The organism is Chitinophaga sp. 05T412, assembly GCF_056396465.1.
The window spans coordinates 115,343-173,013 of sequence record NZ_JBFTLN010000001.1; the positions used below are offsets into that span (position 1 = coordinate 115,343).

The following is a 57,671-nucleotide window of genomic DNA, read 5'->3' on the forward strand; positions in this document are numbered from 1 at the left end:
ATGATGACAATTAAACGCTGCTTTCACAACTCAAACTTACGGAAATAAAAAAAGCCGAATTTCTTCGGCTCTTAATCTTTAGACGCTCTCTTTAGCGCTGTTTTTGTAGCGAGGAGCGGATTCGAACCACTGACCTTCGGGTTATGAGCCCGACGAGCTACCTCTGCTCTACCTCGCAATGAGGGTGCAAAGATAGAAATATTTTAATTCTCACCAAATATTTTTTAAAAAAACACAAAAAGCCAACCGTAAGTGGTTGGCTTTCATATTGAAATGCTTCATACACTTTTAGAATGGAAGATCGTCAGCGGGCTGTTCCTGTACCGGTTCGGCCTCGGGAACGGGGGTTTCTGTTGACGTTGCTTTCCTTTTTTCCTCATCCCTGCGGCTGAGTAACTGCAACGAAAAAACCCTTAATCTTAATGCGCCGGATAATACACCGGTACTGTTGCTTATGTACGCCTCCACTTTTGGTGCACCCTCCACATAAACCATGGTACCCTGTGTTAAATAAGGCGCTACGTTTGTTTTGTCCCACAAAGAGCAATCTACCCAGGTGGTTCTTTCCTCCAGTACGCCCTGTGCATTCTTAAAACGCTCATTAACGGCTACGGGGAAATTAAAAACAACGGTCCCGTTGACTTCTTTTTTCAATACATCGCGGCCTAAATGCCCGATTAACTGAAGCTTGATCATCAGAAATAAAGATTTAAATGGTTAAAAATTTATAAACGATGATTGAGAGAAGTAGTCATGGAAATTACGCAATTTTCCTTCTTCCAAAAAATAATTCCCGTTTTTTATTACAATCCATTATACCTTTGTCACTGCAAATGTTCCCGCAACGAAACAGGAACATACGCTTGAACTACATGGGGTGCCTTACTTTCAGGCTGAGATCACACCCAATGAACCTGGACCAGGTAATGCTGGTTAGGAATGAGCTAACAGAAAACAGACATATTTTACATGAAACAGCTAATGTTATTAGTGCTGCTATCTATAGCAGGCACTTTGCATGCACAATCCCTGGTTACCGGTACCGTTACCAATAAAACCAGCGGCCAACCTTTAGAAGGCGTCACCATCGCTATCAACCAAACCGGCGTATTAACCGATAGTAAAGGCCATTACAGCATTCATCTTCCTAAAAAAGGAAGCTATATCTTAACCGCCAGCTTCATTGGCTTCAAAGCATTCAGCGCCACCATCCTGAGCAATAACCACACACAACAAACAGACATTGCCCTGGAAGTATCTCCCCTCTTTGTAAAGCCGGTAGAGATCAGCAGTCTGCGTGCCGGAAAAAATGCACCTTTCGTCAACACCACGATCTCTGCTGCAGATATCAAGAAAAATAACCTGGGACAAGACCTCCCGCTGCTGCTGGATCAGCAGCCTGGCGTAGTTACCAACTCTGACGCCGGCACCGGCATCGGCTACACCGGCATGCGCGTACGTGGCTCCGATATCACCCGCATCAATGTGACAGTGAATGGCATTCCTGTAAATGATGCCGAATCACAAGGCACCTTTTTTGTGAACATGCCCGACTTCGCGTCCTCTGTGAGCAGCATCCAACTGCAACGTGGCGTAGGTACTTCCACCAACGGCGCTGCCGCATTTGGCGCCACCCTGAACCTCAGCACCAACGAATTCAACGAAAAAGCATACGGCGAAATCAGCAACAGCTACGGCTCTTTCAATAGCTGGAAACATACGGTGAAAGCCGGTTCCGGCCTCATCAACGACCACTTCACCATTGATGCCCGCCTCTCAAAAATTTCTTCCGACGGATATATAGACCGCGCTACATCCGACCTGCGCTCATTCTACACCTCCGCCGCCTACATCTCTAAAAAAACTGCTATCCGCCTGAATGTTTTTTCCGGTAAAGAAAAAACATACCAGGCCTGGTACGGCGTACCACACGCGATGCTGGATACTGACCGGACGTATAATGCGGCCGGAACAGAAAAGCCAGGAACGCCTTACGACAACCAAACAGATAATTATCAGCAGGATCACTACCAGTTATTCCTCAACCAGGAAATTAACTCCCATCTGAATTTCAACGTAGCCTTCCACCTCACCCGCGGACGTGGCTACTACGAAAATTATAATGGATTCCAACCACTCGCCAACTTCGGTATTCCCGGCGCCACCATCAATGGTGCAAAGATTGATACCGCCGATGTCATCAATCAACTGTGGTTAGATAACTATTTCTATGGTAGCGTATTTTCGGTTAACCGCACCGGCGAGAAATTCAACTGGAGCCTGGGCGGCGGCTGGAACAGATATACTGGCGACCACTTCGGCAAAGTAATCTGGGCAGCTGTTCCCTTCGAAAAAGACCACGAATACTACCGCTACCCCGCAGCAAAAAATGATTTTAATATCTACTGGAAAGGAGAATATAAAATTACTACGGCATTAAGCCTCTTCGCCGACATGCAGTACCGCAACATCCACTACAACATGGATGGCTTTGAAGCTGCGCCTGATTATTTCGCCCGCGCCAATTACAATTTCTTCAATCCGAAAGCAGGTATCTCTTACAACATCAACGCCACCAATCGCGTATTTGCTTCCATCGCCATTGCACACAAAGAGCCCAACCGCGGCGACTTTGAAAACAACTACGGCGTAAATGCCCCACAACCGGAAATACTCCGTGACCTGGAAGCCGGCTACTCCTGGAACAATAGCATCGCCGCTATACAAGGCAACGTATATTATATGAATTACAAAAACCAGTTGGTGCAAACTGGTAAGCTCACTAACGTAGGCGCCTATATTAGGACTAACATCCCTAAAAGCTACCGCATGGGTGTTGAAATAAATGGTACCGTAAAACTGGGTAGCATGGTGAGCGTAGCTGCTAATGCCGCATTAAGCCAGAATAAAGTACTCGACTACCACGCCGTTACTTACGATGCTACAGGAGCCGAACATATAGCCGTATTCAACAAATCAGATATCTCCTTCTCTCCTTCTGTCGTAGGTGGGTTAACGTTATCGGTAAAGCCAGTAAAAAATCTGAACATCGACTTACTCGGCAAATATGTAAGCCGTCAGTATATGGATAATACTTCCAACAGCGATGGCAGCCTTGATCCATATCTGGTGAGTAACCTGCGGATTAACTACGTAGTACCGCAACCGTTATTCCGCGAACTGGGATTACAGTTCATGCTGAATAATATATTCAATACCAAATATGCGCCGAACGGAAGTACCTATAGCAACTACGAACTGGGTAATAACCGTGTGGTATATGATTCTTACTATTACCCCATGGCTGGCATTAACTTCTTCGCAGGAGTGACGATAGGATTGTAATAACACCAAAAACTAATAAGCAAATGACCAGTGCGAATATTTACGCACTGGTCATTTGCTTTATTAACCTTTCGCTTTATGCTTTTATTTCTTCACTGGCACCAAACGAGCATTCCGCAGGTTCATTACGCCTAATCCTGGTTTGGTAAGTGGCTTCACCACCACCGTATTTACACCTTTTTTAGATAACACAACAGTCCCTAAATCCCAGTCCTGGTATTCTCCCCAACTGTTGTTGGTGCCTTTTACTACGCCTGTCAGCGTGGTGTTACCGGCAGTCACCGCAATCTTTGCGCCAGCAGAAGCATCCGTACAAGCGGTGCTTAACACTAACTTGTACTTGCCGGGCTGTTTCACCTGTATATTCCAGGTAGCAGTACCTTCTACTTTCATCCAATTATACAACACGGTCGGATCTCCAACGGAAAGGACTACACCTTCTGTAAGTATTGCATCACCGGCTACTAAGTTATAACTGCCATCTGTTTCAGGGAACACGCCCTGCGCCAGCAGCGAGGTACCGGTGACATCCAGTTCAATCACAGTGGCTTCACTATTTTTAAATGCTTTGTTACTTATGTCAATAAACAATCCGCGTTCATCAGCGTCTACTTTCAACGGCGTATGTGCTGCATCAGCCAGGAAGAAGGCCTGTGGCGTAACACCTGCATCCGGCGCTAATGGTATGTGCAAACGGTTATCTGCCGGCCAGTTGAAAATATGCAGGAAATATTTGCCGGGTTTAGTGGTAATACGTCCCCAGTTAACACGACCAATAGTATTGGCTCTGGAACCGTAAATGGATTCTCCGTTTACGCGCATCCAGTCGCCGATGTTATGCATCAGCTCTATACTTTTATCGGGGATAGTGCCATCGCCCATTGGGCCTACGTTCAGCAGGTAGTTACCACCTTTGGAAACGATGTCGATCATGTTATGTACCAATTCTTCTTTGGTGCGCCAGTTGTGGTTAAACTTGCTGTAGCCCCAGGTACCATTCATGGTCATGCAGGATTCCCAGTCCATGCCTTTAAAGCCGGTTTCAGGAATGAACTGCTCTGGTGTTACCAGGTCGCCATTGGCGCGGGTATATTCGCTGTTGTGGTCAAAGGCATACAGGCGGTTATTCATGATGATGTTGGGATGATGCTGTTTCACCATCGCTACCAGCTTATTAGCGCCCCATTTTTCGCCTTGAATCTCCTTGGAGCTATAATCCCACCAAACTACGTCGATAGGGCCGTAATTGGAGAACATTTCCTTTGCCTGCTCATACATATAGTCTACATACTTCGCATTATCGCGGCCTTCATTTTTAACACCACCGGGTGCCGGCAAACCATGTTCTACATAAGCATCCGGATGGTGCCAGTCGAGCAATGAAAAATATACGCCTACTCTCAGCCCTTGTTCATGCAGTGCATTCACTATTTCGCGGAACAGGTCGCGGCCGGTTACATCCATGCCATCAAACGTGGTGGTTTTACTGTCGTGTAACGCAAAGCCTTCGTGGTGTCTGCTGGTAAAAACCACATAACGGCAACCGGCATCTTTCGCGGCTTTAGCCCATTCTCTGGCGAAGTCCTTTTTAGGTTTGAAGAGCGGCATCAATTTAGCGGCATATTCTGCGGCAGGTACATTGGCTGCACTTTGTATCCACTCTACAGCGCCATCATAGGCTTTGCCATTCCATTCACCTGCGGCTGCACTATAGAGCCCCCAGTGTACAAACATTCCAAAGTGAGCATCGCGGAACCAACGCATACGGGCGTCACGGATCGCTTCCGGTTCATTTGCATTGGCCTGCAGCCCCCCGTCTTGTTGTGCATAGGTAGTGGCGGCTGATAATAGCAAGGCGCCGGAAAGGCAGGCTTGTAAAAATCGCTTTTTCATTTGTTCAAACTGTTGAAGTTATTTATTTGATTCGTTTTTCACCATGTATATTGCTGCTTCGTTTTTCACCGTGTATGTGGCGCTGGTTGCACGCCTTCCAACTTTTCATGACAGCCTGTTCGATATCTAATTAACGAATTACCTGCTACATACTGCTATTATTGTCAATATTAGCTTATACTCCGGGAAGATACCATTATTCAACCCGGTTAAATGCCTCTGCTTAGTACTTTACCCTTTCTTCGCGCAACAAGCGTAACTGCCATAAAAAAAACCGTCCCCAAAAGGAACGGTTCTCTCTAAAATTATATAAGTGATACTATCAGCTATTCAACAACTGCTCCAATGCTTTATCCACTGATTCAAAAGGGAAACCTTTTACTACCAACTCCATCTGCGCTGCAATCTGCTCCGTGCAAAGATTGCCGATACTTCCGGCATGCGTATGTGCCACTGTTTTCTCCGGCGCAAAAGTACCCGCTTCTATATCCATGCCCACTTTCTTGTAAGCCTCGCGGAATGGCATTCCCTGCAGTACCAGGTTATTTACTACTTCCACACTGAACAAATATTGATACTTGTCATCAGCCAGTATATTTTCCTTAATGCGGATATTCTCCAGCATCAGGCGACTCATACGAAGGCAGTCTTTCAGTGTTTGGAATGCCGGGAATAAATTCTCTTTCAACAGCTGCAAATCACGGTGGTAGCCGGAAGGAAGGTTCGTGATCATCATCGCAATTTCATTTGGCAACGCCTGTAATTTATTGCCGTGTGAGCGAATCAGTTCCCATACATCAGGATTCTTTTTATGTGGCATAATGCTGGAACCGGTCGTCAGTTCATCAGGGAAGCTGATGAAGCCAAAGTTCTGATTCATGAATAAACATGCATCCATCGCCATTTTAGCCACGGTAGATGCAATACCCGCCAATGCAAAAGAGACGATCTTTTCTGTTTTACCACGGCCCATCTGCGCATATACTACGTTGTAATTCAACGTATCAAAACCCAGCAACGAGGTGGTTAACTCACGGTCAAGGGGGAACGAAGAACCATAACCAGCGGCAGAACCAAGTGGGTTTTTATTCACCACCTTGTAAGCGCCCTGCAACATGGTCAGATCATCCACCAGGCTCTCTGCATATGCGCCAAACCACAGTCCGAAAGACGACGGCATCGCAATCTGCAAATGAGTATAACCGGGAATCAGGTGATTTTTATATTTCTCACTCTGCTGCTGTAACAAGTGGAACAGCGCGAGTACTTCTTCTACCAGGGTTTGTAATTCGTGACGCAGGAATAATTTCAGATCCACTAACACCTGATCATTACGGGAACGGCCACTGTGAATCTTCTTGCCTACCTCGCCCAAACGACGGGTCAGCAACAATTCTACCTGTGAATGAATATCTTCTACGCCTTCTTCCAACTTAAATTCACCTGCCTGTATTTCTGCATAAATATTTTTCAGTTCACTTTTCAGGATAGTCAGTTCTTCCGCCTCCAACAGTCCAATACTTTGCAGCATGGTGATGTGCGCCATAGAGCCTAACACATCAAATGGCGCCAGGAAGGCATCCATCTCTCTATCCTTTCCAACAGTAAATTGTTCTACCGCTGCCAGAGATACTTTATCTTTTTGCCACAATTTCATAATGCTATATTTTTTTACGCAAGGCATCACGCCCCGGCGTAGTAATCTCAAAAATCGTATTTACCAAAAACACGCTGCTTTGCTTCCGGCCATTCTTCTTTCAATATGCTGAAGTAAACGGTATTCCGTACCCTGCCGGTGCTGGTAATCATATGGCGCCGGAAAATCCCTTCCTGCGTGCAACCCAGGCTCAGGATCGCGTTGCGCGACTGTGTATTCAGCTCATCTGTTTTAAACTCTACCCTGTTCAAATCCATCACTTCAAACGCATATTGCAGCATCGCGTATTTCATGGCCTTATTCAGCCCGGAACCATGCAGTGCCGGATCAATCCAGGTAGCGCCAATCTCCGTGCGTTTATTCGGCAACGATACCCCCATATAACGGGTGGACCCTGCAATACGGTTCTCCTTTTTATCGAAGATCACAAACGGAATAGACTCTTCTGCCGCCCTTTCTCTCAATGCTTTTTGAAGATACTTCTCCAGGTCCTGCTTTGTTTCCATCTGGTAAAGCTGAATAGCCCACAAAGAAGCATCTGCTCCAATGGACCACAGGGCGTCCAGGTGTTCCAGCTGTAAAGGCTGTAGTAATACGCGCTTGTTTTCTAAAACAGGTTGAAAGTTCATATTACTGTATCATTTCGAGTAACTGAATATAACTATTAATCCCTTCTCTGATTTCATGCAGGTGAATGTATTCATCTGCAGTATGGGAACGGGCAGAATCACCTGGTCCCATTTTAACAGAAGTAGCCGGTATCAACGCCTGATCGGAAGTGGTAGGCGAGCCATAGCAGGTTTTGCCTACACTCACGCCAGCCAGTACAAACGGATGATCCATCGGAATGAAGGAAGGCCGCATACGCATAGACCTTGGCTTCACTTCACAGGATACATTCGCGCGGATGATCTCCAGCAGTTCTTCCAGTGTATATTGATCTGTAGCCCGCACGTCTACTACAAAGGAGCAGTCGGCCGGAACTACGTTGTGTGCTTTGTTGGAGGTATTGATCACGGTGACGCTCATCTTCACGGGCCCCAGTGTTTCCGATACTTTCGGGAAGCGATAGTCTTTAAACCAGTTCAGATCAGGCAATGCTTTATACAACGCATTTTCACCTTCTTCCCTGGCAGCATGACCCGCTTTACCTATACTGTTGCAATCCAGCACCATCAACCCTTTTTCAGCGATGGCGAGTTGTGTTAAAGTAGGTTCTCCTACAATGGCAAATTCAATGGGCGGCAACTGCGGTAAAATGCTTTCCACACCGTTGGACCCACTGATTTCCTCTTCTGCGGTAGCAGATAAAATGATATTATAGCTCAGGTCATCGCGGTGGTAAAAATGCAGGAACGTAGCGATTAAACTCACCAGGCAACCTCCTGCGTCATTGCTTCCCAGTCCGTACAGCTTACCATCTTCCACATCCGGACTAAAAGGATCACGGGTATATTGCGGATTGGGTTTTACGGTATCATGGTGGGAATTCAGCAGTATATTACGTTTGGAGGGATCGTAATGTTTATTCTTCGCCCAGATATTATTGAGATGCCGCTCATGCGGAATATCCATGGCTGTCAGAAAATCACTGATCAGTTGCGCGGTGCCGTCTTCTTCGCGGCTTAACGATGGGGTGGCGATCATTTGCTTCAGCAAGGCCACGGCCACATCATATAGTTTTTCGTTCCACATAGGTTAGCATATTAGGGTACCTGCTACGGTGGTGGTAGTATTACTCAACACATCGTCTGCATGTCCTATCAATACTTCTTTTACGCCGTTGTCAATGGCGCCGAAAGCATTTTGCAATTTAGGCAAAATGCCATCTGTCAATATTTTTTCTGCCAGCAATTGCTGGTAAATGTCCTTGTTGATCAAATTAATCACGGCATCATCATCTGCCGGATCACGCAATACGCCTTTCTTCTCAAAGCAGTAGATCAGTCGCACGCTATAAGCAGCAGACAATGCAATGGCCAATGACGACGCAATCGTATCTGCATTGGTATTGAGTATTTGTCCGTGACCATCGTGGGTCAGCGGTGCAAACACCGGTGTAATACCTGCTTCCAGCAAGGATTGCAGCGGTGCTACGTTGAGCTTTTCGGTATATACATCGCCAACAAAGCCGTAGTCGATTTCCTTTACAGGTCTTTTCACTGCCGGGATGATGTTAGCGTCGGCGCCGGTTAAGCCAATGGCATTGCAACCGTTGGACTGCAGCCGGGCGACCAGCTGTTTGTTCACCAAACCGCCATATACCATGGTAACTACATCGATGGTATCCGCATCAGTGATACGTCTGCCATCAACATATTTGGATGCAATCCCCAGCTTATCGCCAATACGGGTAGCGATTTTACCGCCGCCATGTATCAGGATTTTTTTACCGGGTATTGCCGCAAACTTTTCAAGAAAGGTTTGCAGCAATACCGGATTATCTATAACGTTTCCGCCTACTTTAATGATAAATAAGTCGATCATAATTATCCTTTCAGTATTTCACTCAAAACAGCCTGTGCAGCCCATACACGGTTACCCGCTTCCTGTATCACGATGGATTGTGGTCCGTCCAGCACTTCATCAGCTATCACTACATTCCTTCTCACAGGCAGACAGTGCATTACTTTTGCCGAATTGGTGAGTTTTAGTTTTTCATTGGTAAATGTCCAGGAAGGATCTGAGCAGGTAATTTTACCATAGTCTTTGTAAGAAGACCAGTTCTTTACATACACAAAATCCGCGTCCTTCAAGGCTTTATCCTGATCATATTCGATAGTGGCATTACCGGAGAATTGCTCATCCAGTTCATATCCTTCCGGATGAGTAATCACAAAATCCACTTCTCCCCATGCATTCATCCACTGCGCAAAAGAGTTAGGAACGGCCTGTGGCAACGCTTTCACGTGTGGCGCCCAGGTCATTACCACTTTAGGTTTGCGGGCTTCGTGCCAGTGTTCCTTGATGGTAATTACATCCGTTAAGCTCTGCAAAGGGTGCAGGGTAGCGCTTTCGAGGCTGACTACCGGTACACCGGCATACTTAATGAACTGGTTGATGTACTTCTCTGTATAATCTTCTTCTTTATTCTTTAAACCCGGAAAAGTACGGATGGCGAGGATATCGAAGTATTGTCCCATTACACCTGCCGCTTCTTTTACGTGTTCGGTGGTGTTGCCATTCATGACTACGCCATCATTCATTTCCAGCGCCCAGCCTTCCTTGTCAATGTTAAATACGATAGGTTCCATACCCAGGTTCTTAGCAGCCACCTGTGTACTTAACCGTGTTCGCAAACTTGGGTTCAGGAATATCATTCCCACTGTTTTATTCTTTCCTAATTCCTGGTCCCTGAAAGGATCTTTCTTGTAGTTCAACGCAATGTCCACTAACCGCGGGACACTGGGAACATCTGCTGTAGAAATAAATTGTTTCATTTCGCTTATAGGCTTTAAACAGATAGTGGAAAGATTAAAGGCACACTATCTGCCAATCATGGTTGTGATGCTTTATTTTTTCAATTCTTTTGCGAATGCTTCGAGGAACTGGTCCGCATGTTCTTGTGTCAATGCCAGGGAAGGCAGCAGCCTGATTACATTTGGCTTAGCTTCTCCGGTAAAGATCTTATGCGTATGCAACAGTTCTTTTCTTACATGTGCCAGCTCTTCCGGCAGTTCAATACCAATCATTAAACCACGGCCTCTTACTTCTTTTACCTTGTCAAAAGTCCGTATTTGTTCCATGAGATAATTACCTACGGTGGCTGCATTGTTGATCAGGTTTTCTGCCTGGATCGTTTCCAGTACTGCCAGCGCAGCGGCGCAAGCCAGGTGATTACCACCAAACGTGGTACCCAGCATACCATAAGCAGGCTGAATTTTAGGAGCAATGATAATGGCGCCTATCGGGAAACCATTACCCATGCCTTTGGCCATGCTATAGATATCGGCGTTTATGCCAGCGAAATCGTGAGAGTAAAATTTACCGCTTCTGCCATAACCACATTGTACGGAATCTGCAATGAATACAGCGTTATGTGTATCACACAGCGTCCGGATTTTCCGCAGGAAGGATTCGCTGGCTACGTTGATACCACCTACACCCTGTATCCCTTCAATGATCACAGAAGATACTTCGTGCTGCTGGAAAGCCTGTTCCAGTGCGGCTTCATCTTCCCATGGTAAAAACACGATGTTATCGGTTTCATTTACCGGTGCTACAATTTTCGGATTGTCAGTAGCGGCAACGGCGAGTGAAGTTCTGCCGTGAAACGCTTTCTTAAAGGCGATTACTTTCTTTTTACCATTGTAAAAAGAAGCCAGCTTCAGCGCGTTTTCATTGGCTTCCGCACCGGAGTTACACAAAAACAGCTGGTAGTCTTCCTTGCCGGACACCTTGCCCAGCAAAGTAGCCAATTGCTCCTGTAAAGGCATCTTTACAGAGTTGGAGTAAAAACCTACTTTATGCAGTTGGTCTGTCAGACGTTTTACATAATGTGGATGCGTGTGACCGATAGAGATCACGGCATGCCCGCCATAAAGATCCAGGTATTGTGTGCCGTGGTTGTCCCAAACGTGGGAGCCAAGGGCTTTTTCTATAATGATATCGTTAAGAGGATATACGTCGAACAGTTTCATGTTGGCCAATAATTGAAAAATGAGAAAAACAATTAGAACACGATGGACTTCAGTTTCAGTCCTGCCGTTTCATCCAGTCCGCACATCAGGTTCATGTTCTGCACTGCCTGACCAGAAGCGCCTTTCAACAGGTTGTCTTCAATGGAATGGATTACCAGTTTGTTACCGGTTTTTTCCAGTTGAATGAGGCACTTGTTGGTGTTCACTACCTGTTTCAGGTCTATCTGTTTGTCGCTGACGTGAGTAAACGGATGACCGGCATAAAAGTCTTTATACAGTTTCACCGCCTCTTCAAGTGATAAGTCGGTTTGCAGGTAAGAAGTAACCCAGATTCCTCTTGGGTAATCACCGCGTACCGGTACAAAGTTTACGTCTTCACTGAAGCCTGGCTGCAAGAGCTGAAGGCTTCGTCGTATTTCTTTCAAATGCTGATGATTCAGCACTTTATAGGTGGAAATGTTATTGGCTCTCCAGGTGAAGTGGGAGGTAGCCTGGAGGCTTTGTCCCGCGCCGGTGCTACCGGTGATGCCTGTAGTATGTACTTCTTTCAGCAACCCCGCTTTAGCGAGGGGCAGCAGGCCCAGTTGAATCGCTGTAGCAAAGCAGCCCGGATTCGCGATGTTCTGCGCTGATTTAATCAGCTCGCGTTGCATCTCTGGTAAGCCATATACAAAAGTGCGGTCTTTCACGGTTTCGCCTAAACGAAAGTCCTGGCTCAGATCAATCACCTTCACATGTGGCGCAACATCATTCGTTTCCAGGAACTTTTTGGATTCGCCATGTCCCAGGCACAGGAACATCACATCAATATCGTTGCTCAGTTCACCGGTGAACAGTTGTTCTGTTTCTCCCAGCAAATCTGCATGCACTGCATACAAAGGGTTGCCTGCGTTACTACGGCTATGAACATACGAAATAGTAACATCCGGGTGATTTACTAAAAGCCGGATCATTTCACCGCCTGTATAACCAGCACCACCTATTATAGCTGCTTTGATTTTTGATGGTTTCATTTATGATTTGATTATGTTAAAAAAGCTGAAAGCATAAAGCATAAAGCAAAAAGCTATTGTAGCGAATGATTATGCTTCTTTCTACTTTTCTAACTCATGATATTCTTAATGTTTTGATAAAGACTATTAACATAGCCTTTATCTCGTTTACTTTTTTATTGAGATCAATGTAAATTGGCTCCTCCAAAAACTTCAAATCAAAAGCCAGTAGCGCGCAATACTCCACTTCATGTACCGAACCCAGGGCATGATCCAGAAATCTCGCAAAATCCCTCTCAGTTGCTCTGCCACATCCCTCCACAATATTCAGCGGCACACTATATGCGGCTCTCTTCATCTGGCTTACCAATGCAAACATTTCATTCTTCGGCAATTGCGTGACCACCTCTTTATAAACAAATGTTGTCATCAAATGCGCCTTTCTCCAGACCTCCAATTTTTTGTAATCTCTCATATAGTCGTTATTTAAACATTATAAAATGTCTTAAAATCGGACTATACTAAAACCACAATCTTCCACTCAATCTCCTACACAATAGCTTTTTGCTTTATGCTTTCTGCTTTGTGCTTTCCTTCACCTGATGCCAGATCATGGTTTGATTACCAAAAATTTTGCTGAATCCTCTTACATCTTCTCCGCTCCATCCGCTGTTCATTTCGCCGTATTTGCCGAATTTACTGCTCATCAGATCATAAGGAGAGCTGATACCGGTTACCTGGAAACGGTAAGGCAGGAGGGTTACAAATACTTCACCGGAAACATTTTCCTGGGTATTCTGCAGGAAGGCTTCGATGTCGCGCATTACCGGGTCCATAATCTGACCTTCGTGCATGTAGTTACCGTAGAACTGTGCCAGTTGGTCTTTCCAGCTCAGCTGCCATTTTGTTAACACGTGTTTTTCCAGCGCGTGGTGAGCTTTGATGATCACCATCGGTGCTGCTGCTTCAAAGCCTACGCGGCCTTTGATACCGATAATGGTATCACCTACGTGGATATCGCGGCCAATAGCAAATGGACCGGCAATAGTTTGCAGATATTGTATCGCTTCAGAAGGATGACCGAATTTTTTATCGTTTACTCCTGTCAGCTCACCTTTTTCAAAAGTTAATTTTACCTGTTCCTCACCTTGCTTTGTCAGCTGGGTAGGCCATGCAGCTTCTGGTAACATGCCGTTGGAAGTAAGGGTTTCTTTACCACCTACGGAAGTTCCCCACATACCTTTATTAATAGAGTACATGGCTTTTTCGAAATTCACTTCCACCCCTTTTGACTTCAGGTAGGAAATTTCTTCTTCACGGCTCAGTTTCAGATCACGGATAGGAGTAATGATTTCCACACCTGGAATCATGATATGAAACACCATGTCGAAACGCACCTGATCGTTACCGGCGCCGGTGCTGCCGTGTGCTACTGCGTCTGCGCCTACTTCTTTCACATATTCTGCGATGGCCAGTGCCTGGCTCATACGCTCTGCACTCACGCTCAGCGGGTAGGTATTATTCTTCAGTACATTACCGAAGATGAGATATTTGATAACGCCATCATAATAAGAACGTATTGCATTAACAGTTCTATGACTTTTAACGCCCAGGTTATAAGCGCGCTTTTCAATTTCCTGCAGTTCTTCTTCAGAAAAACCACCAGTGTTCACGATCACTGAATGCACTTCATATCCTTTTTCTTCAGTCAGATATTTAACGCAATAGGAAGTATCAAGTCCTCCGCTAAATCCCAGTACAACTTTTTTCATTATGACATCTTTTTTTATAATTCCAGTAACAATATTGACAGATCCTGTTATCAGAACAGGAAAAATTTCTTTTTAGATCCGGTGGCGCCGCCTTCTTTTTTGCTCTTCAGCAAAACAAATCTTTTAAAACGCAACCAACGCTCATACAACTTTATATTTCCTTTAAATCTACGGCGACGTCTTTCGTGGTGCATATCGCCGCTAGCGGTCACATGCAGCTGAGGCTGTTTTACGGCTGCTGCCGCTTTTTCGGCCATAGCTTTTTCTTCTGCTTCTTTCAGCTTCTCTTCAGGGTTGTACAGCATGGCGGTACACAAACAGTTCTTCCTGTTTTTGGCAGTGAGAATGTCGAAGTTAACGCAGCTTCTGCAGCCTTTCCAGAACTCCTCATCATCCGTGAGCTCGGAATAGGTAACTGGTTCATAGCCCAGTTCGGAGTTGATTTTCATCACCGCCAGCCCTGTGGTTAAACCAAAGATTTTGGAATCAGGATATTTCTCCCGGGAGAGCTCGAATATTCTTTTCTTAATCGATTTAGCTACGCCATGACCTCTGAAGGCGGGATTAACAATGAGTCCGGAATTAGCCACAAATTTATCATGGCCCCAGGCTTCTATATAGCAAAAGCCTACCCAATCACCTTTGTCTGTGACCGCAATCACGGCTTTACCTTCCTGCATTTTCAGCTCTACATAGGCAGGGGAACGCTTGGCAATACCGGTTCCTCGTGCTTTTGCAGATGATTCCATCTCGTCGGTGATGGTATTTGAATAGTGGATATCGTCAGGAGTGGCTACCCTAACGATGATATGCTGATTTTCCAACTTTTTAAAAATTGAAATCGTGAATCAATAAACTAACTTGAAATTCCATTACTGGAAAGGCTCACCGGAGGATTGGGGAATCACGGTGCGATAGCGGTTATGTGGATAAGCGCTATCAAATTCTAGGTCGTCGGGAAAGAAATCTAAAGACATTGAACCCAACAGAATATACCCCTTTGTTTAAAGCGGGATGATATGCAGAGATGTTGGTATGAGTTGCGGTTTTTTCCAACTTCAGTTCAGCGTTAAATTGTTATAAATATTGTCTTTAGTTTAGAATATCCGCAAAGTTATAACAATATCTTTTTAAATAGTCGAATTTTTTTTCGCGGGGACAGAATTTTAACAAAGGCTGACATTGGGTTGGCCGGGATAGTGCCTGTTAACCCAATCAACGGGGTTATATATTACTATTTTTTACATTGATTATAAAAAGATTAGCGGAGACAAGAGCCGTCAAACCGACACTTATCTCCGCTAATCAGGTCATTTTTCCTTACCGGGTAATAACACCCAGCTCGGCTATTCCTGCCTGCGCATCTGCCTCACTTGCCGGACTCACCGCCACAAACCGGATATACCGGGCTTTGGTAGCCTTGAAAGAAACGGACTGCAGTACCGGGTTGTTTTTAATATTAGCAAATTGACCACTGGCCACCGGGTTACCCCAGTTTTTGCCGTCAGCACTGGTATAGAACGCATAACCGTACACCACGCCTTTAGCGCCATCTCCCGCAGGGGGTAAATAACTAAATCCTTTGAGAGATAGTGTTTCGCCCAGATCCACTTGCAATTCGTGTGGATATTTCGTGGCATCTGTACGGTAAATGGTAGTGGCATCACCATCTATTGCGGTGTTGGCATCGGCTGGCTGCACGGTCCATTTGGCGGGCGCCACGTCAAAGGCTGCTTTCACCATTTCGCTGCTGCTGCCGTCATTTCTGAAGGCTTTGGCTTTCACCACACCGCCGCGGGGAAGCACTACCGCCACCACTTGTTCCTTCTTTGCCACCGGATATTTAGGAGACCGCTGTGTAGGCGTTGTACCATCCAGGGTATAGTGAATGCTCACATCTTCAGAAGCACAGGTAATGGCTACATTCCCATCTTTACCACGCGCTATCTGCGGAGTAGCCAACAACTCGGGCGCCTTATACAACTGCACTTCGCTGATCACTGGCGCCGCTTTGGCATCCAGGATATTAATCCGCACCTGCGTTGTAGTATAATCGGGCAAACGCAAAATACGTTTGTGCCCTATCGTCGTTTCTTTGGCAACTTCCTTCCACTGACCATTTTCCAGGATTTCTACGGAGAAATTTTGTACCCGCTGCCCCAGGGCAATATACTCCTGCAACACCACGCGGTTAAAGGTTATCGGCTTTTGATAGGTCAGGGTGATAGCCGTCGTTCTTGCATCATCTCCAGTGGCCCAGTAAGTAGCATTGGTACCATCTGTCAGGTTCGCTAATTTTACGGCAGCATTGCCACTACGTGTATTCGTTGCCGTTACTACCGCCTTTTGAGCCAGATTATCTTTGAAAGACGCATCCAGTACCTTCCGCAGCTCCATCAAACGGGTGGAGTCATTCGGATGAATTAACCCGTCTCTGTCAACCGGCACATTCAGAATCAGGTTACCATTACGTCCTACTGAACCGTAATAAATATCCAACAGATGAGAAACTGATTTTACTTTATCATTCGTCTCCGGGCTATAGAACCATCCCGGACGGATCGACACATCGCATTCTGCCGGAATCCATTGTTCGCCATCCTCATTACCTTCATTCAGTGATTTGGTAGGTGGCCCACCAGCACCGGGAGTAAATCCTTTTACATTCAGCGTACTCCAGTTAGTCGTACCGGCAATACCGCTTTCATTACCTACCCAACGGCAACCGGGACCTACGTCGCTGAAGATAACCGCATTCGGCTGATGCTTGTATACTACGCCGTGAAACAGATTCCAGTCGTACGGCTGCTTGATGTTACCACCATTGGCGCCATCAAACCACTGTTCAAACACCGGTCCGTAGCTGGATAATACTTCTGTCAGTGTATTCGCAAATACCTGGTTGTAGGTCTCCGTACCATATTCCGGATGGTTACGATCCCACGGCGACAAATACACACCGAACTTCAGTCCATATTCTTTACAAGCCGCTGATAATTCTTTCAGCACATCTCCCTTGCCATTTTTCCACGCACTTTCACGCACTGTATGTGTGCTGTATTTACTGGGCCACAGACAAAAACCATCGTGGTGTTTGGCGGTGATCACAATACCTTTCATACCGGCTAACTTAGCGGTACGTGCCCACTGCCGGGCATCCAGGTGCGTAGGATTAAACACTTTCGGATCTTCATCCCCATGTCCCCATTCTTTGTTGGTGAAAGTATTGGGACCAAAGTGAATAAACATATAATATTCCAGATCATTCCAGGCTACCTGTGCTTTGGATGGTAATGCGCCATAAGGCTTAATATCCTGCGCCATCGCCATATTAAAGCCCAGCAGCCCTGCCAGGAGTAATGTGCTTTTCTTCATTGCCGGAAATAAAAGTTTTATGAATTACAGATGCTAGCGAAGATAGAGTAGATAATAATAACGAATCAATCTCAAATTCGCTATTATTAATTCTAAATTGACTTTGCCAGAAACCGCAGTGGGCACTTTAGAAGGACAAGTGGCTGATTTCTTCACCGTTTATCACAAAAATGTAAGAATATTCATCCCAGGGTTGGTTTAGATAAATCAATTTTTATAAATTTAATGCCTCCTTACCGTATAACAGTGTACGCTAATAAACTTTGAACAATGAACAAACAACCACTGCATCGCAGAAGTTTTCTGAAAAACACAGTAGCAGCTGGCGTAGGTATTTCTATGCTGGGCTCTTCTGCTAAGTTATTTGCCAATGAGAAGAAGCCGAAAGTTAGAATTGGTGTAATTGGCGTAGGTGCCCGCGGATTGGGCCACCTGAATTTCTTCCTTCACCGCGAAGATGCTGAAGTGATCGCTTTCGCTGATCCGGACACCGCTTTCACGGTTCCTAAAGCTAAAGCAATGATTGAAAAAGCTTATGGCACCAAAAAGAAAGTAGCGGAATATACCAACGGTCCGGAAGATTTCCGTAACCTGCTGAAACGTGATGATATTGATGCGGTGGTAATTGCCACCCCATGGGAATGGCATACCATCATGGCGGTTGCTGCGATGAAAGCTGGTAAAACTCCCGCTGTAGAAGTATGCGGCGCCTCTGATATCCAGGAATGCTGGGAACTGGTAAACACCAGCGAACAAACCGGTATCCCTGTATTTGGCATGGAAAACGTATGCTACCGCAGAGACGTGATGGCCGTGTTAAACATGGTGCGTCAGGGTTTGTTCGGTGAGTTAACACACCTGCAAGGCGGCTACCAGCACGACTTACGCGGTGTTAAATTCAACAACGGTAAACAATACTACGGTGGTGGTGTAGAATTTGGTGAAAAAGGTTTGTCTGAAGCCAAATGGAGAACCGCTCACTCTGTACACCGTAACGCGGATCTCTACCCTTCTCATGGTCTGGGTCCTATCAACAACATGATCAACATCAACCGCGGTAACCGTTTACTGTCGCTCACTTCCGTTGCGACCAAATCCCGCGGCCTGCACAAATACATCGTTGACAACGGCGGCGAAAGCCATCCAAATGCCAAAGTAGAATTCAAACTGGGTGATATCGTTTCTACCCTGATCAGAACCAACAATGGCGAAACTATCATGCTGTCGCACGATACCAACTCTCCACGCCCTTACTCCCTGAACTTCCGCGTTCAAGGTACCAATGGCCTCTGGATGGACGACCAGAAATCTATTTATGTAGAAAAGAAAAGTAAATACGACGAATGGGAACCAACCGGTGATCCAAAAGATGCCAACAGCTACTTCGGCAAATACGACCACCCATTGTGGAAGAAATATGCCAACGACGCTGCAGGCGCTGGTCACGGCGGTATGGACTGGTTTGTACTCAACTCCTTCCTGGAATGTATCAAACGCGGTACACCATATCCGCTGGACGTATACGACATGGCTACCTGGTATGCGATCACACCACTCAGCGAACAATCCGTAGCAGAAAGCGGCAGCGTACAATTCATCCCTGACTTCACCCGTGGTCGCTGGATGAACAGAACACCGATCTTTGCACTGGATGATCAGTATTAATAAGAGCATAAAGCAAAAAGCATAAAGCAAAAAGCTATAAAAGCGAATGACCAGAGCGGATACTTGCTTTGGTCATTCGCTTTTATAGCTTTTTGCTTTATGCTTTCAGCTTTATGCTTTTGTTTCGGCTGTTACTTTCTTTTCCTGCACAGCCACCCCATCTTCAATGGTAGTCACGTATACTTCCGGTTCCTTACCATATTGATCCTGGTAGCGTGCTTTGATAAAGGATACATATTCTGCCACTTTATATGCTTTCACCAGGTTGATGGTACAACCACCAAAACCACCTCCCATTACACGGGCTCCAGCTACTTCTTCGCGTTGGCGGGCCAGTGATACCAGGAAGTCCAGCTCAGGGCAACTCACTTCATACAATTTGCTCAGGCCTTCATGCGTAGCATACATCAGCGCTCCGAACTGTTGCAGGTTACCCTGTTTGAGCAGTGTGGTGGCATCCTGTACGCGTTGAATTTCCGCAATTACGTACGTGCAACGATCATATACTTTCGGGGAAATCTGGTGCTTCACTTCTTCCAGCATGGCCATGGTGGCGTCACGCAAGGACTTCACCGCCGGATGATTCACCTGAATTGCCTTCACACCTTCCTCGCATTGCTGGCGGCGTACATTATATTCAGAAGAGGCGAGCGAGTGATGTACCATGGAATTGCACAGCACTACTTTGTAGTCGGGGAAGTTGAAAGGGAAATATTCAAAGGCGAGACTGCGGCAGTCCAGACGCATTACCTGGTCTTTTTTGCCATGCAGGTTCGCAAACTGGTCCATAATACCACATTTCACACCAGGGAAGGTATGTTCCGCCTTTTGCCCAATGAGCGCCATTTCCATCCGGTCCAGGCCATAGCCCATCAGGTGATCCAGTGCTGCTACCAGTCCACCTTCTACGGCTGCAGAAGAAGACATGCCCGCGCCTACCGGAATGTCGCCGGATACCACACAGTCAAAACCCTGTACTGGCAAACCACGCTCCTGCAGCTGGTTTACCACGCCCATCAGGTAATTGATCCATCCGGGAGTAGGCTTTACCTTGTCCAGCGAAAAGGACACGGTTTCATTCGTGAAAACAGCATGCGCATTACATTGCTGTGTGTTGTTGAGCGCAATAGCGTACACGATTTTCTTATCAATCGCCGCTGGCAATACAAAACCGTCATTATAATCGGTATGCTCGCCAATTAAATTGATTCTGCCGGGGGAAACGACCATCAGTGGCTCTTTCTCAAATAAGTGGATAAACTGCTCCCTGGTTTTCTGTATCATTAAAAGAAAATTAAACGTAAAATTTACACCTAAAAATATAAAAATGATTTGGAAAAGCAAAAAGCCGAAGGCAAAAAGCATAAAGCTATTAAAGCGAATGACCGGAGCAACTATTTTACTAGTTTCGCTCCGGTCATTCGCTTTAATAGCTTTATGCTTTCGGCTTTATGCTTTCGGCTTTTTGCTTTCAGCTTTATGCTTTCGGCTTCCCTATCTTATCTCCTACCAGTGCATAAAACAGGATATACAGGTAGCAAGGCACCATGCAATACAGGAAGGCATGTCTGAAGTCGATGCTGGCGCTGTACAGGAAGTTAAACATGCTGTGTTCATTAAACATACCAGCATATACCTGTGGCAGCACACCACCGCCCACAATACCCATTACCAGTAAAGCGGAGCCGATTTTGGTGAAACGACCCAGACCATCAATCGCCATTGGGAAGATAGCCGGCCACATCAGGGCGTTTGCCAGACCCAGTAAAGCGATGAAGGTTACCGCAGAAGCGCCGGTATTGAAATAGGCAGCTACGGTAAATACCACACCCAACACTGCAGAAATCTGCAAACCTTTCTTACCGCTGAGATATTTCGGAATGGTGGCAATACCAATTATATACCCTACCAGCATGGCTACCAGGGTGAAAGAGGTAAAGTATTTACTATCGTCTACACTCATACCCAGGGAGGTACCATATTGACCGATAACATCTCCGGCCATTACTTCTACCCCTACATATACAAAGATGCAAAGTACACCCAGTACCAGCTGAGGGAACTGGAATACGCTTGTTTTACCGGAAGTAGCTGCTGCTGTAGTAGCATCTTCCGCATTAGTATCTATTTCAGGTAAAGAAGAACGTTTCAGGAGGAATGCCAGTATTGTTAATACAATAGCAATGACCAGGTAAGGCCCGATTACGCGGGAAGCCAGGCTATCCAGCAGGGCGCTTTTCTGTGTAGCATCTACTGCCGCAGCAATATCTGCCTCCAGTTTTTCCGCACCTTTTAATACAATAGAGCTGAGGATCAATGGCGCCAGTGCACCAGCGCTTTTGTTACAGATACCAAGGATACTGATACGTTTGGCAGCACTCTCTTTCGGTCCGATGATGCTGGCGTAAGGATTGGATGCTGTTTGCAGCAATGCAAGTCCGGCGCCTTGTACAAATAAACCAGTCAGGAAGATACCAAAGCTACGCGCGTTGGCGGCAGGGATAAAGATCAGGGACCCGACAGCTATGATCAGGAGTCCTAAGGCCATCCCATTCTTGAATCCTGTTTTGTTCAGGATAAAAGAAGAAGGAATTGCCAGGAAAAAATAAGCCATAAAAAAGGCCATGGTTACCAGCAGTGCCTGTGCCACATTCAATTCGCACACAATTCTAAAAAACTGGATCAAGGTCCCATTGAGCCAGGTCACAAAGCCGAATACGAAGAACAACATGCCTATAATGGCCATTGACTGCGCATATCCTGCCTGCTTGGGAGGTAAGTTCATTGTTACTGTTTGGTTGGACATAAGCTGTCTGAATTATTTTTTTGATAAGCTACGAACATAATTAAACTTCTGCTATATTTCATGTATATTTCGCAAATATTTTTGCTAAAACGTTTTACCTAAATACCAAATGCAAGAATTATTTTACTTTTTAAAAAATTTTAAAAAATTCTTTATACATTTATCCGGCAAAATTTCACTGTAACTTAACACGTTTATGACTCAGCACTCAAAACAAAACGCGCAAAGTACCCATCCGTCGTTCTTTGTGCTTATTCTGGTTTTCTTTTTCTGGGGATTTCTGGCTGCGTCCAACAGTATCTTTATCCCTTTCTGCAAATCTCATTTTAACCTTACCCAGCTGGAGTCTCAACTGATAGACTTCTCATTCTACAGTGCCTATTTTATAGGTTCGCTGATTTTGTACCTGGCATCTGTTGCGAGGAAAGTAGATATACTTAACAAGATCGGTTACAAGAAGGGTATTATTTACGGTTTATTGATTTCCGTACTCGGATCTGTGATCATGATCCCTTGCGTGAATAAAGAGAAGATTGTTCCGATTAAAGAAACCGTAGCGGACATCAATAGTTTCCAGGTGGATCAACAACTGCAAACTTCTGACAGACAGGTAAAAATCCGTCGCGAGAAAGAAGCAGATACTTATTCCCTGCTCATCAGCGACAACGCCTCCGCAGAAAAGTATACCACCAATCCTCAGTTAACAGCAGCTGTTTCCGGTGCTTTTACTAAAGATGCGGAGCATCATCAATATGCTACCACCTTTACCAAAGCGAACCTGGACAAGGTGCTTACCGTGCTGGACTCAGACTTTAAACAAACAGTTACTTTCGGTTATTTTGCCCTGATCCTGATGGCCTTATTTATTGTTGCCTTAGGATTTTCCCTGCAGCAAACCGCTGCCAATCCATTTGCTATTTTATTAGGTGATCCTGCCAAAGGTGCACACCGTCTGAACCTGGCGGGTGGTATCAACTCCTTCGGTACTACCATCGGCCCCATTATCGTGAGCATGTTGCTGTTCGGTAACATTAAAGGTGGCGATGTAAGCACTGACATCAGCAAGATCAATACTTTATACTTCTTATTAATTGCCCTGTTCCTGATTGCGGCTGCTATTTTTGCTTTTGTGAAGATGCCCGAAAGCCAGGATACTGAAGCATTTGAATCTTCTCCCAAAGCTACCAAATCATTACTGGGTATCACTTTCATGTTTGTCCTGATTCTCATGGGTCTGGTCCTGAAATTTGAACTGCCTATGTTTATTGCTGGTATTGTTGGTATAGTAGGTATTCTCTTCTACTCTAAAATCGCATCTTCCGGCAACAGCGAAGGTTGGGGCGCTATGAAATATCCGCAGCTGATCCTCGGTATGCTGGCTATCTTCATCTATGTAGGTGTGGAAGTATCCGTAGCCAGTAACCTCGGCGCATTGCTGAAACATCCTGGCTTCCTGACGGCTAAAGGTTTGGCTGAATCAGAACTCGATCCTTATGTTTCCCTGTTCTGGGGTAGTATGATGATTGGTCGCTGGACCGGCGCCATCAGCGTTTTCAACGTATCTAAATCTGTACGTAACGTACTTTGTGTAGTCGTTCCTTTCGTAGCATACGGTGTTATTCTCGGCGCCAACAGCATCAAAGGCAACGACATCTCCGTGTTATATCCTTATGCTATCTGTATAGTGGTGCAGATCATAGGCTTCTTCGCTGGCCAGGATAAACCTGCTAAAACCCTGATGGTCTTCGGTCTGCTGGGTGTTACTTCTATCCTGATCGGGTTATTCTCTACCGGCCAGCTGGCTACTTTCGCATTCATCAGTGCCGGTTTGTTCTGCTCTGTAATGTGGCCTAGCATTTTCGCATTGTCTATCGCTGGTCTCGGCAAATACACTGGTCAGGGTTCTGCCTTCCTGATCATGATGATCCTCGGTGGATCGCTCGTTCCTCCTGTACAAGGTGGTCTGGCAGATATTCCAAGCATTGGTATTCACGCCTCTTATGTTATTCCGGCGTTGTGCTTTGCTTACCTCGCGTTCTTCGCATTTAGAGTTAAAACCATTTTAAAATCTCAAGGAATTGATTATGAGTCAGCAGTTAGCGGTGGGCATTGATATTGGAGGCACTAACACCAAATTCGGCATTGTAGATCGCAGAGGCAATATTTTATGTGATGGTCGTATGTTGACCAACCAGCATGAAGATGTAAATGGCTTTCTCGACGAATTACACGGACATATGTCTGCCCTCATTGAACAGGCAGGCGGTATAGAAAATATAAAAGGCATCGGCGTAGGCGCCCCTAACGGCAACTACTATACCGGTAATATTGAATATGCGCCTAACCTCCGCTGGAAAGGGGTCGTTCCTTTAGCCAGCCTGTTAGAGCAAAAATTTGGTCTGCCTACAGTACTCACCAATGACGCCAATGCGGCCGCACTGGGAGAACTGATCTATGGCGCTGCCAGAGGAATGAAAGACTTTATCGTGATCACCCTGGGAACAGGTGTAGGTAGCGGTATTGTTGCCAACGGACAACTGATTTACGGACACGATGGTTTTGCAGGTGAACTGGGCCACTGTATTGTAATACCAGGTGGCCGCTATCACCCGGGCACCGGTGCACACGGTTCACTGGAAGCTTATGCTTCTGCTACCGGCGTTACCAACACCGCCATCGAGTTCCTGGCTACCCGCCCGGATACCCCGAGCATCATGCGCGAGCATACCAACGAGGAAATCAATTCCAAACTCATTTACGAAGCTGCCATGAAAGGTGATCCGCTGGCCATGGAAGTATATGAGTTCACCGGTAAAATTCTCGGTGCATCCCTCGCCAACTTCGTGATGTTCTCCAGCCCTGAAGCCATCGTACTGTTCGGCGGCCTCACCAAAGCGGGAGATCTCATTATGAAACCGGTACGGGAACATATGGAAAAGAACCTGCTTCCTATATTCCAGAATAAAGTTAAATTGCTGTTCTCCGAACTGAGAGAAAGTGATGCCGCCATTCTGGGCGCCAGCGCACTGGCGTGGGAAATGAAGGACTAAAAATTAAAAGCTATTTTATGAATAATAGAAGAAGATTCCTGAAAACAGCGGCCCTTGGCGCCGCTGTTTTCTCTTTTGACGGCATCACAGGAGCTACCGCAAACGCACAGCGTAAAAGTGGCCCCGTAAAAGGAAAGCCCATCGTAGTATCTACCTGGGATTTTGGTCGCGCTGCCAACGCCGCTGCCTGGGAAATACTGAAGAAAGGCGGTCGCGCACTCGACGCCGTAGAAGCAGGGGTGAGAGTACCGGAAGCAGATCCTAACAATCACACCGTAGGCTATTCCGGCTATCCTGACCGCGATGGTCGCGTTACGCTGGACGCCTGCATCATGGATGAACATGGCAACTGCGGCTCTGTAGGCGCATTGGAACATGTTACCCACGCCATTTCTGTGGCCCGCATGGTGATGGAAAAAACACCACACGTAATGCTGGTAGGTGATGGCGCCCTGCAGTTTGCACTGGCCAATGGTTTCCAGAAAGAAAACCTGCTCACGCCGGAATCAGAAAAAGCATGGAAAGAGTGGCTGAAAACATCGGAATACAAACCGGTGATCAACATAGAAAATAAATCCTACACACCTACCAATGGCGCTACTGCCTTTAATCCGCTGATGCTGCCGGGTAATGTGTATAACCACGATACCATCGGGATGGTAGCCCTCGACGCTGAAGGCAATCTCTCCGGCGCCTGCACCACCAGTGGCATGGCCTTTAAATTACACGGCCGTGTAGGAGATTCTCCCATCATTGGCGCGGGATTATATGTAGATAATGAAATCGGCGCAGCCACCAGCACCGGTGTAGGCGAAGAAGTCATTAAAATTGTGGGCAGCCACCTGGTAGTAGAACTGATGCGTCAGGGATATCCACCGGAAAAAGCCTGCAAAGAAGCGGTAGACCGTATTGTAAAAAGAAGCCCTTCCAAAGCAAAAGAAATACAGGTAGGCTTCCTCGCACTCAATAAAAAAGGAGAACACGGCGCTTACTGCCTGCAGAAAGGATTCAGCTATGCAGTATGCACCAGCGATACCAGCAATATTTTAATTGATGGTAAACATCATTTTTAGCTGTTAGTCATTAGCTGTTAGCTGTTAGCTGTTAGCAAATGCAGCGGAGTACAGCAGATATGATCTCTGTTGCATTTGCTAAAATGCTAACAGCTGATGGCTAAAAGCTAATCTCTAACATTAAATGCCTTTATTATGTCATTCACCCTCGAAATATGCGCTGCGTCTGTAGCTTCCTGCATTGCTGCAGAACAGGGCGGTGCCAACCGGATAGAACTCTGTGACAACCTGCTGGAAGGCGGCACCACTCCCAGCTATGCGACCATCGCGGTAGCCAGGGAAAAAGTAAAAATAGACCTCTACCCTATTATACGCCCACGTGGCGGCGACTTCCTTTACTCCGATCTGGAGTTTGAAGTCATGAAAAAGGATATTGAATTATGTAAGCAACTGGGCTGCAATGGTGTGGTAATCGGTATTCTTACGGCTGATGGACGCGTAGATAAAGAACGCTGCAAAATACTCACAGCGCTGGCATGGCCCATGGGTGTTACGTTTCACCGGGCCTTCGACATGACCGACAATCCGTTTGAAGCGCTGGAAGATATTATTGCCATTGGCTGCGAGCGCATCCTCACTTCCGGTGCACGCAATACCGCCCTAGAAGGCGCCACCTTGCTGAAAGACCTGCTGATACGGGCTAATGACCGCATCGCCATCATGGCGGGATCAGGTGTGCGGGCCAGTAACATCGCGCAGTTGATCACAGCTACCGGGGTAACAGAGTATCATACATCTGCCAAAGCCTATGAAGAAAGTAAAATGGTATACCGCAACCCTAATGTCAGTATGGGCGGTATTCCCGGCGTACCTGAATATGGCATCTCCGTTACGCAGCAAAAAGAAGTCGCATTAATCCGTGAAATTGGCGAAAAAACATTACTATCTTAGCCGCTATTGTTTAGCTAAGTATTGATAAATATCCGTTATTAAAAAACGAAAGCGCTGACACATAAACGGCGACTTTAAAAAGTGAACAACGAAATGAAAAAACTGATCATTGCAACAGGCTTGTTGCTTGGCGGACTCTTCGCGCAGGCACAGGTCAAAGGAGTAAAACACGTTATCCTGATAGGCATGGATGGATTCGGTTCCTATTGCTTTCCAAAAGTGGATAACCCTAACATGAAACAAATGATGCAGGACGGTGCATGGACGTTAGAAGCCCGCAGTGTATTGCCCTCTTCCAGTGCGGTTAACTGGGCTTCCATGGTAATGGGCGCGGGGCCCGAAATCCATGGATACACAGAATGGGACAGCAAAAAACCAGAACTGCCGTCCCGGGTACTGGATCAATATGGCATGTTTCCTTCTATCTACACCCTGTTGCGTGAGCAAAAACCAAAGTCTGAAATAGGCGTTATCTATAGCTGGAACGGTATTGGTTACCTGTTCCCGAAAGCAGCTGTTAACAAAGACATGGCCTGCCATGACAACGACAGTCTCGCTACTGCCGCCTCAGTAGATTATATTAAAGAAAAGAAACCGGACTTCCTATTCATCCACTTCGATGAACCAGATGGCACCGGACACAATATTGGTCATAATATTCAACCTTATTTTGACCAGGTACACAAGAATGATATTTTGCTCGGCAAAATATTACAGGCAGTGAAAGATGCCGGCATGTGGGATAATACCATCATCCTGCTGACAGCAGATCACGGCGGTATCAAAAAAGGACATGGCGGCAAAACCATGGACGAAATGCAGATTCCATGGATTATCCGTGGACCTGGTATTGCCAAAAACAAAGAAATTAAAAGCAGCGTAATGACATACGACACCGCTGCTACCCTGGCATGGATCTTTGGATTAAAAACTCCGCAGGTTTGGATCGGAAGACCCGTGAAAGAAGCGTTTAAATGATTTTGGAGTGCCGGAAAATAGCCCCCTGGGCAGCATAATAACAATTTGGTATTACCATACTTATGATGCTTCCAAATACAAATGGCTATTTTCCGGTATCTGCAAATCCCTAAATAATGATGCTATGAAAAAAATGCTGCTCATCACCCTGGTATGCTTTACAGGCGCTACACTTTTTGCACAGGTGCAGAAAGTGAAAATACTGACCTATAACATCCACCATGGGGAAAACATGAAACAGGTACTTGACCTGCAGGGTATTGCCAACGTAATACTGGCTACTAATCCCGATCTGGTGGCGCTACAGGAAGTGGATAGCTTCACCTCCCGTACTAACCAGTCGGATCAGCTGAAAGAACTGGCATCTATTACAGGGATGTACACCTATTTCGTAAAAGCCATGGACTTTGACGGTGGCGGTTATGGCACCGGTATTCTTTCCCGGTTTCCCATCAACAGCGGTGTTACCCTGCCTTTACCATCCTCGAAAGACAATGAGCCCAGAGCAGCTGGCATTGTCACCATCAAATTGCCAGGCGATAGCAGTCTCCGTTTCGTGACTACCCACCTGGATGCCGGCAAACGCGCCACCGACCGGATAGCACAGGCGAATGCACTGGCAGATTATTTCCGGGAAACAGGTACGCCTGTGATCATGGCCGGCGACTTTAACGCCCTGCCCACCTCAAAGGAAATTACGGTCCTGAAACAGGTATTCACAGATGCTACTCACCAGATGGGCCCCACCTTCCCGTCTGATACACCGAGGATAAAACTGGACTACATCATGGTAATGCCCAAACATAAATGGACGGTTGTAGCTGCCCGTATCATCGAAGAAACCGTTGCCTCAGATCACCGCCCTGTGTTGTGTGAACTGGAGCTGCGATAAGCATAAAGCACAAAGCATAAAGGATAAAGCTATTGACGCGGAGATATTAGCGAAAATATCAACCTTAAACATCCGCTCTGATCTACTCTTCAATAGCTTTTTGCTTTCAGCTTTCTGCCTTCAGCCCAAACAACAAAAAACAAAAAAAGATATGACAATGAAAAAAACGCTCCTGTGCCTTGCCGCCGCAACAGCACTGTGGGGATGCTCCGGCTCCCAGCAGACGTCTGCTCCCAAAGGCAAAGTGAGTATCATTCCTATGCCTGCCAGCATCAGTGAAAAAGCAGATTCCTTTTTACTGGATAAGCAAACGGTGATTGTTGCCACCAATGAAAGCGACAAAAAAACAGCCGCCCTGTTTAACGCCTGGCTGAAAGAATTAACCGGCTATGAACTGGCCATCAAAGACCAGGGCGATAAAAACGCCATCGTATTACATACCGGAAAAGATACAACTAACGCAGAAGGCTATACGCTGAATAGCGATCACAATACCGTTACCATCAATGGTAACAGCAACAGCGGCACCTTCTATGGCGTACAGACGCTGATACAGCTACTCCCTGTAGAAAAAGCCAATGCCATGTATATCCCGGGCGTAAGCATTACTGATGCTCCCCGTTTCGCTTACCGTGGCTTACACCTCGATGTTAGTCGTCACTTCTTCTCTGTAGAATTTGTGAAGAAGTACATCGACCTGCTGGCCATGCACAAGATGAACACTTTCCACTGGCACCTGACAGATGACCAGGGCTGGCGCATTGAAATAAAGAAATATCCGCGCCTGCAGGAAATTTCCTCCAAAAGGAAAGAAACCATGGCGGGCCGCTATGCTGATAACAAATACGACGGCAAGCCTTATGGTGGCTACTATACACAGGAACAGGTAAAAGAAGTGGTGCAGTATGCAGCAGATCATTTTGTGACGGTAATTCCTGAAATTGAAATGCCAGGCCACGCACTGGCCGCACTGGCAGCCTTCCCTAACCTGGGTTGCACCGGCGGTCCTTACGAAACCGGCACCCACTGGGGCGTATACGACGATGTGTATTGCGCAGGCAACGACAGCGTATTTCTTTTCCTGCAAGATGTGCTGGATGAAGTATTACCGCTGTTCCCCAGCAAATACATCCACATTGGTGGCGATGAGTGCCCGAAAGTACGTTGGCAGAAATGCCCTAAATGCCAGGCCCGCATGAAAAAAGAAGGCCTGAAAGATGAACATGCCCTGCAAAGCTATTTCGTGCAACGCATGGAGAAGTACCTGAACAGCAAAGGCCGTCAGATCATTGGCTGGGATGAAATCCTGGAAGGCGGACTGGCCCCTAACGCCACCGTGATGAGCTGGAGAGGCATTGAAGGCGGCATTACTGCGGCAAAGCAACAGCATGATGTAATCATGACACCGGGTGAATTCTGCTACTTTGACCACTACCAGTCCAAGAGCCCTAATGAGCCGCTGGCCATTGGCGGATTCCTGCCGGTGAACAAAGTATACAGTTATGAGCCGGTACCTGCCGAGCTGAATGCAGATCAGGCCAAATATATCAAGGGCGCACAGGCTAACCTGTGGTCTGAATATATTGGCAACAACGATTACATGGAATACATGGTATATCCGCGTGCCTGCGCACTATCGGAAGTACTGTGGTCGCCAAAGGATAAGCGTAATTATGACAACTTTACAGAGCGACTGAAACTACATGTAAAACGCCTGGAGTTGAAGAAAGTAAACTACGCCAAACATGTATTTGAAGTGAAAGGTGCGGTAACAGAGAATGGCAAAGGCGGTGTACAGGTAACACTGAGCAGTCAGCTGGAAGGTGGTAAAATATTTTTCACCACCGATAGTACTGCTCCTACCCCTCAATCGACTCCTTACACGCAACCCATTTCCATCACCCATGCAGGCACTATCCGCGCACAGGTATTTTCAGACGGTAAACCATTTGGCAATGAATTCAGCCAGACATTTATCTTCCACAAAGGGATGGGTAAAAAAATAACGCTGGCGGCAGCGGCAGATAAAAGCCACAGCCCTGCCAGCAATTTTGCTATGGTAGATGGAATTGAAGGTCAGGTTTCCTATGATGACGATGGCCAGTGGTTTGGCTTTAAAGGCATCAATATGGAAGCAGTAGTAGAACTGGACAGCATCCAGGATATTCACGGGGTGGGTATCAATACTGTGAATGTAAAAGGCGACTGGATATATCCCCCTAAACAGGTGGTATTCTCCGTGTCTGACGATGGCAAGACCTATAAAGAAGTATACAAGCAAACCACCTTTACACAACAAGGTATTAACAAAGTACGTGGCAAGCTGCAACAGGTACGTGGTCGTTTTGTAAAAGTGCAGATGCAGAACTTTGGTAAGATTCCTGCTGGTGCAGAAGGAGCAGGCAACGGAGCATGGTTGTTTGCTGATGAGTTCATAATTGATTAAAAATCAGAAAACCGTTCGCGCAATTGCACGGACGGTTTTCATCTTATGACTCCTACACCAAAATATGTAATACGGCCTTCAGCCGCTGTATGCTAAACATATTAACGAGATCCCATATTAAATGGTTCACTACAAGCTAAAGAAATATAATTTAAATATTGCTAAATAATAATGCTCATTAGCAGTAAATTCTTTAATTTTCCGGCTCGTTTTTAAACCGCATCTAATCAAAAACGTTTACAAATGACGATTAATCATCAGGAAATTGAACTGATCGACAGCTTTGAACAAATCGCTGTGGAGATACATCCTTCTGCCAAAGAGGGTTCCAAAGCAGTGGCGAAGGAAATTGCCGCGTTAATTCGCGAAAAAGAGGCTGCCGGTCAAAAATGTATTTTAGGAATGGCCACCGGGTCTACTCCTAAATATCTCTATGCAGAACTGGTACGTTTGCACAAAGAAGAAGGGTTGAGCTTCAAAAATGTAATTACATTTAACCTGGATGAATATTATCCGATAGAGCCGGATGCCTTACAGAGCTATAATCGCTTTATGAAAGAACACCTGTTCAATCATATCGATATTCCGGAAGGACAGTTCTTTGTTCCGGATGGCACTATTCCGAAAGATCAGATTAAAAAATATTGCGAAGAATACGACAAACGTATTGACGCATTAGGTGGTATTGATCTCCAGATCCTGGGTATCGGTAACAACGGCCACATTGGTTTCAACGAACCAGGCGCCAACATCAACTCACACACCCGTCTCGTTACACTGGATAACAGCACCCGTTTAGCCAATGCATACGAGTTCCCTAATATGAGCCAGGTGCCTCGTTTGGCGATCACCATGGGTCTGAGCAGCATCTTCAAGTCAAAACGCATTGTGCTGATGGCCTGGGGTTCTCATAAATCCAAAATTGTACGCCGCTCTGTAGAAGGACACAGCACCGACCAGGTACCTGCTTCCCTCCTGCAACAGCATCCTAACTGCAAATTCATCATTGATGAGCAGGCAGCAGCTGACCTCACCCGCTTCAACGAACCATGGCTCACCGGCGATTGCGAATGGACACCTGGTTTAACCCGTAAAGCGGTAACCAGCCTGGCACTGAAGCTGAATAAGCCTATCCTGATGCTCACAGATAAAGACTATAACGAAAATGGTTTGAACGACCTGATCGTACAGTACGGTTCTGCTTATGAGCTCAATATCAAAGAATTTAACGCCATCCGCGACACCATCACCGGCTGGCCTGGTGGTAAACCTGGTCCGCAGTTACCGAATCATCCGGAACGCTCTGAACCAGCTAAAAAACGTGCGCTGATCTTTTCTCCACACCCAGACGATGACATCATCTCTATGGGTGGTACCTTCATCCGTCTGCATGAGCAAGGCCATGATGTACACGTAGCTTACCAGACTTCCGGCAACATCGCTGTTACCGACGAATTCCTGCTGCGTTTCATCGACTTCGCCGTAGGATTTGAAGGGATGTTCGACATCGATAAGAGCAAAAGCTCTATGATCCTGGACGAAGCGAAAGCATTTATCCGCACCAAGAAGCCAAGCCAGAAAGATACGCCGGAAATCCGCGCCATTAAAGGCCTGATCCGTCGTTGCGAAGCGAAAGCTACCTGCCGCTACGTAGGCGTGGAAGATAACGCACACTTCATGAACCTGCCTTTCTATGAAACCGGCCTGGTGGAAAAGAAACCAATGGGTCCTGAAGATGTAGCCCTGACAGTAGAATTGCTCCGCAAACTGAAACCACAGCAGATCTACTGCGCGGGTGACCTCGCCGATCCGCATGGCACCCACAAAGTATGCCTGGACGTTATTTTCGCGGCACTCGACATCGTAAAAAGTGAAGACTGGGCGAAAGATTGCTGGGTATGGCTGTACAAAGGCGCATGGCAGGAGTGGGATATCCACGAAATTGAAATGGCAGTGCCAATGAGCCCTGACCAGGTTATGCAGAAACGCCTCGGTATCTTCATCCACCAGAGTCAGAAAGACGTGGTGCCTTTCCAGGGTACCGACTTACGCGAATTCTGGCAACGTGCGGAAGACCGTAATGCTAACACCGCTGATCTCTACGACCGCTTAGGCTTGCAGAAATATGCAGCCATGGAAGCTTTCGTACGTTATCATTTTATGTAGTATAATTTTTTTTAGCGAGTTTTGTCTTGTTCAGGATTATCAATATAATTCTGAACAAGATAAAACTCGCTTTTTTTTAATATAATATGAGCAGCACTAGTACCGTAACCGTTATCCAGTAGAACTTTTTTTCAATACCTTCCGATTAAACCATTAAATTACAGTAGAAAATAGAATAGCCATCAATGGAAAACGATATCCTCATTGACTTTAGGTTCGCCAAGGAAAAGCCAAGATTCGGTGAATTATTCTTGATTACAGGAGAAGAGCATCCTAAATTCCCGCCCAGGAACAAACTTTTTGCCCAACTGGCGCCATTGGGTTTCGAACAACTCGACGATTTTTTTGGTATCCTCAATAGCGAAGATACCGGCGATGACGTATTAGTATGGCTCTTTCCCATGCTCAACGGAGAAGAGGTGTTTCACAACAGCGGCCCGTTCGATGCCATCCGCCTGTCTTACAGCGCATTACGCAACGCACCGGTCAATATCTCCGTGTTGCAGGACTGCTTCAATACCATCAAAGGTATGCCTGACGTGGAAATCACGTTTGAAGACAAAGCGGTCAGCGATTTTGCACCCATCCAACAGAAGGCAGATGAAATTGTTGCTTACTGGCGCGATAACAGCATAGAGCCAGGTTCTGAACAAAGTCTGCTGATTGAAGAAGAGGAAGAGGACTGGGAAGATGAAGACGATGAATGGGATGATAACGATGAATGGGAAGAAGAATCCGACACCAAAGAAAAAAAATAAATAGTTCAACTTTACATAAAAGGGTGTCTTCCTGTAAGACGCCCTTTTTTTATGTTTTACTGCGAAAAGAATGCAGCCTTATTTTCCGTCAATTTTCGTAAATTGATGATACTGTACCTAACCTACTTACGCCAACGGATCATGAATAAACAAGCCAACAAAAAAGGCATCGTAGCCCTGTTGCTCGTAGCCGCTTTAATACCGGGATTGCTCATTTCCGGTATACCATCTGCTCATAAAGCCACAAAAAAGAATTGTATACCCACCAGTGGTATAGTACAGGAATTAAAAAGTGGCCCTCCTGGCATCATGATTCACCTGAAAAACGATCACAAAATTTATTACATCTCCCGTAAAACCCATCCCGGTATCTCCCTAAATTCACTGGAAAAGGAAATAATGGGCAAAAATATACAGCTGTATACCAGCCAGGACTGGTCTCCCCTTGATCCATTTTCCAGTATGAAACAAATTCACCGCCTTCAAATAGCCGATACCGTTATATACGCCGAATTCTAGGCCCAATCTTTGCGCGGATGCTGCAGCGGCTGGAAGCCAGAGTCACTTCCAGGCCCATAAAACAGTAATTTTACCATATGCATCTCAAGAAACAGCTGTCCTGCCTGGCATTGGCGGTATTATTGGCATCGTGCAACCTGAAAAACACGCACAGCAAATACGATAACGAAGAAAATGCGGCCACCGGTACCGGCAAAAGCACTCCTAAAAAAACGAATTCCCCTAAACTGGCTGGCGCCATAGCACCCATCATCGGCGAAAGAATCAGCGGCAACGCCGTGATATATAACAATCCCAATGGCGACCCCATTGTATCACTGGTAGATTATATTCCCCTGCGCTGTGCCCCCGTAAAAAAAGACTGGTACCCGGTCAGCATCGATTTTGATATCTCTAAAGAAGAATTCAGCAAACCACTTTTCCGCAAAGGCCAGCAAATAAAAGTAAATGGCGTAGCCGCCGGCGTATTACAACGGGATATGAAATTACCTGTATCTACCAATGGCGAAAAAATGTGGGCTACCATCAATGGCTATACGGAAAAGAAAAGTATCCGCAACGGCTCCATCATTGAATCCGCCCTGACCAGCTACCTGAAACAACATGCCGGTCGCAGTACAGACGACCTGCAGCCCTTTATCCACAGCTTTAAACTGGAAGAAGAAACTACGCTGAAACCTTATATACTCTACTTCAACTACGAAAGCGGTATCGATGATCCCAGCCCCCTTTACCGGCTGGCCCTCATCTTCCAGGGCAAACAACTGATTGGCGTACTCCATGCCCGCCCACTGCAACTGGATGGCAGTACTACCCGTCGCCTTCAACGCGGATTTACCGTCAGCTACCTCAATGGCATCGATAAAACCCTCAAAGAAGATTTCGCCGGTAAATTCAATAAGTTCATTCTCTCTGTTGATTAAGGTCATAACTTTTAGTTATCAGAGATTACTTATCACCATTTGACTTCGGCCTTGCCAGTACGGAACTTTGTGCCTCATTACAAATGTTTCGTGTATGCAACAAGAGAAAATAGCAGGCGCCTGGTTACCCGAAAACACTTCCAGAATAATATTCCTGGCAGCAGCGGCCATCACCCTGCTGCCCATCGTACAACCGCCGGTAGCGCTGCTCCTGGGCTTTGCCCTGGCGCAAACTACCGTCAACCCATTCCCGGTGGCTACACCACGTATCACGCACTGGCTGCTGCAACTGTCTATCATAGGAATGGGATTTGGCATGAACGTACACAGCGCCCTGCAGGCAGGTAAATCCGGCTTGCTGTTTACCATCACCGCTATCGCAGCTACGCTGTTCATGGGCGCCCTGTTGGGAAAACTGCTGGGCATCGATAAAAAAACATCTCACCTCATTTCCTGTGGTACCGCCATCTGCGGCGGTAGCGCCATTGCCGCCATTGCCCCGGTGATGAAGGCTGGTGAAAAACAGGTATCTGTTGCCCTGGGCATTATCTTTTTACTCAATGCCCTTGCGCTGTTTATATTCCCTGCCATCGGGCATCTGTTTCATTTATCCCAGCAGCAATTTGGATTATGGTGCGCCATCGCCATTCATGACACCAGCTCCGTAGTTGGTGCGGCTAACAAGTACGGAGAAGAAGCCCTGCAAATAGCTACTACCGTGAAACTATCCCGCGCACTATGGATTATCCCCGTGGCTTTTATTACCACGCTGCTCTTTAAAACAGATAGCGGTAAAATAAAGATTCCCTGGTTCATCGGTATTTTCGTGATCGCCATGTTACTCAATACCTGGGTGCCTTTGGTACAACAAATAGGACCATTTATGGTACACAGTGCTAAGACAGGTTTATCGCTCACCCTCTTCCTCATTGGCACCAATCTCAGTAGGGAATCCTTAAGGGGCATTGGCCGTAAACCCTTAATACAAGGGATATTACTATGGGTATTTATCAGCACGCTGGCCCTGGTTGCTATTTGCACGCTGGTATAGTATACCGGGGAAAATCCCATGATAATGCAATTCTCATTTTTACATATATTTGATCATAGACACAACCAAGATAACCGCAAAAGGTATCCAATAACATGAGTAGAACTAATTCATGAGCCGTTTACCCGCCACCAAATCGGGCACTTACATGGCTGCATTCCGCGCCCTTGAAAGTACTAAACCGGAAACGGAACGCTTGTTTCACGATCCGTTTGCCACCGTATTCCTGTCTAAATTCTACCAGCTTTTGCTGGCCTGTTGCAACATTTCCATATTCAGAAAGCTGGTCATGGCTGCTGTACAGTTTCGTTGGCCAGGCACTTTCACTTCCGGCGTAGCCAGAACAAAACTAATTGACGACATGATCATCGATGCCGTCAGAAACGACGGTATCAACCAGGTCATTATCCTGAATGCCACCTTTGATACCAGGGCGCACCGCCTGAATATCGGAGTGCCATTGCATTATGTAGAAATGGATCATCCGGTGCTACAACATCGCAAACGCACCCGGCTGGCCACCATCAAAGGTTTGCCGCAAGTTCCGATTGATTATGTACAACTGGACATGAATACACAACAGATCTCCGATGTGATTCCTCAACTATTCTATCGCGAACATTATAAAACATTATTTATCTGGGAAGCCCTTACCACTGAACTGGAAGCCCGCCTGGGCGCCACCATCTTTCATCACGTAAGAGAATACAATCCGGGTACACAAATCATCCTGAGCTATGTGGATAAAGCAGTGCTGGACAATCCTGCTGCATTCCACGGCGCCAACAAAGTAAACCGGCTGCTCCGCCGCGCCGGTGAAGACTGGGATTTCGGCATGGACCCGAAAGTACTGCGTGATTATCTCGAAGCACATAACCTGGTAGTACGCTACGAGGGCGGCGCCGCGGACTATCGCCGCCAATACTTCGGCGACAAAAGCGCCAGCATGAAAGGTCATGAATATTTAAGAGTAATAAGAGCAGAAGTGAAATAGCGGGCGTATCTTCGGGGAATCATCTTTACCCATCCGCATATGCATATTCACTACTTCCAACACGTACCTTTCGAAGGATTAAGCTGCATTGCCGACTGGGCGGCCAAAGGAAATCATACGGTCACCCATACCCGCTGGTACGAAAATACAGACACCACCGCACTGGCTAACGCAGACTGGCTCATCATCATGGGAGGCCCCATGGGCGTATACGAACAGGATCAATATGCCTGGATGCCCGGAGAAATTGCCCTCATACAAGCCGCGGTGCAGCAAGGCAAAAAAGTACTGGGCATCTGCCTGGGTTCACAGCTGCTGGCAGCCGCATTGGGTGCTAACGTATACCCACATACGCAAACAGAACTGGGCTGGTATCCACTGGATCTCAGCTTCCAGGATCAGGCCTCGCCGTTGCAAGCGGTGCTCCCACAACATTTCAATACCTTCCACTATCATGGAGATACCTTCGATGTACCGGCAGGCGCCACACGCTTTGCTGCGTCAGCAGCCACCAGTCATCAGGCATTCATCTATGGCGACCGCGTGATAGGCCTCCAGTTTCATATGGAACTAACACCCGCCAGTTTGCACGATATGCTCCAATTCGGCGCTAATACCATCGCGGCAGGCGGCCCCTTTATTCAAAGTGAAGAGAAAATACATCAGCATGAACATCTGCTGACTCAAAATAATAATATCATGTATCGGTTGCTGGATTATATGGCAGCCCTTTAAAAATCTGATTGTATGAATGCTGCGTTTGATGTGTTGATCATAGGGGGAGGCCCCATAGGGCTTGCGTGTGCACTGGAAGCTAAGAAAGCCGGGCTTAATTATCTCATCATAGAAAAAGGCTGTGTAACAAATTCTCTCTATAACTATCCGTTATACATGACCTTCTTTTCTACTTCTGAGCGACTGGAAATCGGGAATGTTCCTTTTATGTCCATCAATCCCAAACCTACGCGGCCGGAAGCGCTGGAATACTATCGCAGAGTCACTACTTCTCACCACCTGAACATCCGGCTGTTTGAAGAAGTAACCGCAATAACACCTAATGCCGGCGCCTATACGGTAACCACCAGCAAAGCCACTTATCACGCCCGGCACGTAATCATTGCTACCGGCTTTTATGATATTCCTAATCTCATGAATATACCGGGCGAAGAGCTGCCCAAAGTAACGCACTACTACAAAGATCCACACTTCTATGCTACACAGGATGTAGTGGTGATAGGCGCGCACAACTCCGCCGTGGATGCGGCACTGGAAACCTACCGCAAAGGCGCCAGGGTGACCATGGTCATCCGGCAGTCGGAGATTGGCTCCCGGGTTAAATATTGGGTAAAACCTGATATTGAAAATCGTATTAAAGAAGGCGCTATCAAAGCATATTTCTATTCCTCGCTACAGGCCATCCGCGAGCGGGAAGTGGATATCGTTACACCGGATGGTACCATCACCATTCCGAATGATTTTGTGATCGCCATGACCGGCTACCAACCTAATTTCCAGCTCCTGGAAAAAGCGGGTATCGTGCTATCTGACGACGGACTAAAAATACCGGCATATAATCCCATCACCATGGAAACAAACATGCCCCGCATTTACCTCGCTGGCGTGGTTTGCGGCGGTATGAATACGCATATATGGTTCATTGAAAATTCAAGAGAACATGCAGGGAAGATTATAGCAGATATTAAAGGGAGAGCGTAAAGCAAAAAGCAGAAAGCAAAAAGCTATTGTAGCGAGTAATCAAAGCGAATTAATATTCGCAATCATCACCCGCTACAATAGCTTTTTGCTTTCTGCTTTTTGCTTTACGCTTACCTAAGCGTTTCCCCTTTTTTCATTTTATCCAACACCTTCTCCTGGTACCCTATCAGGTATTTGTTATCAGGCGTGTGATCGTACTTATCAATGGCCGCTTGCTGCAATGCAATAGCATCGGCTGTTTTTCCTGATTTATACAGGAGGCTGGCTTTAACAGTCATAAAATCAGGAGTCACCTCTTTATGTAAAACGATTTCAATCCATTTAAGCCCAAGCTGCAGGGAAGTGGTATCCGAGGCATGTACACCCATGGAACGGGCATAGCTACTCATTTCAGTAGCATTAATTGCCGCCTGGTGGTCCTTTACAAATGCCTTTACAGCGGGAATGAATTTGTCATATTCTTTGTTTTGCAGATAGTATTGTAACTCGAATTTCCCATACACTACCGTCGCAAATTCAGGGTACTTCTGCCGGATAGTGTGTTTAACCACTGGCAGATCTGCTATCTTTCCCTCCTGCATCTTTGAATAAATTTCTTCGGACATAATAATTTGTTCCAGCTTCGCCTCTGCATAGCGATCTCCCATTAGTTTATTAATCCGGGTTCTATTCTTTCTAAAGATAACAAAACCTGTATCCGTACTGCTCCGGGTAAACTCCTCTATAAAATGAATGGTAGCAGGAGTATATATATCCGGTAAAGCCTGTAAATAACGACTGGAGAAAATGTCCGCGTATTGTCCGTCGTAATTCCGTTTGGCTTCCAATGCAAGACTACGGAGCAATGCGGTATCTCTACCAGCATTGCTTAACGCTGTGGCCATTTTAGTATAGTACTGGGTTTCCGGATGAAGCGCCTGGGCAGAAGCAGCAATAAAGGCATCTGTAGTATCACCGCCTACTTTGATATGTACCAGTTGTCCTTCAGGAGAAAAATATAAAAACGTAGGATAAGCCATGATTTTATAATCACGGGCGATGGCATCTGCATCTGCATACCATTGCTTTACGGCGTCATCGTCTTTATTCGTTTTATCCATCTGCGCTTTCACACTGATAAATTTGTCGTTAAAGAAGGTGCCCACTGGTTCCAGTGGAAATATCTCCTTGCTCATCCATTTACAGGGTCCGCACCAGGTGGTAAAGCAGTCCACGAAAATGAATTTATTCTCCTGCTTTGCTTTAGCCTTGATTTCTTTCCAGCTGAGTCCGTGTTCGAAGTGAATGCCTTTATCCTGTGCATTTACTTTAAACACCATCAACAGCAACAGTAAACTTAATATACGTGTATACATAAGCGTTATATTATTGGGTCTGCTGCTACTATGCGGCAGACCCGGTGTAATGGTTCATTATAAATGTTCATTAGGTTCTATTTCCGGATTCAGTTGACGCAGCTTTGGGGCTATCGGAAACAGATACATGGGAGAATTGGGCTGGATATCGTATTGCTTCCCATTATAGCTGTGATGCAGCGTTTTAGCGAATTTCGGATCTTTATTCAATCGTTTCAGATCAAATAGTCGCATGCCACGGAAACACAGTTCTCTTCTTCTTTCTTCCAATACTTTCACCAGGGCCTCATCCGCAGAAGCAGCTGTAACGGGCTGATACGACGCTTTGAGAATACGCGCCTGCCGTACAGTGTTCATATCATTCATAGCGGCGTTAGCATCCCCTGATCTGGCTTCACATTCTGCTTTTACCAGGTACATTTCTGCTACGGTAGGTCCCAGGTTCCGGGTATCGAACGATAAAAACTCCCCGTAGTAGTATAGGTAACCCCGCATAGGATCTGTAGTAGAAGTAAAGAGTATCTGGTAGCGCAGGTCATTCAGAGAATCCTTAAATACGGTCTGCAGATCTTTGCTGATAGAAAACCAACTATAGGAATTATCTGCCAGTTTCATCAGCAAGGTTTCGGGGTTGGCGCTGTTGATCGGGAATGAAGTGTGATTATTTGCAAACTGGTTATAGTCGGTTAATTTATTTCTGATAGCCAGCGCGGCGTTAGCCGCGGCCATAGCATCCTGGTATTTACCGGTAGCCAGTGCGGCGCGTGCCAGTACTCCATAGGCAGACGCCAGGGAAGGTTCGAAATAGGTGGTACTCGTTTGGCCCAACAGCGTAACCGCCTGGTTGAGATCTGCAAATACCTGGTCATATACCGCCTGAACAGAAGCCCTGTTTAATTTTTGATCAGTAGTAGGTACCAGCAGCAGTGGCACTCCCAGATCTTTGGCTGCTGTAGTGGCGTCATATTGCTTTCCATAAAGATTTACCAGAGAGAAATAAGCAAATGCCCGGTGCACCAATGCTTCTCCTATCACCTGGTTGCGTTCTGTTACAGCGCCATCCGTCACTGTTTTCATGCCATTCAGTACCACGTTAGCCAGGTATATCTGTTTATACAGGTCATTCCACATATCATCATCATCATTGCTCACATACACATTATTCTGCCAGGTATGCAGTTTAAAAGTGCTGTTGCCCAGATAAGTCAATCCTTTGGGATCATAGAATTCCACATCATCCGTTATCCATTCATCAGCGCCATAAGAAGTGGGTAAAGTGTAGGCGTCATTGAGCAATAGCCGGTAATCTTTGTAAACAGAGGGTATCACCTTACCCTTTGGTTTTATGTCCAGGTAATCACGTCCACAGCTGCTTAGCACAATGATTGCCAAAGCGATCCGGCATAAGTGTATATATTTCATGAAACGTTCTTTAATGTTTTAAAATGTTGTACGTAAACCAATAGCAAATGACCTGGCAGGAGGCAGCATACTATAGTAGGCAGAAGGAATATAATCAGGATCTATACCCTCTTTGTTTTTAGTCCATAATGCCAGGTTTCTGCCATAAGCGAGTAAGGATAATCTTTGCAGATGTATACGGCGCAGGAGTTGCTGCGGAAGATCATACGATAGAGAAATCTCTCTTAACCGGATATGTGATCCGCTCTCAATCAGCTGATCAGACAGTGTATACCACTGGTCCGAGTAATTCACACCAGTGGAAGGCATCACCGGTACAATTGTTTTACTTTCATCACCTGGTTGTCTCCATCGTAAAGCCACATCTTTGTGAATGGACTTCTGCGTGGAATAACTAAAATAAGAAACGCTTGGTCTGCGGAATATATACCCTAGCTTGAAAGTCACCAGCGCAGTGAGCTCCAGCTGTTTATACCGGAAGGTATTGGTCCAGCCACCGAAATATTTAGGCACCGTGCTACCGCTATAAGTAATGGTAGAGAGATCTGCAGAAATATCATCTTCCGATAGCATTCTTTTACCGCCACCACTCAATACAGTCGGCCGGCCTACACTGTCGAGGCCACCAAAACGATAACTGTACACCGCCTCAATAGGCTTCCCTTTCACCGGGTTGGAACCAGCGCCACTGTTCACATAATAGGTCACCAATTCCCTTTGTAAATTGGAGGAGGCCACTTTATTCACATTATAACCCAGGTTTAATATAGACTTCCAGCTGAAGGCCTTCGTCCGGATAATATCAGCAGAAAGATTAAGATCTATTCCACGGTTATCCACTTTCGCCGTATTTACAATCAGCGTGGTAAATCCGTAAGTGGGATTAAACTCAGCTGGTCCCAGCAAATCATAACATCTTTTGAAATAGGCGTCTATACTCATTTCCAGCCGGCTATTCCAGAAGGAGGCATCCAATCCGAAATTCAGTGTTTTTGTTTTTTCCCAGCGTAGCAGCGGGTTAGCTGGATTACTAATATTAGCATATGGCAACCCGTTATAATAGCCAATAGAAGATGGAATAGCTGCTATCAGATAAGGACTGGTAGTCTTATCCACATTTCCATTCACACCATAGGTAGCGCGAATATTCAGCCTGTTCATCACAGGAATGTGCAGGAAATTTTCCTCTCCCAGTTTCCACATACCACCTATTGACCATAGCGGTGTGGCGCGGTATTCCTTGCTGGCGCCAAACAGGTTGGAATCATCCAGCCGGGCACTTCCCGACAATACATATTTCTCTTTGTAAGTATAGTTCGCATTGGTATACCAGGAAAGATAACGGTCACGCGCATCTGATAAGCTGTTAGGATTAGAAGGCTTATTCTGATAGTTGGTCACCGCGGTTTTGTAATACGTATCGTAATTCACCAGGCTGGAAGTCAGTGTTTGATCATCATAGCCATACAATCTGCTGCTGGCGCCGGTTGCCCATACCTGCCTGATTTCGCCACCACCTACGGCATCAATTCTATGGTTTGCACCTAATGATTTATTGAAATTCAGCTGACCACGTACATCATAATGTTCCATTTCAGCATTGGAAAAATCCAGGATGCCGCCTCTCGGCAGTCCGTATACCAGTTTGCCTGCTTGTACAGAAGTGGCATTGTTGACGGTATTTCTGCTCGTATAGGTGTTAGGGTTATAATAATTTCTGGTACGGGAGAAGGATTTCTCATACAAGCCGCTGATCGCTGCACTCAAGCCCGGCATGATCTTGTAATTAAAGCCCCCATTGAAGCGATAGAGATTACTGCGGGAAGTATTATCGGCATTGGCCAGTTCATCGATATAGTTATATTTCCAGGGCTGATATCCCATTTTCTCCAGAGAATCCAGTGTACGTCTGTTGAAGGCACGTGCATACTGCATAGGGGCGCCATTATCATCTACAATACGATCATAAGGCAACAATGTGCTGGTTCCCGGCTCCAGCGGCCGAAGCCCCGGTCCGTTATTTTTGTTAGTGGTCATTACAATCATGAACCCGACATTGGCTTCCAGCTTTTTAGTCAGCTGAAAAGTATTGCCGGAATTAAGCGTAACACGTTGATTGCGGTTGCCCTTCGCCACCGGCAATTCATCACTGAAAGAGCCGGAGATAAAGTACTTGGCCACCTCGTTACCGCCTGAAACGGAGAGGTTGTATTGCTTGATTTGCTGCTGCTGGAGCAGGTATTTGTTATACTGGGATTTGAAATCGTAAGACGCCAGTTGTGCTACCAGTGCATCTCTTTGCGCTGCGGTAATTTCTCCACGCTTATAACGGAAGAAGATGTCGGCACCAGCGGAAGTAGCGGGTAATGTTCTCCCGGTGGGGTCCGGCAGCAGCGACTTATTCACCGCTTCCTGCTCAAAATTGAGGTAGTCCGCACTATTGGCTACAGGGCGGTATCCCAGATCTGGTCTTCCACCAATGGTATAGTTAGTAGAGAAGTTAATTTGTCGACCCTGATTCCTCCCTTTTTTCATTTCTATGACCACTACACCGTTGGCGGCGCGTACTCCCCAAATGGAAGCAGCTGCAGCATCTTTGAGGAAGGTGATCCTGGAAATATCTTCCGGATTCAGCATGGCCAGATCGCCTTCATAAGGAAAGCCATCAATAACGATGAGCGGGTCCTGTTGTGCACGCAGGGTATTGCGGCCACGAAGTGTGAGGGAGGTTTTAGTAGTAGGACGTCCACTGGCATCGGGTGGATTAGCGGTTACCAACAATCCACTTACCAGTCCTTCCATTTTATCGGCCACGTTCATGGTTACCTTCTTCTCCATATCCTGATCTTTAATCTGTGAGAAGGAACCCGTAGCCCTTTCTTTGGCAATGGTTTGATAACCGGTAGATACCTCTACAGTAGACAACTGGATATTATCAGGCGCCATGCTGACAGTAAGTCTTGAGGAGTTTGACACCAGCTGTTGCTGGGTTTTGTAGCCTATAAAAGTGAAAACCAGCATATCACCCACATTGGCGTGTTTCAATGAATAGTATCCATTGCCATCTGTCAAAGCGCCTTCTTTATTACTCAGATTTTTCACGGTGACACCTGGCAGCGGGCGATTATTTTCATCGGTAACGGTACCGGAAAAAGCTTTCTGGTCAACTGTTCCAACTACCATTCCCACAGGTGGATTTTTCTTCCGCACATCACGGATAATAGTATAGGTGTTGTCATTAACAAACAGGAAGATTAATCCTTTTGGATACAATAATTCCTTTAACGCTGCTTCTACCGATTTGCCTGAAAGCGTAGCGGGATCAAAGCTAACGGAGATGTCTTCCAGCAAACTATTTTCAAAAACGAAGCTGGTACCAAACGATTTTGTAATCTGCTTTAATGCAGCGGTAACGGGCATGTTTCTGGCCTGCGCAGCTAAACGCTGTGAGCCAGCCATTAATAGGCATGCCATGGTCACAGCCTGAATAAACTTCAGCGCTCTGTTCATAACCTGATTGATTTTTTGGTTGGTAAATGAGGCCTACTCCTTATTGGTAATAAAAAGAGTATCCTGATGTTGGTTGATATTTACGTCCAGTATTCTGGATAAAACAAATAATAAGTCTTGCTCTCCCTGCATAGGGACTCTTCCTTCAATTTTCCTTTCAAGAATGGACGAATCTTTAGTGATTATAGTATACCCATAGCGCTCTTCTAAAATGTGAATAATCTCGTTTATTTTGGTTCCATTTAATAATAATTCATGTCTTGTCCAGGCGGTAACGGCGAGTGTATCCACTTTTGCCGGAATATTGTTTTTTGCGGTATTACTCCAGCCCTCTCCAGGCAGCAGGTAAACCGGCTGCTGTGGCGCATTGAAGCGATCAATACGTACCCGACCTCTTTGCAGCACTACAGATAAAACACCGTTGCGCGCACGTACATTAAAGGCAGTTCCCAATACCGTTACCATGGCGTTACCGGCGGTTACCCGGAAAGTATCTCCCAGATGTTTCACATCAAAGAAAGCTTCCCCCTGCATGTCAATATTTCGTTGGTGGGTGAAATACCAGGCGCGTGCATAGGTGATCGTTGAATTAGCGTTCAGCATTACAACGGAATGATCCGGCAGAATGATTTCCCTCGTTTCTCCGAATCCGGTATGAATACGGACAGAAGAAGTAGCCCACCAACCTGCGGCAGATACCATCAATAATAGTATGCTGGCAGCCACCGCCCACCATTTGCGCTGCAGATAAAACACGCGTGCCACCGGCTCCCGCGAAATATCCGCGAGTAACTTTTCCCAGTTTTCGGAGATAGCGCCCTCGTTGCGCCGGATTACCGGCGTAGATAAGGCATACACCATTTCCCGGGCCTCCGCCATCTTTGGCGCCACTGCCGGAAAATCAGTCATTAATTTCCCCCAATAGGCCTCCGCTTCCGCACTGGGATACTTCACCCATTGGATGAAATATTCATCCACGAGGAAGTCCTCCGACAGATAATGCTCAAAATCTTTTGCTCTATTCATACGCGGTGGTCCGCAGGTTTACAAATACAGACGCAGGATAATTCCAGTATTACCCCATTTTCTAAAAATATTTTTTACTTTTTTTATTGGCGCTGCAGCAGCAGTAAAAATACCAGTAGCGAAAACCCACCTAATTGTTCACGCAAGCGCTCCAATGCCCTGTAAATCAGCTTATAGGTAGCGGTGGTGTTTATTTCAAGTATATCCCCAATTTCCTCGTAGGAGAGATCTTCATAAAACTTCAGGAAGATGGCCTCCCGTTGCCGGTTGGTAAGGGTATCTAATAACTTGTCTACTTTGTTTTTTAACTCGCTGGCTCTCTCAGCGCGAATGAGCGGGTGTTCGTAGGTTAGCTCCAAATTAAAAGGAACGTATTCCGCTGATATGGATTCTTCCTGGCGGGATGGACTATAAGTCAATTTCCGTGTCAACATACGACGGAAAGACAATAACAGATAGTGTTTGGCTACTTGCGGTGTATTGATAGATTCCCTGTTGCGCCATAATTTCAAAAAAAGATCATTGATGCTCTCTTCTATAAAAGCCTTATCCAACGTAAACTTCAGCCCATAGTTAGATAAGATCGGAAAATATTCCCTGTATAATCCTTCCAATCCGGTGATCTCCCCGGTTTTCAACAATGTCCATAATTCATCATCAGGCATATCAGGTAGCAATGCGGTTCAGCACAATAGTACAAGAAAATTACGAATTACGAATTACGGATTTGTGGGTAGATAGTAAACGCGAGTAATAACATTCGCAATTATCTACTCACAAATCCGTAATCCGTAATTCGTAATTTTCTTATATAATATTTACTTCTCTTTCCAACGCTACCCCAAATTTCTCTTCCACGCTATCCAATATTTCCTGCGACAAATCATAGATCTCGCGGCCTTTGGCATGTCCGTAATTAACCAGTACCAGCGCCTGTTTGGCGTGTACACCGGCATCGCCTTTGCGATACCCTTTCCAGCCGCATTGCTCTATCAGCCAGCCTGCTGCCAGTTTGAAGTGCTCGTCTGCTACCGGATAAGCTACCAGTTGTGGATAAGCCTCCTGTAATGCGGTATACTGTGCTTTGCTGATCGTGGGATTTTTAAAGAAGCTGCCGGCATTACCAATCTTTGCAGGGTCGGGCAGTTTGGACGAACGGATATTAATCACCGCCTGACTGATCGCCTGTATGGACAAATCTGTTACGTTCATCCGTTGCAGCTCTTCGTTGATAGCACCATAGCTGGTGTTAAAATGAGGCTGTTTACTTAAACGGTACGTCACCGATAAAATAGCAAACTGCTGCCGGTATTCCTTTTTGAAAACACTTTCGCGATAACCGAAATGACAATCAGCATTATTAAAGGTCACCACCTTATTATCGGCCAGGTGTAACGCTTCCAGCTCGTGAAACACATCTTTGATTTCTACACCATAAGCGCCAATGTTCTGCATAGGACTGGCCCCTACATTCCCCGGTATCAGCGACAGATTTTCCAGTCCTGCCAGATTCAATCCAATACAATGCTGCACAAACTGGTGCCAGTTTTCACCTGCACCGGATTTCACATATACGTAATCGTTATCTTCTTTTACAATGCTAATGCCTTTGATTTCATTCTTCAGCAACCAACCGTTGAAGTCTTGTGTAAACAGGATATTACTACCTCCTCCCAGTATCATCAGCGGCAACTGTTGCGCACGTTGTTGGGCAGTCAGTTCCTGCAAAGCTGCTACAGAAGAAAAAGCCGCGAAATAACGAGCCTGGGCCTCAATACCGAAAGTATTATATGATTTGAGCAGAACATTTTCTGATACCTGCATAATAACCTAAATTTATGGTCAGCAAAGATAACCGCAAATCATTTAGAAACTGCTACATCCCATGAACAAAACGGCGATTGTTATAGGCGCAACCGGATTAACAGGCACCCACCTGGTGGCTACCCTACTTCAGGACCCATCCTTCAGCAAAGTGAAGGTATTGGTGCGCCAGCCCTGGGCACATTCCAGGCCCCGGCTGGAATGCATTATCGTGGATTTTGAGGATACAGAAAATCTGACCGCTGCCTTACAGGGTGATGTGCTATTTTGTTGCATCGGCACCACCATTAAAAAGGCGGGCAGCCAGGAAAAATTCAGGGCAGTGGATTACGGTATCCCCGTAAAATGCGCCCGTATAGCACATGAACAAGGTGTATCTCAGCTGGCTATCATGTCGTCCATTGGTGCTAATGTGCAGTCCCGCAATTTTTACCTGCGCACCAAAGGCGAAATGGAAGCTGCCGTAGAGGCCATCGGCTTCCATAGCCTGTATATATTCAGACCTTCTGTATTAATCGGAACTAGAAAAGAATTCAGATTGGGTGAGTGGCTGGGAAAATGGCTGATCCAGCTTTTTTATTTTTTATTACAGGGAAGATGGAAAAAATACCGGGGTATTAAAGCAGCCACAGTTGCCAACGCCATGATAGCAGCCACAAAACAGGCTAACACCGGCATCAGTGTATGGGAATCTGATGCCATTCAGGCAATGGGCGCTTCATGAAATGCGAAAATTCAATCTTATCTTTAGCAGGTATGAAAAAAAGGGTCCTTCTTCTGGCTGTTGCAGTAATTGCAATGCTTCCCTGTTCCCTGCAGGCACAGGTCAACGGGTATTTTCCTGAACTATGGAAAGAAAAGCCAACACCACCTGCCATCACTTCTACCGATCACCCCTATACGGTATTGGATTACCGGATGGTAAGGGATTTCAATGTGAACCGGGCCGACAAAGCCAATAACTACACTCATTACAAAACCATCTATAAAAGCGTATTAGTCAATACACAGGCAGCAGCCGATAGTCTGACGCAACTCATCATGACCATCGAAGCTAACGAAGAGCTGCGGGGCCTGCGCATACGCACCATTTCGGCCAACGGGCAAACAAAGGATCTCAACAACCAGGTTCGGATGCTGCCACTCAACGACGCCCGTAAAGCAATCGTTGTCAACGACCTGGTACTGCAACCCGGCTCGGAAATAGAATATGAACTGAGCCTGAAAGTAGCCTGGGATTACGCCGGTAGCGAAATACTGCAATCCGCCCTTTCCTGCAATCAGGTGAGCTTCCTGCTGATAGCGCCCAAAGAACTGGAATTCCGGTTTAAAACCTCCCCAGGCCTACCGGCCATTACAGATAGCACCGGAGGCATCAGCCGCTACTATCGACTGAATATGCAGCCCGTACCTGCCCTCAAAGGCGATGACCGCTACTATTTCCTGCCTCAGCTGCAACGCGTGGATTTTGCCCTCCAACAGGTGATAGATGGGAAAGATACTACCCGCATGAACTGGCAACAATTCGGTGATGATAACTACATCCCTTTTGTGGCCATCTCAAAACCAGAATTCAAACAACTGGAAAAAGAACTGCCCAAATGGACCTTCACCCAACAACGGATGCCCGTTCCACAAATGATTTATATGGTGGAGCAGTTTGTAAAAACCAACTTTACACTCACCGCTCCCGCTGAAACCGGCGAAACCGTTGATATCATCTCTATTCTCAAATCAAGACGTGCAGATAAAACAGGCATGGTCCGCCTGATGAATGCGGTGTATTATATGCTCAATATTCCTACACAGGTGCTCTTTACATCTGCCCGCGACAGCATATTAATCGACAGCCAGCTGGTCAACAGACAGCTGCCCCGTAATGTATTACTGTATTTCCCGCAGGTACAACAAGCACTGTCGCCAACGGACATGAATACACGTTTTCCTTGTTATCCGGCGCTATGGGCAGGCATCCCCGCCCTACGTTGCCGCGACACGGTGATTGGCCAGGAAAGTAAAGTACTCGTCGATTTTGTGACCACTCCGGTAGTACCTTATACCCTGAGCAATATCACACTGGATGCCACCCTTAAATCAATAACGGAACCTATCTGGGAGGTGAAACAATCATTTGGTGGTTACCCTGCAGCTAATATTAAACATGCTTTTGGCACTGCCAATAATGATACAGAAGCTAAATTCAGGCTATACAACGCCCTTTTACCGTTTGAACCCGGCGTGAGAAAACCCACAGCGGTAACAGCAGAAAATGAATTGTTCAATAACCGCATGCTGGATAAACCGATGCGGCTGAACAGCACACTGAATACCCCATCTCTCATAGAAAACAAAAACACACAAGTCGTTATCCACCTGGGACAACTGCTGGGAGGTACCATTGCCACGGAAGCAGACATGCCCCCCGGTAATCTCCCCGTGCAAATTGCGTTCCCTTACTATCAGGAAAAAAGGGTGAATATTCCTATTCCGGAAGGATATAAAATATTGAATAAAGGAGATTTTTCGGCAGATATCAACGATTCAGGGACCCAGCCGGCGCTAGGCTATAAAATGCGATGCGAACAGGAAGGTAATATGCTACACATCTTTATCGTAGAATGGTATAAGCAGATGGACTTAAATGGCGCGCAGAAAAATCTGTTCGGACAAATACAGCAACAAATATCAAAAGCACAGCAACAAAACCTGGTGCTGCAAAAAGAGTAGTCCTTTTATACGCCATCTACATCCGGCACGATCACCACGGAGCGGAAAGCTTTTTCCGCTTTCAACTGGATAATAAACTCCTGCAATACCTGCTTGATATGTGCAATCATACGGGCATCACGCGGGAGTTTAATCAACATTTCCTGCAAATAGTTATTGCGCACCCTGGCAACGAGCGGTGCTGCAGGCCCTACCAGCTGCGTACCAATATGAGGTTGTAACCAACTGGCCAGAATCATAGCTGCCTGCTCGGCTACCTGTTGATTTTTATGACGGATAGTTAACTTCAGTAAACGGAAAAATGGCGGATAGCCGAACACCTGGCGTTCCTCAATTTCAGCGGCATACATCGCTTTATAATCGTGTGCCATTACATAATGCAACACCGGATGCCGCGTATTGCTCGCCTGTATCAGCACCTTACCCATGCCATGTTTGCGGCCGGCGCGGCCACTCACCTGCTCCATCAGCTGAAAGGCCCGTTCGTTCACCCGGAAGTCCGGGAATCCCAGTAAATTATCTGCACTCAGAATACCTACCAGGTTCACGTTTTCAAAGTCCAGCCCCTTCACCACCATCTGAGTGCCTACCAATATATCAATACTGCGCTCTTCCAGCAGCTGAATGAGTTTATTATGGCTATCCTTATTACGGATAGTATCCATGTCCATGCGGGCAATACGGGCCTCAGGAAATACCTGTTGCAGATCGTCTTCAATTTTCTCAGTACCAAAACTCTTGGGCTCCAGCGTTTGTGCGCCACAAGCCACACAGGTATGAACGTAAGGATAGCGTGTACCGCAATAGTGACAGGTAAGCTTATCCTGGTTACGATGATAAGTAAGCGACACATCACACTGTTTACAGTGCGGAATAGTGCCACAGGTAGTACATAGCAGGAAAGGCGCATAGCCGCGACGGTTCTGGAACAGAATCACCTGTTTTCCATCCGCGATGCTCTGTGAGATCGCATTTTTTAACACCTCGCTGAAATTACCATCCATGGTTTTCTCTGCCATCTCCTTTTTAATATCCACGATCTCAATGGCGGGCATTTCCATACCACCAAAGCGTTCGTTCAACTCTACCAAACCATATTTTCTCTGTTGCGCATTGTAATACGATTCCAGCGATGGTGTGGCAGAACCCAGCAACACCTTGGCTTTGAACAAACCTGCATAATAAATAGCAGCGTCTCTGGCGTGGTAGCGCGGAGCAGGGTCCTGTTGTTTATAAGAGGCATCGTGTTCCTCATCCAGTATGATCAGGCCCAGGTCTTTAAACGGCAACAACAGACTGGAACGTGCGCCCAGTATAATTTGTAGCTCACCGGTTTTTACTTTATTCCATATTTCCACCCGCTCGTTGTTATTAAAGCGGGAATGATAAATGCCTATGCTGCTGCCAAAATGTTTCTGCAGTCGACGTATAATCTGTGCCGTTAGTCCTATTTCCGGCAACAGGTACAGGACCTGTTTTCCACTGGCCAGGCATTCTTCCATCATCTTCACATACACCTGTGTTTTACCACTGGAGGTTACGCCATGCAACAGCGTTACCTGCTTGTCTTTAAAGTGGGTACGTACTTCTGTCAGCGCTACCTCCTGTGCAGGACTCAGGTCAAAATCTATCTGCGTATCTACTTTCCCGGTGGGAATACGGTCTACCGTACGTTTTTCTATCCAGAGAATATTTTTATCTACCAGTCCTTTTAGTTGTGCAGTAGTAGCACCGGACTTTTTGAGCAATTCACTTTGTAATACGCTGCCCTGTGTTTTCTGTAAATGCAGATAGGCCAGCAGTAATTCCATTTGTTTGGGAGCGCGCCCCATATCATTGAAGAGCGCCGCCAGCTGGGCTTCTTCCTGATATTCAGCGTGCAGCTGCACGTAGTTTTCTTTCTTCTCTTTATATACTTCTTTTAATTCTTCATATACCAGCAGTACTTTTTTCTCTATCAGTTTTTTGATAACGGAGTATACTTCAGATTTATCAAGAATCAGTTGCACTTCTTCTATACGCAGTTCCTTGCGGATCAGCAATGCTTCTGCCACCAGGTATTCATCATCATCCAGTGCGCTGAAATCATCGCCATAGGCGTCGTTGAACAGCAGTAAAGTTTCGCTGGAAAGCTTGAGGTGAGCGGGAAGAGCGGCATTCAGCACTTCTCCTTCTGTACACATATAATAGGCGGCTACCCAGGTCCAGAAAGCTAACTGTGTAGGATATACGACCGGATCAGCATCCAGCATATCCAGCAGTGGCTTGGTTTTATAAGGGGGCGCCTGTTCATGAACCGCTTTTACAACACCTGCATATTTCTTTTGTTTACCCAGTTGTACCGCAACGCGACAACCCGGTTTCAGCAGGGCTTCCATGCTTTCCGGTACCGCGTAGGTGTAATTTCTGGGTAACGCCAATGGCAATATTACGTCTGCGTATTTCATCCGATTGGCTGCAGGGTTGGGTATTCGTGGTACTTGCGTAATTCTTTGTCCATTACATCAAACACCTGTTGTTTGAGGGTATTGATATCATCCATGGTCATTCCTTTTACGGGAATGGCAGGCAGGAATACCACACGGCATTTGCCAGGATTGAGGTGCATCGGGCCTTTATGCGGTAAGCGATGACCGGCATCCAGGTACAGCACCGGTTTAATAGGCATCTGTAATTCGATGGCCATCCGGAAAGCGCCATTATGAAAAGGACGCAGCGGCTGATCGCTTTCGTTGGTAGTGCCTTCAGGGAATACGAGGATAGAAATACCCGCTTTGAGGGCGGTCATCATTTCGCGTACACTTCTGGCCCTGGCAGCAGCATTAGAGCGATCTACCGGTACTACAGAGTTCTTATAAATAAATCCAAAGAAAGGAATCTTAGACATTTCTACTTTCCCTAACGGGCGAAAAGGGAGGCGCATTACTTTCACCGCTATCGCAGCATCCAGATAAGAGCGGTGGTTGACCACAAAAATGCAGGGATCATTGTCCTGTTCACATTCATATTTACGGGTTACCGGCATACCTACCATCGGAAACCACACATGTGCCCAGAAGCGCAGGAAATAAAAAATAATATTTCCACCTTTCTGCTTACCCAGTAAAGACGCCAGGAAAATGGGCGGCAATATCAGAAACATGATACCCAGAAAGATGGCAGCGGCGTATATCACATAAATAACACGCAACGGTTTCATTAAAAAATTCATAGACGCCTCTTGATTAGAGTGGAAAACTACAACAAAATCCGGAAAAGGGGAAAGCTGAAAGCATAAAGCAAAAAGCTATTGAAGCGGATAATATACGCTTTAATCATTCGCTTCAATAGCTTTTTGCTTTATGCTTTCAGCTTTCTGCTACTCGCAATTGCAACTCCAGTCTTTGTCCAGATCAATACAAGTGATGACTTTAGCATTTTCGCTATCGCATGGAGCAAAAACCACCCGGAGATGTTGTCCCTCGCTGGAATATCCTTCCAGGGCATAGGTAGGACAAGGGCGGTCGGCCGGATTGGATTTTTCGGCGTTTACTTCACCGCCTTGCAGAATTTCTTCCACTTCAGTCTTAGTCACCTGACGGCATCCCATCCGACAAATGGCATGTTTAGTATACTCCAGGTGGGCATGCCGGTTAATGGCTTCTCCACCAATAGCGGCTTTATTAACGGTTCCACGGGCTACTACGGGCCTATTACCGGGCGCAGGCGGCGCAGCCGTATTTTTCCACCATTTTTGCTGCCAACCGGCCAGCAATAAGAGTGACAAGAGTAATACGGGAAGATATTTTTGTATAGATTTCATATATACCAGAACGCGCCGCAAAATACTCAAAATTCCTTACCTAACTATGACGTAAAAAGTTCCTACCTTTGCATCCCTTTATGGAACAGGTAAAAACAGTAGCTTTTCATACACTCGGCTGTAAGCTGAATTTTTCAGAGACCTCTACTTTGAGCAGGTTGCTGGAGCAGGATGGGTTTGTAAAAACAGATTTTGATAATACTGCAGATGTGTATGTTATCAATACCTGTTCAGTAACAGACAATGCGGACAAAGAATGCCGTATGCTGGTACGCCGGATACAACGCCGTGCGCCCGGTAGTATGGTGGTAATCACCGGCTGCTATGCACAGCTGAAACCGGAAGAAATCGCTTCCATTGAAGGCGTTGACCTGGTATTAGGCGCCGCCGAAAAATTCAATATTGCCGAACACCTCAAAACACTCACCAAGGGCGACAGTACCAAAATCTGTTCTTGTGATATTGAGGATGTTAACAGCTTCCATGCCTCTTACTCGCTGAACGACCGCACCCGTACTTTCCTGAAAGTACAGGATGGTTGCGACTATACCTGCGCTTTCTGTACCATTCCAATGGCCAGAGGTAAAAGCCGCAGCGATAGTGTTGCCAACGTAGTAGCCCATGCCCATACCCTCGCCGCTACCGGCGTGAAGGAAATTGTGCTCACCGGTGTAAACCTGGGCGACTTCGGTAAAGGCTTCGAAGGCGGTAAAAAAAGAGAAGAATCTTTCTTTGAACTGGCACAGGAATTAGATAAGGTACCCGGCATTTCCCGCTACCGTATCTCCTCTATAGAACCGAATCTGCTGACTAATGAGATCATTGAATTTGTGGCCAACAGCCAGAAATTTATGCCTCATTTCCATATTCCGTTACAAAGCGGCAGCAATGAAATACTCGGCCTGATGCGCCGTCGCTACCGCCGCGAATTGTACGCGGAAAAAGTAGCGCTGATCAAACAATTCATGCCCCATTGCGCCATCGGCGTAGATGTGATTGTGGGTTTCCCCGCTGAAAGTGATGCACACTTCCGGGAAACATATGATTTCCTGAACGACCTGGATGTATCTTATCTCCACGTATTCACCTACTCCGAAAGGGCCAACACGCATGCACTGGAAATAAAACCCGTTGTACCGGTACATATCCGTAATGAACGCAATAAAATGCTACGTAACCTCAGCCATAAAAAGCAACAGTTCTTCAATGAACAACACCTGGGGGAAACGAGGAAAGTATTGTTTGAATCATTGGGTAAAGACGGCATGATGGAAGGTTACACCGATAACTACATCAAAATCACTACCCCTTTCCGCCAGGAATGGCATAACCAGATTATGGACTGGGAATTGAGATAGCGCGGAAAGCTTAAAGCTGAAAGCAAAAAGCTATTGAAGCGAATGTTCAAAGCGTATTATTATCCGCAATGATCATTCGCTTCAATAGCTTTTTGCTTTCAGCTTTAAGCTTTCCGCTACTTAGGAAATCCCGGATCTGCTTTTACCTCCTGCAGCTGCTGTGTATGCCGGTTGGTATGTGCAGCATCTAGCAATAGCATTTGGTAAGCGTCAATAGTTCCCAGTGGTGTTTTATCTGATATATGCGCCCGCAGGTCATCATTGGTATTTGTTACATATTCAATGAGCTTGTTCCTTGAATCGGTAAAATTTTGGATGGCCTCCGCATCAGATGAATAGCTATGCTTAGGAATAGCATTTTCTGGTGCTTTAAATTTATGACTACGGTCTTCCACACCTTTGATGATTTGTTCATCCGTAATTTTAATATCCTTTCTCATTTCAGGATTGGCAGGCTGTTGTACCAATTGTTGTTCGCCAGCCAAAATAGATTTTTCTATGAGGGTAATATGTTCCACGCATTCAATCACTGACCACCGATCCGGAGCAGGTTTGTATTCCAGTTGTGCATCGCTGAGGCCCTGCACTTCTTTCAGCAGATTGTCCCTGGTTTGTTGCAGTTGGGTAATTAACAGGGTTTTATCATCTCTGACCCTTTTTGTTTCTGGAGATATAAAAGCGGAAAATGTTGCCAGTGCCAGCAACAAGCATAATTTTTTCATTGGGGAAGAATTTAGTGCCAGTAAAAATAACTAGATAAGTAAGTTACGAAAAACCAATGATCTCCAGAAATTCTTCCCGGGTAATAAATCCTGCGCCCAGAGAAGCCAGGTGGTCAGTATGTACCTGACAATCGATCATATCCAGCTCGTGTGCATAAGTTTGCACAAAAGTGATAAAAGCTGCTTTGGAAGCATTGCTGACTTCTGAAAACATAGACTCTCCGAAAAAGAAACGGCCTGTTTTAACGCCATAGAGGCCACCTACCAGACGGTCATCTAACCAGCATTCTACTGACATAGCATACCCGGCTTTATGCAAACGG

General features: G+C 46.1%; 46 protein-coding genes, 1 tRNA gene and 1 pseudogene (2 of these 48 running past the window's edge). 20 read left to right on the top strand and 28 right to left on the bottom strand.

Features of this window, described 5'->3' with window-relative positions; translation table 11 throughout:
• The 3 genes from era to AC1DFM_RS00470 form a co-directional block, all read right to left on the bottom strand.
• Window positions 1-2, bottom strand: partial view of a GTPase Era gene (gene era, locus AC1DFM_RS00460; RefSeq protein ID WP_477074759.1) — a 2-nt sliver only. Its footprint begins 868 nt before the window's first position; a 2-nt sliver of its 870-nt coding sequence is all that appears in the window; only part of the start codon is in view: it crosses the left edge, with 2 bases visible at window positions 1-2; the stop codon falls past the left edge of the window.
• Between the two features lie 104 nt (window positions 3-106).
• A tRNA-Met gene (locus AC1DFM_RS00465) sits at window positions 107-178 on the bottom strand.
• A 110-nt stretch (window positions 179-288) separates the two neighbouring features.
• On the bottom strand, window positions 289-696 hold the full coding sequence (locus tag AC1DFM_RS00470; protein ID WP_477074760.1) for a single-stranded DNA-binding protein: 408 nt from the start codon (window positions 694-696) through the stop codon (window positions 289-291).
• Window positions 697-969: 273 nt separating this feature from the next.
• On the opposite strand from AC1DFM_RS00470, the gene AC1DFM_RS00475 reads away from it, so the two are divergent.
• The gene (locus AC1DFM_RS00475; protein ID WP_477074761.1) at window positions 970-3,345 is read left to right on the top strand and encodes a TonB-dependent receptor; all 2,376 of its coding nucleotides are present in this window, start codon (window positions 970-972) and stop codon (window positions 3,343-3,345) included.
• A gap of 84 nt (window positions 3,346-3,429) precedes the next feature.
• Here the strand turns inward: AC1DFM_RS00475 and AC1DFM_RS00480 are convergent, their stop codons facing one another.
• The 12 genes from AC1DFM_RS00480 to AC1DFM_RS00535 all read right to left on the bottom strand — a co-directional run bounded on the left by AC1DFM_RS00480 (window position 3,430) and on the right by AC1DFM_RS00535 (window position 17,674).
• Entirely contained in the window at window positions 3,430-5,238 is a 1,809-nt protein-coding gene (locus AC1DFM_RS00480) for an alpha-L-fucosidase (RefSeq protein WP_477074762.1), read from the bottom strand.
• 322 nt (window positions 5,239-5,560) lie between these two features.
• Window positions 5,561-6,895, bottom strand: a complete 1,335-nt coding sequence (gene argH / locus AC1DFM_RS00485; protein WP_477074763.1) for an argininosuccinate lyase — start codon at window positions 6,893-6,895, stop codon at window positions 5,561-5,563.
• 47 nt (window positions 6,896-6,942) lie between these two features.
• Window positions 6,943-7,524 carry a GNAT family N-acetyltransferase gene (locus AC1DFM_RS00490; RefSeq protein ID WP_477074764.1) on the bottom strand — a complete coding sequence of 194 codons (582 nt, stop codon included), beginning with the start codon at window positions 7,522-7,524 and terminating at the stop codon, window positions 6,943-6,945.
• 1 nt (window position 7,525) lies between these two features.
• Window positions 7,526-8,590, bottom strand: a complete 1,065-nt coding sequence (locus tag AC1DFM_RS00495; RefSeq protein ID WP_477074765.1) for a M20 family metallo-hydrolase — start codon at window positions 8,588-8,590, stop codon at window positions 7,526-7,528.
• A gap of 3 nt (window positions 8,591-8,593) precedes the next feature.
• The gene (gene argB, locus AC1DFM_RS00500; RefSeq protein WP_477074766.1) at window positions 8,594-9,382 is read right to left on the bottom strand and encodes an acetylglutamate kinase; all 789 of its coding nucleotides are present in this window, start codon (window positions 9,380-9,382) and stop codon (window positions 8,594-8,596) included.
• A gap of 2 nt (window positions 9,383-9,384) precedes the next feature.
• Window positions 9,385-10,335, bottom strand: coding sequence for an N-acetylornithine carbamoyltransferase (locus AC1DFM_RS00505; protein WP_477074767.1), 951 nt, complete (start codon window positions 10,333-10,335; stop codon window positions 9,385-9,387).
• A 72-nt stretch (window positions 10,336-10,407) separates the two neighbouring features.
• Window positions 10,408-11,535 carry an aspartate aminotransferase family protein gene (locus tag AC1DFM_RS00510; RefSeq protein ID WP_477074768.1) on the bottom strand — a complete coding sequence of 376 codons (1,128 nt, stop codon included), beginning with the start codon at window positions 11,533-11,535 and terminating at the stop codon, window positions 10,408-10,410.
• A 32-nt stretch (window positions 11,536-11,567) separates the two neighbouring features.
• Entirely contained in the window at window positions 11,568-12,548 is a 981-nt protein-coding gene (gene argC, locus AC1DFM_RS00515; protein ID WP_477074769.1) for an N-acetyl-gamma-glutamyl-phosphate reductase, read from the bottom strand.
• Between the two features lie 94 nt (window positions 12,549-12,642).
• Window positions 12,643-13,002, bottom strand: a complete 360-nt coding sequence (locus AC1DFM_RS00520; RefSeq protein WP_477074770.1) for a four helix bundle protein — start codon at window positions 13,000-13,002, stop codon at window positions 12,643-12,645.
• 94 nt (window positions 13,003-13,096) lie between these two features.
• Window positions 13,097-14,299: an argininosuccinate synthase gene (argG, locus tag AC1DFM_RS00525; RefSeq protein WP_477074771.1), complete on the bottom strand. Its 1,203-nt coding sequence runs from the start codon at window positions 14,297-14,299 to the stop codon at window positions 13,097-13,099.
• Window positions 14,300-14,349: 50 nt separating this feature from the next.
• Window positions 14,350-15,123 (bottom strand): GNAT family N-acetyltransferase, encoded by a 774-nt coding sequence (locus AC1DFM_RS00530; RefSeq protein WP_477074772.1) that lies wholly within the window; start codon window positions 15,121-15,123, stop codon window positions 14,350-14,352.
• Between the two features lie 496 nt (window positions 15,124-15,619).
• Complete coding sequence (locus AC1DFM_RS00535) at window positions 15,620-17,674, bottom strand: alpha-L-fucosidase (RefSeq protein ID WP_477074773.1); 2,055 nt, start codon at window positions 17,672-17,674, stop codon at window positions 15,620-15,622.
• A gap of 270 nt (window positions 17,675-17,944) precedes the next feature.
• Here AC1DFM_RS00535 and AC1DFM_RS00540 point away from each other — a divergent pair, with 270 nt between their 5' ends.
• Entirely contained in the window at window positions 17,945-19,339 is a 1,395-nt protein-coding gene (locus tag AC1DFM_RS00540) for a Gfo/Idh/MocA family protein (protein ID WP_477074774.1), read from the top strand.
• 111 nt (window positions 19,340-19,450) lie between these two features.
• Here AC1DFM_RS00540 and galK read toward each other — a convergent pair whose 3' ends face one another.
• A complete protein-coding gene (galK, locus tag AC1DFM_RS00545) occupies window positions 19,451-20,623 on the bottom strand; it encodes a galactokinase (RefSeq protein WP_477074775.1) in 1,173 nt (390 codons plus the stop codon).
• Between the two features lie 193 nt (window positions 20,624-20,816).
• The gene (locus AC1DFM_RS00550; RefSeq protein WP_477074776.1) at window positions 20,817-22,145 is read right to left on the bottom strand and encodes a sugar MFS transporter; all 1,329 of its coding nucleotides are present in this window, start codon (window positions 22,143-22,145) and stop codon (window positions 20,817-20,819) included.
• A 196-nt stretch (window positions 22,146-22,341) separates the two neighbouring features.
• On the opposite strand from AC1DFM_RS00550, the gene AC1DFM_RS00555 reads away from it, so the two are divergent.
• From AC1DFM_RS00555 to AC1DFM_RS00625, 15 genes and pseudogenes are all read left to right on the top strand, one after another.
• Entirely contained in the window at window positions 22,342-24,258 is a 1,917-nt protein-coding gene (locus AC1DFM_RS00555; RefSeq protein WP_477074777.1) for an MFS transporter, read from the top strand.
• Window positions 24,230-25,195, top strand: coding sequence for an ROK family protein (locus AC1DFM_RS00560; protein ID WP_477074778.1), 966 nt, complete (start codon window positions 24,230-24,232; stop codon window positions 25,193-25,195). Before AC1DFM_RS00555 ends, AC1DFM_RS00560 begins: the two co-directional genes overlap by 29 nt.
• Before the next feature lie 17 nt (window positions 25,196-25,212).
• Entirely contained in the window at window positions 25,213-26,268 is a 1,056-nt protein-coding gene (locus AC1DFM_RS00565) for a glycosylasparaginase (RefSeq protein WP_477074779.1), read from the top strand.
• 135 nt (window positions 26,269-26,403) lie between these two features.
• Window positions 26,404-27,159: a copper homeostasis protein CutC gene (locus AC1DFM_RS00570; RefSeq protein WP_477074780.1), complete on the top strand. Its 756-nt coding sequence runs from the start codon at window positions 26,404-26,406 to the stop codon at window positions 27,157-27,159.
• Window positions 27,160-27,252: 93 nt separating this feature from the next.
• Window positions 27,253-28,137, top strand: a complete 885-nt coding sequence (locus AC1DFM_RS00575; RefSeq protein WP_477074781.1) for an alkaline phosphatase family protein — start codon at window positions 27,253-27,255, stop codon at window positions 28,135-28,137.
• A gap of 124 nt (window positions 28,138-28,261) precedes the next feature.
• Complete coding sequence (locus AC1DFM_RS00580) at window positions 28,262-29,029, top strand: endonuclease/exonuclease/phosphatase family protein (RefSeq protein ID WP_477074782.1); 768 nt, start codon at window positions 28,262-28,264, stop codon at window positions 29,027-29,029.
• 157 nt (window positions 29,030-29,186) lie between these two features.
• Window positions 29,187-31,475 (top strand): glycoside hydrolase family 20 protein, encoded by a 2,289-nt coding sequence (locus AC1DFM_RS00585; protein ID WP_477074783.1) that lies wholly within the window; start codon window positions 29,187-29,189, stop codon window positions 31,473-31,475.
• A 237-nt stretch (window positions 31,476-31,712) separates the two neighbouring features.
• Window positions 31,713-33,641: pseudogene (nagB, locus tag AC1DFM_RS00590) on the top strand (glucosamine-6-phosphate deaminase); the annotation flags it as partial.
• Between the two features lie 185 nt (window positions 33,642-33,826).
• Window positions 33,827-34,399, top strand: a complete 573-nt coding sequence (locus AC1DFM_RS00595; RefSeq protein WP_477074784.1) for a hypothetical protein — start codon at window positions 33,827-33,829, stop codon at window positions 34,397-34,399.
• A gap of 105 nt (window positions 34,400-34,504) precedes the next feature.
• A complete protein-coding gene (locus AC1DFM_RS00600) occupies window positions 34,505-34,918 on the top strand; it encodes a hypothetical protein (protein ID WP_477074785.1) in 414 nt (137 codons plus the stop codon).
• Between the two features lie 77 nt (window positions 34,919-34,995).
• Window positions 34,996-35,841: a hypothetical protein gene (locus AC1DFM_RS00605; RefSeq protein WP_477074786.1), complete on the top strand. Its 846-nt coding sequence runs from the start codon at window positions 34,996-34,998 to the stop codon at window positions 35,839-35,841.
• A gap of 94 nt (window positions 35,842-35,935) precedes the next feature.
• The gene (locus tag AC1DFM_RS00610; RefSeq protein WP_477074787.1) at window positions 35,936-36,892 is read left to right on the top strand and encodes a YeiH family protein; all 957 of its coding nucleotides are present in this window, start codon (window positions 35,936-35,938) and stop codon (window positions 36,890-36,892) included.
• Window positions 36,893-37,004: 112 nt separating this feature from the next.
• Entirely contained in the window at window positions 37,005-37,886 is an 882-nt protein-coding gene (locus AC1DFM_RS00615; RefSeq protein WP_477074788.1) for a class I SAM-dependent methyltransferase, read from the top strand.
• 39 nt (window positions 37,887-37,925) lie between these two features.
• On the top strand, window positions 37,926-38,621 hold the full coding sequence (locus AC1DFM_RS00620) for a type 1 glutamine amidotransferase (RefSeq protein ID WP_477074789.1): 696 nt from the start codon (window positions 37,926-37,928) through the stop codon (window positions 38,619-38,621).
• Window positions 38,622-38,633: 12 nt separating this feature from the next.
• Complete coding sequence (locus AC1DFM_RS00625) at window positions 38,634-39,602, top strand: YpdA family putative bacillithiol disulfide reductase (RefSeq protein WP_477074790.1); 969 nt, start codon at window positions 38,634-38,636, stop codon at window positions 39,600-39,602.
• Between the two features lie 110 nt (window positions 39,603-39,712).
• Here AC1DFM_RS00625 and AC1DFM_RS00630 read toward each other — a convergent pair whose 3' ends face one another.
• The 6 genes from AC1DFM_RS00630 to murB form a co-directional block, all read right to left on the bottom strand.
• On the bottom strand, window positions 39,713-40,957 hold the full coding sequence (locus AC1DFM_RS00630; RefSeq protein ID WP_477074791.1) for a thioredoxin family protein: 1,245 nt from the start codon (window positions 40,955-40,957) through the stop codon (window positions 39,713-39,715).
• Window positions 40,958-41,014: 57 nt separating this feature from the next.
• Entirely contained in the window at window positions 41,015-42,379 is a 1,365-nt protein-coding gene (locus tag AC1DFM_RS00635) for a RagB/SusD family nutrient uptake outer membrane protein (RefSeq protein ID WP_477074792.1), read from the bottom strand.
• A gap of 18 nt (window positions 42,380-42,397) precedes the next feature.
• Entirely contained in the window at window positions 42,398-45,889 is a 3,492-nt protein-coding gene (locus AC1DFM_RS00640; protein WP_477074793.1) for a SusC/RagA family TonB-linked outer membrane protein, read from the bottom strand.
• Window positions 45,890-45,922: 33 nt separating this feature from the next.
• The gene (locus AC1DFM_RS00645; RefSeq protein WP_477074794.1) at window positions 45,923-46,915 is read right to left on the bottom strand and encodes a FecR family protein; all 993 of its coding nucleotides are present in this window, start codon (window positions 46,913-46,915) and stop codon (window positions 45,923-45,925) included.
• 83 nt (window positions 46,916-46,998) lie between these two features.
• Window positions 46,999-47,580, bottom strand: a complete 582-nt coding sequence (locus tag AC1DFM_RS00650; protein WP_477074795.1) for an RNA polymerase sigma factor — start codon at window positions 47,578-47,580, stop codon at window positions 46,999-47,001.
• A gap of 142 nt (window positions 47,581-47,722) precedes the next feature.
• Window positions 47,723-48,739: a UDP-N-acetylmuramate dehydrogenase gene (gene murB, locus AC1DFM_RS00655; protein WP_477074796.1), complete on the bottom strand. Its 1,017-nt coding sequence runs from the start codon at window positions 48,737-48,739 to the stop codon at window positions 47,723-47,725.
• 61 nt (window positions 48,740-48,800) lie between these two features.
• Between murB and AC1DFM_RS00660 the strand changes: the two genes are divergently transcribed.
• Entirely contained in the window at window positions 48,801-49,463 is a 663-nt protein-coding gene (locus tag AC1DFM_RS00660) for an oxidoreductase (RefSeq protein ID WP_477074797.1), read from the top strand.
• A gap of 32 nt (window positions 49,464-49,495) precedes the next feature.
• The gene (locus AC1DFM_RS00665) at window positions 49,496-51,466 is read left to right on the top strand and encodes a DUF3857 domain-containing protein (RefSeq protein ID WP_477074798.1); all 1,971 of its coding nucleotides are present in this window, start codon (window positions 49,496-49,498) and stop codon (window positions 51,464-51,466) included.
• A gap of 5 nt (window positions 51,467-51,471) precedes the next feature.
• Here the strand turns inward: AC1DFM_RS00665 and priA are convergent, their stop codons facing one another.
• The 3 genes from priA to AC1DFM_RS00680 form a co-directional block, all read right to left on the bottom strand.
• Window positions 51,472-53,913: a replication restart helicase PriA gene (gene priA, locus AC1DFM_RS00670; protein ID WP_477074799.1), complete on the bottom strand. Its 2,442-nt coding sequence runs from the start codon at window positions 53,911-53,913 to the stop codon at window positions 51,472-51,474.
• Window positions 53,910-54,677, bottom strand: coding sequence for a lysophospholipid acyltransferase family protein (locus AC1DFM_RS00675; RefSeq protein WP_477074800.1), 768 nt, complete (start codon window positions 54,675-54,677; stop codon window positions 53,910-53,912). The genes priA and AC1DFM_RS00675 overlap by 4 nt, the downstream gene beginning before the upstream one ends.
• Window positions 54,678-54,824: 147 nt before the next feature.
• Entirely contained in the window at window positions 54,825-55,268 is a 444-nt protein-coding gene (locus AC1DFM_RS00680; protein WP_477074801.1) for a DUF4258 domain-containing protein, read from the bottom strand.
• A 68-nt stretch (window positions 55,269-55,336) separates the two neighbouring features.
• On the opposite strand from AC1DFM_RS00680, the gene mtaB reads away from it, so the two are divergent.
• Window positions 55,337-56,626, top strand: a complete 1,290-nt coding sequence (gene mtaB / locus AC1DFM_RS00685; RefSeq protein WP_477074802.1) for a tRNA (N(6)-L-threonylcarbamoyladenosine(37)-C(2))-methylthiotransferase MtaB — start codon at window positions 55,337-55,339, stop codon at window positions 56,624-56,626.
• 116 nt (window positions 56,627-56,742) lie between these two features.
• Here the strand turns inward: mtaB and AC1DFM_RS00690 are convergent, their stop codons facing one another.
• Together AC1DFM_RS00690 and aat are read right to left on the bottom strand one after the other, a co-directional pair.
• Complete coding sequence (locus tag AC1DFM_RS00690) at window positions 56,743-57,348, bottom strand: DinB family protein (RefSeq protein ID WP_477074803.1); 606 nt, start codon at window positions 57,346-57,348, stop codon at window positions 56,743-56,745.
• Window positions 57,349-57,391: 43 nt separating this feature from the next.
• Window positions 57,392-57,671 carry the 3' end of a leucyl/phenylalanyl-tRNA--protein transferase gene (gene aat / locus AC1DFM_RS00695; protein WP_477074804.1) on the bottom strand. It continues 359 nt past the right edge of the window, so the window shows 280 of its 639 coding nt (coding positions 360-639); its start codon lies off the right edge, out of view; it ends in the stop codon at window positions 57,392-57,394.

What these genes read in the sequence shown, in the direction of transcription:
- AC1DFM_RS00640 (WP_477074793.1), bottom strand. Translation starts at nt 45,889, where the DNA reads ATGAACAGAGCGCTGAAGTTTATTCAGGCTGTGACCATGGCATGCCTA.
- AC1DFM_RS00650 (WP_477074795.1), bottom strand. Translation starts at nt 47,580, where the DNA reads ATGCCTGATGATGAATTATGGACATTGTTGAAAACCGGGGAGATCACC.
- AC1DFM_RS00555 (WP_477074777.1), top strand. Translation starts at nt 22,342, where the DNA reads ATGACTCAGCACTCAAAACAAAACGCGCAAAGTACCCATCCGTCGTTC.
- AC1DFM_RS00660 (WP_477074797.1), top strand. Translation starts at nt 48,801, where the DNA reads ATGAACAAAACGGCGATTGTTATAGGCGCAACCGGATTAACAGGCACC.
- AC1DFM_RS00585 (WP_477074783.1), top strand. Translation starts at nt 29,187, where the DNA reads ATGAAAAAAACGCTCCTGTGCCTTGCCGCCGCAACAGCACTGTGGGGA.
- priA (WP_477074799.1), bottom strand. Translation starts at nt 53,913, where the DNA reads ATGAAATACGCAGACGTAATATTGCCATTGGCGTTACCCAGAAATTAC.
- AC1DFM_RS00610 (WP_477074787.1), top strand. Translation starts at nt 35,936, where the DNA reads ATGCAACAAGAGAAAATAGCAGGCGCCTGGTTACCCGAAAACACTTCC.
- AC1DFM_RS00595 (WP_477074784.1), top strand. Translation starts at nt 33,827, where the DNA reads ATGGAAAACGATATCCTCATTGACTTTAGGTTCGCCAAGGAAAAGCCA.
- AC1DFM_RS00520 (WP_477074770.1), bottom strand. Translation starts at nt 13,002, where the DNA reads ATGAGAGATTACAAAAAATTGGAGGTCTGGAGAAAGGCGCATTTGATG.
- AC1DFM_RS00475 (WP_477074761.1), top strand. Translation starts at nt 970, where the DNA reads ATGAAACAGCTAATGTTATTAGTGCTGCTATCTATAGCAGGCACTTTG.
- AC1DFM_RS00600 (WP_477074785.1), top strand. Translation starts at nt 34,505, where the DNA reads ATGATACTGTACCTAACCTACTTACGCCAACGGATCATGAATAAACAA.
- argB (WP_477074766.1), bottom strand. Translation starts at nt 9,382, where the DNA reads ATGATCGACTTATTTATCATTAAAGTAGGCGGAAACGTTATAGATAAT.
- AC1DFM_RS00480 (WP_477074762.1), bottom strand. Translation starts at nt 5,238, where the DNA reads ATGAAAAAGCGATTTTTACAAGCCTGCCTTTCCGGCGCCTTGCTATTA.
- galK (WP_477074775.1), bottom strand. Translation starts at nt 20,623, where the DNA reads ATGATACAGAAAACCAGGGAGCAGTTTATCCACTTATTTGAGAAAGAG.
- AC1DFM_RS00560 (WP_477074778.1), top strand. Translation starts at nt 24,230, where the DNA reads ATGAGTCAGCAGTTAGCGGTGGGCATTGATATTGGAGGCACTAACACC.
- AC1DFM_RS00615 (WP_477074788.1), top strand. Translation starts at nt 37,005, where the DNA reads ATGAGCCGTTTACCCGCCACCAAATCGGGCACTTACATGGCTGCATTC.
- argC (WP_477074769.1), bottom strand. Translation starts at nt 12,548, where the DNA reads ATGAAACCATCAAAAATCAAAGCAGCTATAATAGGTGGTGCTGGTTAT.
- AC1DFM_RS00565 (WP_477074779.1), top strand. Translation starts at nt 25,213, where the DNA reads ATGAATAATAGAAGAAGATTCCTGAAAACAGCGGCCCTTGGCGCCGCT.
- murB (WP_477074796.1), bottom strand. Translation starts at nt 48,739, where the DNA reads ATGCAGGTATCAGAAAATGTTCTGCTCAAATCATATAATACTTTCGGT.
- AC1DFM_RS00495 (WP_477074765.1), bottom strand. Translation starts at nt 8,590, where the DNA reads ATGTGGAACGAAAAACTATATGATGTGGCCGTGGCCTTGCTGAAGCAA.
- argH (WP_477074763.1), bottom strand. Translation starts at nt 6,895, where the DNA reads ATGAAATTGTGGCAAAAAGATAAAGTATCTCTGGCAGCGGTAGAACAA.
- AC1DFM_RS00510 (WP_477074768.1), bottom strand. Translation starts at nt 11,535, where the DNA reads ATGAAACTGTTCGACGTATATCCTCTTAACGATATCATTATAGAAAAA.
- AC1DFM_RS00580 (WP_477074782.1), top strand. Translation starts at nt 28,262, where the DNA reads ATGAAAAAAATGCTGCTCATCACCCTGGTATGCTTTACAGGCGCTACA.
- AC1DFM_RS00675 (WP_477074800.1), bottom strand. Translation starts at nt 54,677, where the DNA reads ATGAATTTTTTAATGAAACCGTTGCGTGTTATTTATGTGATATACGCC.
- AC1DFM_RS00605 (WP_477074786.1), top strand. Translation starts at nt 34,996, where the DNA reads ATGCATCTCAAGAAACAGCTGTCCTGCCTGGCATTGGCGGTATTATTG.
- AC1DFM_RS00505 (WP_477074767.1), bottom strand. Translation starts at nt 10,335, where the DNA reads ATGAAACAATTTATTTCTACAGCAGATGTTCCCAGTGTCCCGCGGTTA.
- AC1DFM_RS00535 (WP_477074773.1), bottom strand. Translation starts at nt 17,674, where the DNA reads ATGAAGAAAAGCACATTACTCCTGGCAGGGCTGCTGGGCTTTAATATG.
- AC1DFM_RS00490 (WP_477074764.1), bottom strand. Translation starts at nt 7,524, where the DNA reads ATGAACTTTCAACCTGTTTTAGAAAACAAGCGCGTATTACTACAGCCT.
- AC1DFM_RS00690 (WP_477074803.1), bottom strand. Translation starts at nt 57,348, where the DNA reads ATGAAAAAATTATGCTTGTTGCTGGCACTGGCAACATTTTCCGCTTTT.
- AC1DFM_RS00550 (WP_477074776.1), bottom strand. Translation starts at nt 22,145, where the DNA reads ATGTCCAACCAAACAGTAACAATGAACTTACCTCCCAAGCAGGCAGGA.
- argG (WP_477074771.1), bottom strand. Translation starts at nt 14,299, where the DNA reads ATGAAAAAAGTTGTACTGGGATTTAGCGGAGGACTTGATACTTCCTAT.
- AC1DFM_RS00630 (WP_477074791.1), bottom strand. Translation starts at nt 40,957, where the DNA reads ATGTATACACGTATATTAAGTTTACTGTTGCTGTTGATGGTGTTTAAA.
- AC1DFM_RS00620 (WP_477074789.1), top strand. Translation starts at nt 37,926, where the DNA reads ATGCATATTCACTACTTCCAACACGTACCTTTCGAAGGATTAAGCTGC.
- AC1DFM_RS00645 (WP_477074794.1), bottom strand. Translation starts at nt 46,915, where the DNA reads ATGAATAGAGCAAAAGATTTTGAGCATTATCTGTCGGAGGACTTCCTC.
- AC1DFM_RS00680 (WP_477074801.1), bottom strand. Translation starts at nt 55,268, where the DNA reads ATGAAATCTATACAAAAATATCTTCCCGTATTACTCTTGTCACTCTTA.
- AC1DFM_RS00665 (WP_477074798.1), top strand. Translation starts at nt 49,496, where the DNA reads ATGAAAAAAAGGGTCCTTCTTCTGGCTGTTGCAGTAATTGCAATGCTT.
- AC1DFM_RS00635 (WP_477074792.1), bottom strand. Translation starts at nt 42,379, where the DNA reads ATGAAATATATACACTTATGCCGGATCGCTTTGGCAATCATTGTGCTA.
- AC1DFM_RS00470 (WP_477074760.1), bottom strand. Translation starts at nt 696, where the DNA reads ATGATCAAGCTTCAGTTAATCGGGCATTTAGGCCGCGATGTATTGAAA.
- AC1DFM_RS00575 (WP_477074781.1), top strand. Translation starts at nt 27,253, where the DNA reads ATGAAAAAACTGATCATTGCAACAGGCTTGTTGCTTGGCGGACTCTTC.
- AC1DFM_RS00625 (WP_477074790.1), top strand. Translation starts at nt 38,634, where the DNA reads ATGAATGCTGCGTTTGATGTGTTGATCATAGGGGGAGGCCCCATAGGG.
- AC1DFM_RS00570 (WP_477074780.1), top strand. Translation starts at nt 26,404, where the DNA reads ATGTCATTCACCCTCGAAATATGCGCTGCGTCTGTAGCTTCCTGCATT.
- AC1DFM_RS00540 (WP_477074774.1), top strand. Translation starts at nt 17,945, where the DNA reads ATGAACAAACAACCACTGCATCGCAGAAGTTTTCTGAAAAACACAGTA.